The sequence below is a fragment of the Nostoc sp. genome, from assembly GCF_036917095.1.
In the GTDB taxonomy this organism is placed as follows: Bacteria; Cyanobacteriota; Cyanobacteriia; order Cyanobacteriales; family Nostocaceae; genus Nostoc.
Genome location: NZ_JBALFH010000053.1, coordinates 57,672 through 115,342, shown reverse-complemented (window position 1 = coordinate 115,342; position 57,671 = coordinate 57,672). Strand labels below are relative to the sequence as shown.

The 57,671-nt window shown below is 42.2% G+C and carries 51 protein-coding genes (2 of these 51 cut by a window edge); 38 read left to right on the top strand and 13 right to left on the bottom strand.

Annotated elements, in window-relative coordinates; translation table 11 throughout:
- From V7L01_RS31245 to V7L01_RS31235, 3 genes are all read left to right on the top strand, one after another.
- Positions 1 to 796: the 3' portion of a sensor histidine kinase gene (locus tag V7L01_RS31245; RefSeq protein ID WP_335041865.1), read on the top strand. Its footprint begins 623 nt before the window's first position; only the last 796 of its 1,419 coding nucleotides appear in the window; the start codon falls outside the window, past its left edge; the stop codon is at positions 794 to 796.
- A 157-nt stretch (positions 797 to 953) separates the two neighbouring features.
- Positions 954 to 1,628 carry a response regulator transcription factor gene (locus V7L01_RS31240; protein ID WP_335041863.1) on the top strand — a complete coding sequence of 225 codons (675 nt, stop codon included), beginning with the start codon at positions 954 to 956 and terminating at the stop codon, positions 1,626 to 1,628.
- A 416-nt stretch (positions 1,629 to 2,044) separates the two neighbouring features.
- Positions 2,045 to 2,818, top strand: a complete 774-nt coding sequence (locus V7L01_RS31235; RefSeq protein ID WP_335041862.1) for an MlaE family ABC transporter permease — start codon at positions 2,045 to 2,047, stop codon at positions 2,816 to 2,818.
- 144 nt (positions 2,819 to 2,962) lie between these two features.
- Here the strand turns inward: V7L01_RS31235 and V7L01_RS31230 are convergent, their stop codons facing one another.
- On the bottom strand, positions 2,963 to 3,412 hold the full coding sequence (locus V7L01_RS31230) for a hypothetical protein (RefSeq protein ID WP_335041860.1): 450 nt from the start codon (positions 3,410 to 3,412) through the stop codon (positions 2,963 to 2,965).
- Between the two features lie 225 nt (positions 3,413 to 3,637).
- The gene (locus V7L01_RS31225; protein ID WP_335041858.1) at positions 3,638 to 4,765 is read right to left on the bottom strand and encodes an ABC transporter ATP-binding protein; all 1,128 of its coding nucleotides are present in this window, start codon (positions 4,763 to 4,765) and stop codon (positions 3,638 to 3,640) included.
- Positions 4,766 to 5,057: 292 nt separating this feature from the next.
- Between V7L01_RS31225 and mrdA (V7L01_RS31220) the strand changes: the two genes are divergently transcribed.
- The 3 genes from mrdA (V7L01_RS31220) (at position 5,058) to V7L01_RS31210 (ending at position 9,426) form a co-directional block, all read left to right on the top strand.
- Positions 5,058 to 6,905 carry a penicillin-binding protein 2 gene (gene mrdA, locus V7L01_RS31220; protein ID WP_335041856.1) on the top strand — a complete coding sequence of 616 codons (1,848 nt, stop codon included), beginning with the start codon at positions 5,058 to 5,060 and terminating at the stop codon, positions 6,903 to 6,905.
- A gap of 399 nt (positions 6,906 to 7,304) precedes the next feature.
- Entirely contained in the window at positions 7,305 to 9,125 is a 1,821-nt protein-coding gene (mrdA, locus tag V7L01_RS31215) for a penicillin-binding protein 2 (protein ID WP_335041855.1), read from the top strand.
- 28 nt (positions 9,126 to 9,153) lie between these two features.
- Positions 9,154 to 9,426 (top strand): hypothetical protein, encoded by a 273-nt coding sequence (locus V7L01_RS31210; protein ID WP_335041853.1) that lies wholly within the window; start codon positions 9,154 to 9,156, stop codon positions 9,424 to 9,426.
- Positions 9,427 to 9,502: 76 nt separating this feature from the next.
- Here V7L01_RS31210 and V7L01_RS31205 read toward each other — a convergent pair whose 3' ends face one another.
- Entirely contained in the window at positions 9,503 to 10,306 is an 804-nt protein-coding gene (locus tag V7L01_RS31205) for a M15 family metallopeptidase (protein ID WP_335041851.1), read from the bottom strand.
- A 102-nt stretch (positions 10,307 to 10,408) separates the two neighbouring features.
- Here V7L01_RS31205 and V7L01_RS31200 point away from each other — a divergent pair, with 102 nt between their 5' ends.
- Positions 10,409 to 11,326, top strand: coding sequence for an AEC family transporter (locus tag V7L01_RS31200; protein ID WP_335041849.1), 918 nt, complete (start codon positions 10,409 to 10,411; stop codon positions 11,324 to 11,326).
- Here V7L01_RS31200 and V7L01_RS31195 read toward each other — a convergent pair.
- The 3 genes from V7L01_RS31195 to V7L01_RS31185 all read right to left on the bottom strand — a co-directional run bounded on the left by V7L01_RS31195 (position 11,318) and on the right by V7L01_RS31185 (position 13,733).
- Positions 11,318 to 11,779, bottom strand: coding sequence for a hypothetical protein (locus V7L01_RS31195; RefSeq protein WP_335041847.1), 462 nt, complete (start codon positions 11,777 to 11,779; stop codon positions 11,318 to 11,320). The two genes, V7L01_RS31200 and V7L01_RS31195, sit on opposite strands and share 9 nt — an antisense overlap.
- A gap of 334 nt (positions 11,780 to 12,113) precedes the next feature.
- The gene (gene tsaB, locus V7L01_RS31190; RefSeq protein WP_335041844.1) at positions 12,114 to 12,770 is read right to left on the bottom strand and encodes a tRNA (adenosine(37)-N6)-threonylcarbamoyltransferase complex dimerization subunit type 1 TsaB; all 657 of its coding nucleotides are present in this window, start codon (positions 12,768 to 12,770) and stop codon (positions 12,114 to 12,116) included.
- A 714-nt stretch (positions 12,771 to 13,484) separates the two neighbouring features.
- A complete protein-coding gene (locus V7L01_RS31185; protein ID WP_100899275.1) occupies positions 13,485 to 13,733 on the bottom strand; it encodes a Ycf34 family protein in 249 nt (82 codons plus the stop codon).
- An 86-nt stretch (positions 13,734 to 13,819) separates the two neighbouring features.
- Here V7L01_RS31185 and V7L01_RS31180 point away from each other — a divergent pair, with 86 nt between their 5' ends.
- A complete protein-coding gene (locus V7L01_RS31180) occupies positions 13,820 to 15,118 on the top strand; it encodes a CCA tRNA nucleotidyltransferase (protein ID WP_335041842.1) in 1,299 nt (432 codons plus the stop codon).
- Positions 15,119 to 15,511: 393 nt separating this feature from the next.
- Positions 15,512 to 15,913: a response regulator gene (locus V7L01_RS31175; RefSeq protein ID WP_335041840.1), complete on the top strand. Its 402-nt coding sequence runs from the start codon at positions 15,512 to 15,514 to the stop codon at positions 15,911 to 15,913.
- A 16-nt stretch (positions 15,914 to 15,929) separates the two neighbouring features.
- On the opposite strand, the gene V7L01_RS31170 is transcribed toward V7L01_RS31175, so the two are convergent.
- The 4 genes from V7L01_RS31170 to V7L01_RS31155 all read right to left on the bottom strand — a co-directional run bounded on the left by V7L01_RS31170 (position 15,930) and on the right by V7L01_RS31155 (position 19,830).
- Positions 15,930 to 16,280, bottom strand: coding sequence for a DUF2294 domain-containing protein (locus V7L01_RS31170; protein ID WP_335041838.1), 351 nt, complete (start codon positions 16,278 to 16,280; stop codon positions 15,930 to 15,932).
- A 251-nt stretch (positions 16,281 to 16,531) separates the two neighbouring features.
- Positions 16,532 to 17,167: a uracil phosphoribosyltransferase gene (gene upp / locus V7L01_RS31165; RefSeq protein ID WP_335041836.1), complete on the bottom strand. Its 636-nt coding sequence runs from the start codon at positions 17,165 to 17,167 to the stop codon at positions 16,532 to 16,534.
- A gap of 29 nt (positions 17,168 to 17,196) precedes the next feature.
- Positions 17,197 to 18,414, bottom strand: coding sequence for a URC4/urg3 family protein (locus V7L01_RS31160; RefSeq protein WP_335041834.1), 1,218 nt, complete (start codon positions 18,412 to 18,414; stop codon positions 17,197 to 17,199).
- A 156-nt stretch (positions 18,415 to 18,570) separates the two neighbouring features.
- Positions 18,571 to 19,830, bottom strand: a complete 1,260-nt coding sequence (locus V7L01_RS31155; RefSeq protein ID WP_335041832.1) for a GTP cyclohydrolase II — start codon at positions 19,828 to 19,830, stop codon at positions 18,571 to 18,573.
- A 255-nt stretch (positions 19,831 to 20,085) separates the two neighbouring features.
- On the opposite strand from V7L01_RS31155, the gene V7L01_RS31150 reads away from it, so the two are divergent.
- From V7L01_RS31150 to V7L01_RS31140, 3 genes are read left to right on the top strand one after another with little or no spacing between them, the layout of a single operon-like run.
- Positions 20,086 to 20,568 carry a tetratricopeptide repeat protein gene (locus tag V7L01_RS31150; RefSeq protein ID WP_335041830.1) on the top strand — a complete coding sequence of 161 codons (483 nt, stop codon included), beginning with the start codon at positions 20,086 to 20,088 and terminating at the stop codon, positions 20,566 to 20,568.
- A 21-nt stretch (positions 20,569 to 20,589) separates the two neighbouring features.
- Positions 20,590 to 20,898: a hypothetical protein gene (locus V7L01_RS31145; protein ID WP_335041828.1), complete on the top strand. Its 309-nt coding sequence runs from the start codon at positions 20,590 to 20,592 to the stop codon at positions 20,896 to 20,898.
- Positions 20,899 to 20,904: 6 nt separating this feature from the next.
- Positions 20,905 to 21,189, top strand: a complete 285-nt coding sequence (locus V7L01_RS31140; protein ID WP_335041826.1) for a hypothetical protein — start codon at positions 20,905 to 20,907, stop codon at positions 21,187 to 21,189.
- A 37-nt stretch (positions 21,190 to 21,226) separates the two neighbouring features.
- On the opposite strand, the gene V7L01_RS31135 is transcribed toward V7L01_RS31140, so the two are convergent.
- Together V7L01_RS31135 and V7L01_RS31130 are read right to left on the bottom strand one after the other, a co-directional pair.
- Positions 21,227 to 21,631: a hypothetical protein gene (locus V7L01_RS31135; RefSeq protein ID WP_335041824.1), complete on the bottom strand. Its 405-nt coding sequence runs from the start codon at positions 21,629 to 21,631 to the stop codon at positions 21,227 to 21,229.
- Positions 21,632 to 21,700: 69 nt separating this feature from the next.
- Complete coding sequence (locus V7L01_RS31130) at positions 21,701 to 22,930, bottom strand: ABC transporter substrate-binding protein (RefSeq protein WP_335041821.1); 1,230 nt, start codon at positions 22,928 to 22,930, stop codon at positions 21,701 to 21,703.
- A gap of 285 nt (positions 22,931 to 23,215) precedes the next feature.
- On the opposite strand from V7L01_RS31130, the gene V7L01_RS31125 reads away from it, so the two are divergent.
- The 19 genes from V7L01_RS31125 (at position 23,216) to V7L01_RS31035 (ending at position 48,325) form a co-directional block, all read left to right on the top strand.
- The gene (locus tag V7L01_RS31125; RefSeq protein WP_335041819.1) at positions 23,216 to 24,583 is read left to right on the top strand and encodes an FAD-binding oxidoreductase; all 1,368 of its coding nucleotides are present in this window, start codon (positions 23,216 to 23,218) and stop codon (positions 24,581 to 24,583) included.
- Positions 24,584 to 24,727: 144 nt separating this feature from the next.
- Complete coding sequence (rtcA, locus tag V7L01_RS31120) at positions 24,728 to 25,774, top strand: RNA 3'-terminal phosphate cyclase (RefSeq protein ID WP_335041817.1); 1,047 nt, start codon at positions 24,728 to 24,730, stop codon at positions 25,772 to 25,774.
- A 491-nt stretch (positions 25,775 to 26,265) separates the two neighbouring features.
- Positions 26,266 to 26,859, top strand: coding sequence for a cytochrome C (locus V7L01_RS31115; RefSeq protein ID WP_335041815.1), 594 nt, complete (start codon positions 26,266 to 26,268; stop codon positions 26,857 to 26,859).
- Between the two features lie 479 nt (positions 26,860 to 27,338).
- The gene (secA, locus tag V7L01_RS31110) at positions 27,339 to 30,131 is read left to right on the top strand and encodes a preprotein translocase subunit SecA (RefSeq protein ID WP_335041813.1); all 2,793 of its coding nucleotides are present in this window, start codon (positions 27,339 to 27,341) and stop codon (positions 30,129 to 30,131) included.
- 107 nt (positions 30,132 to 30,238) lie between these two features.
- Positions 30,239 to 30,697, top strand: coding sequence for an aspartyl protease family protein (locus V7L01_RS31105; protein ID WP_335041811.1), 459 nt, complete (start codon positions 30,239 to 30,241; stop codon positions 30,695 to 30,697).
- Between the two features lie 104 nt (positions 30,698 to 30,801).
- A complete protein-coding gene (locus V7L01_RS31100) occupies positions 30,802 to 31,002 on the top strand; it encodes a hypothetical protein (protein WP_335041808.1) in 201 nt (66 codons plus the stop codon).
- Complete coding sequence (locus tag V7L01_RS31095) at positions 30,977 to 31,309, top strand: low molecular weight protein tyrosine phosphatase family protein (RefSeq protein WP_335041806.1); 333 nt, start codon at positions 30,977 to 30,979, stop codon at positions 31,307 to 31,309. The genes V7L01_RS31100 and V7L01_RS31095 overlap by 26 nt, the downstream gene beginning before the upstream one ends.
- A 2-nt stretch (positions 31,310 to 31,311) precedes the next feature.
- A complete protein-coding gene (locus V7L01_RS31090) occupies positions 31,312 to 31,509 on the top strand; it encodes a hypothetical protein (RefSeq protein WP_335041803.1) in 198 nt (65 codons plus the stop codon).
- A 304-nt stretch (positions 31,510 to 31,813) separates the two neighbouring features.
- Positions 31,814 to 35,344: a methionine synthase gene (gene metH / locus V7L01_RS31085; RefSeq protein ID WP_335041800.1), complete on the top strand. Its 3,531-nt coding sequence runs from the start codon at positions 31,814 to 31,816 to the stop codon at positions 35,342 to 35,344.
- A gap of 261 nt (positions 35,345 to 35,605) precedes the next feature.
- Positions 35,606 to 35,752 carry an endonuclease domain-containing protein gene (locus V7L01_RS31080; RefSeq protein WP_335041798.1) on the top strand — a complete coding sequence of 49 codons (147 nt, stop codon included), beginning with the start codon at positions 35,606 to 35,608 and terminating at the stop codon, positions 35,750 to 35,752.
- A gap of 709 nt (positions 35,753 to 36,461) precedes the next feature.
- A complete protein-coding gene (hpsA, locus tag V7L01_RS31075) occupies positions 36,462 to 41,048 on the top strand; it encodes a hormogonium polysaccharide biosynthesis protein HpsA (RefSeq protein WP_335041796.1) in 4,587 nt (1,528 codons plus the stop codon).
- A gap of 25 nt (positions 41,049 to 41,073) precedes the next feature.
- A complete protein-coding gene (gene hpsB, locus V7L01_RS31070) occupies positions 41,074 to 41,790 on the top strand; it encodes a hormogonium polysaccharide secretion pseudopilin HpsB (protein WP_335041795.1) in 717 nt (238 codons plus the stop codon).
- A 259-nt stretch (positions 41,791 to 42,049) separates the two neighbouring features.
- On the top strand, positions 42,050 to 43,060 hold the full coding sequence (gene hpsC / locus V7L01_RS31065) for a hormogonium polysaccharide secretion pseudopilin HpsC (RefSeq protein ID WP_335041793.1): 1,011 nt from the start codon (positions 42,050 to 42,052) through the stop codon (positions 43,058 to 43,060).
- A complete protein-coding gene (locus V7L01_RS31060) occupies positions 43,057 to 43,761 on the top strand; it encodes a pilus assembly FimT family protein (RefSeq protein ID WP_335041789.1) in 705 nt (234 codons plus the stop codon). Before hpsC ends, V7L01_RS31060 begins: the two co-directional genes overlap by 4 nt.
- Before the next feature lie 216 nt (positions 43,762 to 43,977).
- Positions 43,978 to 44,937, top strand: a complete 960-nt coding sequence (gene hpsE, locus V7L01_RS31055) for a hormogonium polysaccharide biosynthesis glycosyltransferase HpsE (protein WP_335041787.1) — start codon at positions 43,978 to 43,980, stop codon at positions 44,935 to 44,937.
- A gap of 21 nt (positions 44,938 to 44,958) precedes the next feature.
- A complete protein-coding gene (gene hpsE / locus V7L01_RS31050; RefSeq protein ID WP_335041785.1) occupies positions 44,959 to 45,951 on the top strand; it encodes a hormogonium polysaccharide biosynthesis glycosyltransferase HpsE in 993 nt (330 codons plus the stop codon).
- Positions 45,952 to 45,955: 4 nt separating this feature from the next.
- Positions 45,956 to 47,029: a glycosyltransferase gene (locus tag V7L01_RS31045; RefSeq protein ID WP_335041783.1), complete on the top strand. Its 1,074-nt coding sequence runs from the start codon at positions 45,956 to 45,958 to the stop codon at positions 47,027 to 47,029.
- Positions 46,995 to 47,651 carry a pilus assembly FimT family protein gene (locus tag V7L01_RS31040; RefSeq protein WP_335041781.1) on the top strand — a complete coding sequence of 219 codons (657 nt, stop codon included), beginning with the start codon at positions 46,995 to 46,997 and terminating at the stop codon, positions 47,649 to 47,651. Before V7L01_RS31045 ends, V7L01_RS31040 begins: the two co-directional genes overlap by 35 nt.
- A 32-nt stretch (positions 47,652 to 47,683) precedes the next feature.
- Positions 47,684 to 48,325, top strand: coding sequence for a TIGR04282 family arsenosugar biosynthesis glycosyltransferase (locus V7L01_RS31035; protein ID WP_335041779.1), 642 nt, complete (start codon positions 47,684 to 47,686; stop codon positions 48,323 to 48,325).
- 86 nt (positions 48,326 to 48,411) lie between these two features.
- Here V7L01_RS31035 and V7L01_RS31030 read toward each other — a convergent pair whose 3' ends face one another.
- Complete coding sequence (locus V7L01_RS31030) at positions 48,412 to 48,495, bottom strand: transposase-like zinc-binding domain-containing protein (protein ID WP_442937053.1); 84 nt, start codon at positions 48,493 to 48,495, stop codon at positions 48,412 to 48,414.
- Between the two features lie 365 nt (positions 48,496 to 48,860).
- On the opposite strand from V7L01_RS31030, the gene hpsJ-B reads away from it, so the two are divergent.
- The 7 genes from hpsJ-B to V7L01_RS30995 all read left to right on the top strand — a co-directional run.
- Positions 48,861 to 49,703, top strand: a complete 843-nt coding sequence (hpsJ-B, locus tag V7L01_RS31025; protein WP_335041777.1) for a hormogonium polysaccharide biosynthesis protein HpsJ — start codon at positions 48,861 to 48,863, stop codon at positions 49,701 to 49,703.
- Positions 49,704 to 50,091: 388 nt separating this feature from the next.
- Positions 50,092 to 51,000: a glycosyltransferase family 2 protein gene (locus V7L01_RS31020; RefSeq protein WP_335041775.1), complete on the top strand. Its 909-nt coding sequence runs from the start codon at positions 50,092 to 50,094 to the stop codon at positions 50,998 to 51,000.
- 516 nt (positions 51,001 to 51,516) lie between these two features.
- Complete coding sequence (locus V7L01_RS31015; protein WP_335041773.1) at positions 51,517 to 52,251, top strand: DUF502 domain-containing protein; 735 nt, start codon at positions 51,517 to 51,519, stop codon at positions 52,249 to 52,251.
- A gap of 149 nt (positions 52,252 to 52,400) precedes the next feature.
- Positions 52,401 to 53,042 (top strand): transcription antitermination factor NusB, encoded by a 642-nt coding sequence (gene nusB / locus V7L01_RS31010; RefSeq protein ID WP_323198283.1) that lies wholly within the window; start codon positions 52,401 to 52,403, stop codon positions 53,040 to 53,042.
- Positions 53,043 to 53,340: 298 nt separating this feature from the next.
- Entirely contained in the window at positions 53,341 to 54,996 is a 1,656-nt protein-coding gene (ftsY, locus tag V7L01_RS31005; protein WP_335041769.1) for a signal recognition particle-docking protein FtsY, read from the top strand.
- Between the two features lie 342 nt (positions 54,997 to 55,338).
- Complete coding sequence (locus V7L01_RS31000) at positions 55,339 to 55,485, top strand: hypothetical protein (RefSeq protein WP_335041767.1); 147 nt, start codon at positions 55,339 to 55,341, stop codon at positions 55,483 to 55,485.
- 1,010 nt (positions 55,486 to 56,495) lie between these two features.
- Positions 56,496 to 57,671 carry the 5' portion of a PP2C family protein-serine/threonine phosphatase gene (locus V7L01_RS30995; RefSeq protein ID WP_335041766.1) on the top strand. The gene runs 216 nt beyond the window's last position, so 1,176 of the gene's 1,392 nt are visible here — the first part of the coding sequence; it begins with the start codon at positions 56,496 to 56,498; the stop codon falls past the right edge of the window.

Genomic DNA, 57,671 nt, shown 5'->3' with positions numbered 1-57,671 from the left:
GATGACTTCTGTCATTTCTGTAGAAGATTTAGGACAAGCACAACTATATGTTGATAATGCACCCAGCGAAGTCAAAGAATTAGCTAAAACTTTAACCATGCTGTTATCGCGTCTTTCGCAATCTTGGGAGCAAGAACGAGAATTTGTAAGCAATGTTTCTCACGAGTTACGCACGCCATTGACGATTGTACATGGTTACTTACAAAGCGTCTTGCGACGGCAGAATAACTTAACAGAAATTCAACAAGAAGCTTTAGAAACTGCTGCTTCAGAAGCCGAACGTACCATTCGCTTGCTACAAGATTTACTTGATTTAGCACGAGCAGATAGTGGCCATTTGAATTTTCAGATGAAATCTTATGTGTTGAATGACTTAGTTGAAGAAGTCGTGGTGATGGCGCAAAAATATAGCGATCGCGTAATTACAATCGAGTCAACAACTTACCCCATCGAAGTTAAAATAGACTACAGCCGGTTTAAACAAATATTACTCAATTTGATTGATAATGCTATTAAGTATTCTGAAGCTAGTACGCCTATAGTTTTAAAGTTAAATCAGTTTCATGACAAAGCGATTATTCAAGTTTGTGACAAAGGTTATGGTATTCCTTTACAACACCAAATACGCATTTTCGAGCGATTTTACCGCGTAGATGAATCCCGCTCTCATGCTACTGGCGGTTGTGGTTTGGGTTTATCCATTGTTAAGACACTTGTAGAGGGTATGGGTGGTAGTGTATCTGTGCAATCAAAATTAGGAGAAGGGAGTGTGTTTACCATCACTCTACTTACATAACTAGTCAAAGTCAGGTTAAAGTAGCACTTTGATTGTCACCGAAACAGACTCATGATATAAAATTTTGAATTTTGTTAGCGCAGCATTAGCAAGTTGCGAGCGTCATTTTGAATTTAAAGCAAAGCGACGTAACCCTATCCACTTTAAAATCACAAATATGACCGCAAATATTCTCTTGGTTGAAGATGAAGTTAAACTGGCGCGATTTGTTGAACTAGAACTAAGTAGCGAAGGTTACAATATAAGCGTCGCACATGATGGCATCGCTGGTTTAACGTTAGCACGGGAGTTATCGCCAGATTTAATCATTCTTGATTGGATGCTCCCAGGGTTGTCAGGCTTGGAAATCTGTCGTCGATTGCGGACAACTGGAATCGAGATACCAGTAATTTTACTGACAGCGAAAGATGAAGTTAACGATCGCGTGGCAGGTTTGGATGCAGGAGCTGATGATTATGTAGTCAAACCATTTAGTATTGAGGAACTGCTAGCTAGAATCCGCGCTCATCTACGCCGCACTCAAGAAACAGATCGGGATATTTTTCAGTTTGAAGACTTGAGTTTAAATCACCGGACTCGCCAAGTTTACCGGGGTAAGCGGGCAATTGAGTTAACGGCTAAAGAGTTTGACTTGTTGGAATATATACTCTCACACCCCCGTCAGGTATTTACTAAAGACCAAATTCTACAAAAAGTTTGGGGTTACGACTTTATGGGTAATTCCAATATCATCGAAGTATACATCCGCTACTTGCGCTTAAAACTAGAGGAGAATAATGAAAAACGCTTGATTCATACGGTGCGTGGTGTAGGCTATGTACTTCGCGAATAGTCAAAACCAAAATATTTTATTTTCATTCATATCCTGGTGTTATCATTTTCTTTTGCAGGAACGATATTAACCCAAGGATTTATTTGATGAAATCAATTTCTACACCAACTTGTTTTATAAAAAATTCCATAAACCTATCTCACTAATAATATTTTGTGAATCCAGATGTGGATTGTAGCAAGGTTAATGAATGTGTAAAAGTAAACTTTTGACGTTTCCATCTGACAACGAGACGGCGGTATTTGCGCCGGTACCAAGCAAAGCAACGCTCAAAAGCGAAATTTCTGCACAGAAATTTTGATAAGTCTCCTTTTTTTCCAGACTGGGCTGGATTTCCACTATTTGTATCTGTAGCCTTATTTTGGAGAATTGATATAAAATGTGTGCAAAAAAAGTCAGTCTTAAGGACGATAAAATTGCGACTAAAAACAAATTTTGAGCAACCTGGGATTGTACGCTGTTTTGCAGCAGTACTGCTTTTCGGTCAAGTGTGGTTACATTTACTCCAAGGAAAAACGTGCTACCGCAAGATTCTGCAACATATGGTGACTGCTGGGCCAGGTTCTATCTCTCCAGTTCTCCTTGTCAGCGGTTTTGCAGGAATGATTTTTACTATTCAGACAGCGAGAGAATTAGTCCGGTTTGGGGCTGTCAATGCTGTCGGAGGTGCTTTTGCCTTAGCTTTTTGTAGAGAATTGGCTCCAATTTTGACCGCTAGTATTATGGCGGGACAAGTAGGTTCTGCTTTTGCAGCAGAAATAGGTGCAATGCGGGTAACAGAGCAAATTGATGCACTTTATATGCTCAAAACCGATCCAATTGATTATTTAGTACTTCCGAGAGTAATTGCTTGTAGTTTAATGCTGCCTTTGATGACGATTTTAGCTTTAGTTACTGGTATCATGGGTGGAGTTTTTGCCGCATCACACTTTTACCAAATTATTCCAGAAGCATTTTTAGAATCAGTCAGAGATATTTTAGAACCCTCAGATTTGTTTATTATTTTGCTAAAAGGGATTATTTTTGGAGTCTTGGTTGCTGTCATTGGCTGTAGTTGGGGGTTAACGACTAAGGGAGGAGCCAAGGAAGTGGGGGAATCAGCAACAAAAGCAGTTGTTACGAGTTGGGTGTCAATTTTTATCATGGATTTTTTCCTTTCTCTACTGCTATTTGAACAGCCCGCATTTTGAACCCAAGCAAGTTATTGAATAAGATTCCCGACTTCTAAAAAAAGCCGGGAATTTGAGCCAAAAAGGAATATTTAGGTAAGCAATATCGGTTCTGAAGCATTGGTGCAGCTTGCCACAGGCATCACTAGCTTTTTTAGATATACTTCATGACGTTAGCGGAATTTGAGAATATATTAACTTGTAGATTAGAGCACCCAAAGCTAAACCTCCCAATGAAAAGATAGACGCAGTGCAAAAGGCTAGCCCTTCCCTAAGACCCGCTTTTTGAAAGTCTATCCTGACTAATATAGTTGCTGAAATGATAAGTAAGGTATCAAGAAATACCCCAAACCAAGCAATCATAATAAAAAACAAGAAAGCTGCTAATACGGCAACGCCGAAAGACCTCGTATTTGATTTAAGCAAAATACCGAAGTAATATGTCATTTTTGCCCAGGGAGCGGTCAACGTTACTATTAAAAGCAAGATAGCAACAACAGTTACCAACCATACAGACAGAGGAGCACGTGTTTCAGATATTAACCAGCCCAAAGTACTGTAACTAAGCAGTACTAGCGTCAGGGACACCCAAGGAACTCTTTTCAAAATTGACATGGGTTGATATTATTAGTACGGGGTCAAGATATTATTCCATTACTGAATGTTATAACTCACCGTTTGCACCCATAGGATTTGGTCAAGAAAAATTATCCACCAAGCCACTATAAATATTAGGTGAGAGACCGAGCAAACTAATAATTTCTTACTGTAAGTGAATTGCTTACCAGGTGAGGGAACTGAATTTGTGATTCTCTTACTAATTAAGGCAGATTATTATAACTATTGACTAATAGCTAAACAATCATTTTCTGGCCACCAAGCGTAAATGGGTGTCTCGCGGTCTGGTAAACCACCAAAAGTATTAGGTTGTAGCACATTTATGCTAATTCCATTTGTTAATTCCACAACATAATTAACGTGTGTGCCCAAATACATAACATTGACAAGCCGTCCTTCAAAGCAGTTAGCTGGCAAATTGGGTGGATAAAGCGAAAGCTGTATTTTTTCTGGGCGCACGCTTACGACCACAGCTTGTGATAATTCAGTTGGTGTATCTTCAGCCCGGCTAATAACAATTGAGAGTCCCGTTTTGGTCGAAATTTTAACATTAGAGGAGTCTACCGCGACAATTTCACCGCTGAATAAATTAGTATCGCCAATAAAATCAGCAACAAAAGATGTGCAGGGACGTTCGTAAATTTGGCTGGGAGTACCAACTTGTTCAATTTTGCCCTGGTTCATCACTGCAATGCGATCGCTCAAAGACAATGCTTCTTCTTGGTCGTGTGTCACCATCACAAAGGTCAATCCCAAGTCTTTGTGTAAATTTGATAACTCAACCTGCATTTCCTTACGTAGCTTTAAATCTAACGCTCCTAAAGGTTCATCAAGTAGTACGACGGTAGGACGGTTGACTAGGGCCCTTGCTAAAGCAACTCGCTGCTGTTGACCACCAGAAAGTTGATTGGGAAAGCGCGATCGCAAACTTTCCATTTTCACTAGCTTTAAAGCTTCTTGGACTCTAGCTTCAATTTGCGGTTTGCGTATTTTTTTTAATCTTAGTCCGAAGGCGATGTTATCCCATACATTCAGGTGGTTAAATAGAGCGTAACTTTGAAACACAGTATTGACGGGTCGGCGGTAAGGCGGCACATTAGTCATAGACTGACCCTGAATCAACACCTTGCCAGCGTCAGCGGTTTCAAATCCAGCAATTAAGCGCAGTATTGTTGTTTTACCACAACCGGAGGGGCCTAAAATACTAAAGAATTCTCCTTGTCTAACATCCAAGTCGATTCCATTTACTGCTGGTTCTTGGTTAAAAAACTTGAAGATATTACGCAGTTCAACATCAAGTGGCTGAAAAGTTGTTATCCCCCTCTGATTCTGAATGACAATTTGAGCCATAGTCCTCAGTAGAATGCCGTGATATTACGTTATTTTGTCAATTGATGTAGTCTATATGGGCAGACTAGATTTGACACTTTGGTTTATTGTATCCGCCAAAAACAAATGTTCAAGAATATACTCGCCCAATTCTTATGTACTCATTACTATGTATACATTTAAAAGCTGTAAATTTATTTATACTAGTGCTTTAACATCTTTGATTAAGCTAATATGCATTAGAATTGCAGATTAGCAATTGCTAAAAGGCTTGCTAGGATTGCGTTTATTCATTTTTAATTTTTAATTGTTTATGTCTTTATTCCCATCAATTGGCAGCAAAAAAGATACACGTACAGTTGGACGTAGTTTCCAATCAATATTTTTAATCGTATTTACACTATTAATGGCCGCTGGTATTGGGGCGCGTTTGGCATATTTGCAAATTGTTGAAGGGCCAAAACTTCGGGAACGAGCCGAAGCAAACCGAATTCGGATGATTCTCAAACAACCGGAACGGGGCAATATTTTTGACCGAAATGGCAAACTTTTAGCTAGTACTCGCTATCCTAGCTCTGTATATTTGTGGCCGATGGCACATACTAAGCCTTCCTGGTCTGTAGTCGGCCCGCGTTTAGCGCAAATTCTCAATATTTCGCAAGATGAGATGGAAAAGAAATTAGAACAAGCAGGCGCTAATTCTTCTTCACTCATCCGGGTCGCTCGCGATCTAAACGAAGCAGAAATCACAGCATTAAAGGAGTATAAAAATGAACTCCCAGAAGTGGAAATCAATACAGATTCTGTACGTTATTATCCCCACGCTAAGGTATTGGCACATGTACTAGGTTATACACGAGAGTTGACCGCCGACCAGTTAAAGGGCAAGAAGCAGCAAGGCTACCGACTTGGAGATGTAATCGGTCAGATGGGGGTAGAAAAGGCTTATGAGAAAACACTGCGGGGCGAGTGGGGCGGTCAGCAGGTGGAAGTAGATGGTGCGGGTAGGCCAATCCGGGTTGTAGGGGAGAAACAGGCAAAAGCTGGTAACGATTTGCACCTAACCATAGATTTAGATGTGCAAAAGGCAGCAGAAAAAGCTTTGGGAAATCATCGAGGTGCGATCGCAGCCCTTGACCCGAATAATGGTGCTGTTTTAGCACTGGTATCTTACCCCACCTTTGACCCGAATATCTTCTCCAAACAAAAACTCTCCCAGAAAGATTGGGAAAGCGTGCAAGGTAAAGATCATCCCTTGGTTAATCGTGCCCTGAGCGCCTTTCCGCCCGCCAGTACATTCAAAATTGTCACTACAACCGCTGGACTGGAATCAGGTCAATTCTCTCCGGATTCAATATTACAGACCTTTGGTTCTCTTACCGTTGGTGGGGTGACTTTTGGTGAGTGGAACCACGCTGGATTTGGCCCATTGGGATTTCCGAGAGCGATGGCTATGAGTAGTGATACTTTCTTCTATCAAGTTGGTAGAAAAGTTGGTGGCCCAACTTTAATCCAATGGAGTCGCAAATACGGCTTTGGTCAAAGAACTGGCATTGAATTTCGTGATGAAGAATCAATAGGCTTGGTTCCAGATGAAACATGGAAGCAGAAAACTTGGAAGATACCGTGGACTGTTGGTGACACCATTAATATGTCAATTGGTCAAGGCGCTTTACAAGTGACACCTTTGCAATCGGCGATTATGTTTTCTGTCCCTGCTAATGGCGGCTATCGAGTTCAGCCACATTTGCTTAAAGACAACGAAGAAGCAAAAAGTTGGCGAGAATCCTTAAATATGAAGCCGACAACTATCAAAGTTCTCCGCGACGGACTGCGGAAGGTGGTGAGTGAAGGTACTGGTAAGCGCTTGGACGTGCCGACAATTGCCCCAGCATCTGGAAAGAGTGGCACTGCTGAAGCCGGTGCTGGTCGCCCCAATCATACTTGGTTTGGTGCTTATGCTCCCAGTAATAAGCCAGAAATTGTGGTTGTGGCCTTTGGGGAAAATACTGGCGATCATGGCGGTACTGTTTGCGGGCCGATGGTTTTACAAGTACTAGAAGCTTATTTTCAGCACAAGTATCCAGGTAAATATCAAAAACCTCAGCCCGATCCATCAGAAGCTAAAACTCAGAGTTCAGGGCATAGCACTGGAGACTAGTAAAAAGAGGCAAGGGGGCGCTTTGCTGGGGGAAAAACTGAGACAGAGCTTGTACTCTGCCCCAGTTCAAGCGGACAAAGAAGGACGGGGCTTCTCTAGGAGACGCTCTGCGAAGCCCTAAGCAAGTCGTACCACTTCGTGGAAGCAAGCTACGCGCAGCGTCTACCTAAAGAAGGGCCGAAGTGTCAAATCCCCGCCTGAACTATCCCCCTTGTTCCCTGCTTCCCTGGCCCCCTACCTTTTGTTCAAAAAGCCTTTGGGCGATGCAATTGAAGAGATTAGCTTATGGTATCAATTGAAAACAATTAATCATTGCCAATTAGTTTGCCATTAAATACCTGCTAAGAATTTAGCAGAGTTACTTACAGATAATCTTAATTTTGAAATCCTCTTTGTCTTATGACTTTATTAAAACCATCTCCACTTGGCGGAAAACAAAATACACGTACAGTCGGACAGAGTTTCCAGCCGCTATTTTTAATTATATTTACTCTATTGATGGTGACGGGAATCGGCGTTCGTTTGGCATATTTGCAAATTACTGAAGGAGCAAGCCACCGAAAACGAGCCGAGTCAAATCGGATTCGGATGATCCCCAAACAACCAGAACGAGGCAATATCTTTGACCGCAATGGCAAACTTTTAGCCAGTACTCGCTATCCTCGCTCTGTATATTTGTGGCCGATGGCGCATACTAAGCCTGCGTGGTCAGTTGTGGGAGTGCGTCTGTCTCAAATTCTCGACGTTCCCCAAGAAGAGATTGAAAAAAAGTTAGAAGAGGCAGGTGCTAACTCTTCTTCACTCATACGAATTGCTCGTAACTTGAACGAAGCGCAAATTACAGCGTTGAAGGAGTATCAAACCGAACTTAAAGACGTAGAAATTCATACAGAAGCCGTTCGTTACTACCCCCACGGCAAGGAATTAGCTCATGTATTAGGCTATACGCGAGAACTGACTGCCGATCAATTAAAGGAAAAGAAACAAGAAGGCTACCGATTGGGTGATGTAATTGGTCAAATGGGAGTTGAAAAAGCTTATGAAAAAAGTCTGCGGGGCGAATGGGGCGGTCAGCAGGTAGAAGTGGATGGTGCAGGTAGGCCACTCCGGGTTTTGGGGGAGAAACAGGCGAAAGCTGGTCACGATTTGCACTTGACCATAGATTTAGATATGCAAAAAACAGCAGAAAAAGCTCTGGGCGATCGCGACGGTGCGATCGTGGCACTCGATCCAAAGAACGGTGCGGTTTTAGCAATGGTATCTCACCCCACTTTTGACCCAAATATTTTCTCAAAGCAGAAGCTTACCCAAAAAGATTGGGAATTTGTCCAAGGTGCCGATCATCCTTTGGTGAATCGCGCCCTCAGCGCTTTTCCCCCTGCTAGCACCTTCAAAATTGTCACCACCACAGCCGGACTAGAATCAGGTAAATTTTCTCCTAGCACAGTCTTGCAAACCTACGGTTCCTTAAGTTTTGGTGGCACCCGATTTGGTGAATGGAATCACGCCGGGTTCGGCCCATTGGGTTTTGTCGGAGCATTACAGTGGAGTAGTGATACCTTCTTCTATCAAATTGGTCGGGGAGTTGGCGGCCCAACTTTAATTGAATGGACTCGCAAGTATGGATTTGGTAAAAAAACTGGCTTTGAGTTTGCCAACGAAGAAGCAAAAGGTTTAGTACCAGATGAAGCATGGAAGCAAAAAACTTGGAAGATACCTTGGACTGTAGGGGACAGCATTAATATGTCAATTGGTCAAGGTGCTTTACAAACTACACCGTTGCAAGTCGCCATTATGTTTGCTGTGCCTGCTAATGGTGGCTATCGAGTCCAGCCGCATTTGCTTAAAGACAATGAACAAGCAAAAAGCTGGCGCTCATCTTTAAATATGAAGCCGACAACCATAAGTGTTCTGCGTCAGGGACTACGGAAAGTGGTAGCTGAAGGTACTGGTAAGGCTTTGAAGCAACCAACAGTTCCCGCAGTCGCTGGTAAAAGTGGTACTGCTGAAGCGTGGAAGGGTCGTGTTAAGCAAAATCACGCTTGGTTTGGAGCCTATGCGCCGGCTGAACAGCCAGAAGTTCTGATTGTGGCATTTGCTGAACATTCCGGTGGCGGTGGTGGTAGCATTGCTGCGCCGATGATCTTACAAATTATGGAAGAATATTTTCAGCGCAAGTATCCAGGTAAGTATCAGAAACCAGCGCCTAAGAGTCCGTAAAACAGCAGATGAAGGTAGATATAAGGCATTGGACGTTGATTGGGAAAAGTTGAGATATGTTGCAGGTTTAGGTTGGTGGGTATTCAATTATGGCGATCGCCGAGTAGTTGGTCATAATGGTTCAATATTAGGATTCGCAAGTAACATTACCCGGTTTATTGATGACAAAATTACTGTGATTTTACTTTGCAATCTAGATAAAATTTCCCGACCAGATGCGATCGCTAAGAAAATTGCTGAATACTACTGTCCAGTTCTTACAGAACTAGTGCTTCAGCCTCCATTAGGGGAGAGGGAGTAAAACCAATTACTCCTGACTCTGCCAATTTTAGATTTTGAATTTTGGATTTAATGAAAAATCTGAAATCGAGTAACTCCTATGGCGAAATCTTGGCGGGTTTCAAATTTCTGGCTTTGTAGAACATTTCCAAGCTATTGCGATCGCCTACAAAACGCCAGTGCCACGGCTCATAACTCACACCTTGAACATTATCTTTAGGAAATGACATTTCAAAGCTAAAACGCGCTGCATTTGCTTGCAGCCACCGATAAGCCTTGGTATTGTCAAAGTTAGTTTGGAGATTAGTTGCTGGTACCGATCCGTCTCCAACATCCACAGCATAACCTGTGTGATGTTCGCTATGACCAGGAGGAGCGCTGAGAGCAGCCCGTTGTGCTGGCGTTTGATTTCGTTGGGCACCGACAGCAAAAAATAACTGCTCCTGGTCTTTGACTGAGCGAAAGCCAGAAATTGGCACTAAAATTACACCTGAACTCCGCGCTGCTGCTACCATCTCCTCAAACTTTTGGGCAGCAGCTTTTCGCATTCTAATGCCCCTATTTGCGGAGATGGTTACTAGTTCTGACTCAGGCGCTTCTGGGTATGGAAAATGCCCTAACACAGTATCGCTGGAATTATTAGATGCTGTTGGAGTTGCAGGAGCAGAAGTAGCTGGTAAAGGTTGAGAATCAGCGGTTTTTTTGGGTGCTGTGACGAAAAACAAAAAACCGCTAATTAAAGCTAGCAAGACAAATCCCGCTACTCCCCCAATCAGCACAATTCGGGGTTGCAACCAAAATTTAGGTGTTGCATCAGGGGTATCGCGTACAGCCACTGGAATATCATCACCAAGGTCATTCGATGAGTTTTGCGGTCTTCCAGAAAACCCTGCCTTATTCAAGGGTAAACTCCTGTTTTTGTGGAATAGCCATAACAGATTTTGCACTGGACAAAAGTAAACGTAACAGGTAGCATTTTACATCTGTGGTTCTTAGGCGCAATCTTGACAAACCTTTTAGAACTATACGTCAAGCTGGGAGGATTAGTCCTGGTAAGTTTTATTCTGGGACGCAAACTACCTGTAACAGTTCCTACACGTTTGGGACAGTTTCTTTTTTGGGTGGGAGTACCCATCAGCATAGTATCGTTTTTGCGTCAATCCAGCTTGTCAGGGCAAATTTGGATTGCACCTGCCTTCGCTTACCTGGCCATTTTACTAGGAGCATTTTTAGCTTGGTTAGGGATTAAAGCACAAGCCTATTTTAGAAATACTATCCCCCAAGCACCAACTCAGGCTAGCTTGATATTAGCCGCAATGCTGGGTAATACAGGTTATCTTGGCTTTCCCATCACCTTAGCAATGCTAGGCAAGGAATACTTTGCTTGGGCGCTATTCTACGATTTGTTAGGTTCATTCCCAGGAACTTATGGCTTGGGTGTATTACTAGCAGCCCGTTTTGGCGGCGGTGTCCAGAATCATTGGCAGACTGCTAGGGCCATTTTAATTAATCCTGCGCTGTGGGGTTTCGGATTTGGCTTGCTGTTTCGGCAGGTGACAATTTCCACAGTCGCGGAATTCTGGTTAGAGAAATTTGCTTGGAGTAGTGTAGCTTTATCTCTGGTGTTAATTGGAATGCGACTGGCGCTGCTCAAATCTTGGCGTAGCCTACCACAAGTAGGGATGAGCTTGGGAATCAAAATGCTGTTAGTTCCCTTGATATTGGGCAGCATCTTACCACTGTTTGGATTAACTGGTTCCACAGCAAAGGTAATTGTCTTACAAATGGCTATGCCTCCAGCTTTCGCCACGCTGGTAATTGCTGAGACATTCAATCTCGATCGCGATTTGACAGTTACTGCCTTAGCTGCTGGGGCTATAGTATTGCTGGTTACTCTCCCAGTTTGGCTGTGGCTATTTTGATTTTGAATTTATGCACTGTGATGCAACATGATTTTGAAATCCTACTAATCCGCCTCGGCTTTCCCAATGTTTGTTGAATGTAGGGGTTCCCAACTTCATCACTTTACCCCCTTGAAGATGTACACGATAACCAAACACCATGTTTTGTTCTGGAGATGCACTCGGATAATCTGCTATCCAAACGACTTGAACGAGACGGGAGATACCAAATTCTCCATCGTCAGGATCTGGATACAAAGTATTGTTTAGAAGTTTGACGATATGCGTTACTTTAGTACGCTGTCTTAAAAGAATGAGTTGGCTTTCCTGTGGTTTAAGGGCATTCTCTGCTTGTTCTGTTTTCCAATTTAAGTGAAAAATATTTGAATCTAGGTCAATATCTTGATAAGCCCAATATTTATCATTATTCTGATGATTGACATTTTTAGTCCACTTTAATTCTGTTAGATCCATACATTTAATCTTTATTAGAAGAACAAATTTTATATATCAATATCAGCTAGGGATTTTGCATAACCCCAGAATAGCTGCTACTCTCAACTTTTACGGTTTTAACATCACAAGTGGAAAAAGTGCTACTTATCATGCTTGTATAAATTTGCTTAAACTCTTGTTCTGTGGCAAGCCGCTTCTCTACGAGACGCTGCGCGAACCCGTTTACATAATAAAAAATTGACTTTGACAACTAGTTTTAGCGTTAAGCCAAGCGTATTGCTCTATAAGTAAATTATTTGTGCGCGATTCCTTAACATTATTAGAACGTGGCGAAGGAATTGACGCATATCAGTTAAAGCTCTACTGGATGCTGCCCATAATATGGCAAAGCCTCTGACCAATTAGGAAATTTGCCCTCTTGCCAATCGAGATTAGCTAGTTCCAAAATACTTGTCACCGTTCCTGCTAAACCAGATTGAGCTTGAATCAACTGATAATTAGTGTTCCAAGTTGCTAAAGTTTTCTGCCATGCTTCTGGTGTCAACACTCTATCTGACAAACACACTTTTAGTTTAGAAGTATCTGGCTCAAACTGATAAATAGCAACGAAAATTTGACCTCGTTGGGCTGGCATTTCCACAGCAAAAGTTTTTATATTTTGACTTTTACCTACTTCTGCCCAAGCTACGGCAGCCAAAGTTGAAATCGCAAATACAGGGATATCTAGCTGTTGCCCCAAAGTACGAGCAGTAACAACACCAATCCGAGTTCCTGTAAAGCCGCCAGGGCCTTTTGCCACGGCGATAAATGAAAAATCTGCCCAAGTTTGCGGTTTGATAAATTCAATTAAATATCGATGTATTAGGCTAGATAAATCACGCCCCAAATTCCAAATTTGAGAGCGAGTATCGCCAGCAAAATTACTAATTGCTAGTCCTAATTCGGGAGTAGTGGTGTGCAGTGATAAAGCGTATTTTGTGGCTGTGAGGTGTTTTAGTTCTGTGGTCAAAGTTAATTAAAATATTGATTGTTTAGAGTTGGCTGGATTTATCTATTCAACCACATCATAGTTCTAAGTTTTCAGCTTTTTTCCATCTCCATAAGGGAAAGTGATTAAAAAACTCGCAGTTTCCGGTAGTCATTCAACATATTAAAGAGTTTCCATCCCCGTGAGGGGTAAGTGATTGGAAAACAACCTAGAGAATTAGCTGTAAGAGTAATCCAGCTATTAGAGTTTCCATCCCCGTGAGGGGAAAGTGATTAGAAAACTTGATGTTGAAAAGTGTCTGAATGAAGCCATCGGCGGGTTTCCATCCCCTTGAGGGGAAAGTGATTAGAAAACAAAAATGGTACAAACTTCTATTTCGGCTACTGTTTTAGAGTTTCCATCCCCGTGAGGGGTAAGTGATTGTAAAACCCCACCCTTCTATAACCTTTACGGTGGCTGGTTTTGAAGGCTCATTTTCGAGGGGGTCTAATTTATTTGTCAATAAGCAAAAACTATTGACAAAAATTTCACAGTACATCCCCTGAAATGTTTACACAGCAGCTTGTCGAGGGGGTAAACGAAAGAATTAGAGTTTGAGCGATCGCTATACCCCCACGAAAAACTTACGTGTGTAAAGTCAAAATAAATACTTTTACTCTCACTAAGAAATTTGGAATTGAATTGTCAAGGTTCTGTTATTAATGGGCTGAGGGATAACATATTACTCTTGACTTTTCAAGTCGGCACTAATTCACCAGGACGCAATTTCGACCACTTACCAGTTTCGCGCTTAAAGCTCAGACAACCAACAACATCCCATTCCATTTCAATTACATCATCTTTAGTCCGAATGTTGACATTGATAGAAGGTTCATTCGGATCAAAATTTGGTGTTTCGGTCAAGTGAGGCTGTTGGTGCTGCCCTTCTACAGCATGATAAGTAACACATCGGTCTACATAGTGGCAGTTCACGCAAATACACATAATAGAACCAACTCCAGGGGCCTTTATTGTTAATCTAACTTAAGCCCAACTGTTATTCATGAGTTGCTGGGTTGATTTTTATTACAATGCACGAATCAATTCTTTCTACCCTAGCTCCCGAAAATTGGCCTTTCAGCTTGGAATTCTTGCCACAACCCGCTTATATGGTAGGTGGGGCTGTCCGAGATGCTATCCTTGGCAGAACTCGCGAATATCTGGATCTAGATTTTGTTATACCATCTAAGGCGGTAAAGGTAGCGAGAGCGATCGCTCATCATTACAAAGCTGGTTTTGTGTTACTCGATGCAGAGCGACAAATTGCCCGTGTGGTTTTTCCCCACGCTACAGCTGACTTTGCCCAACAAGAAGGAGATAGCTTAGAAGTTGATTTGCACAGACGGGACTTTACAGTAAATGCGATCGCTTATAATCCCCATACGCAAGAATTCGTCGATCCTCTGCAAGGTTATGCAGACTTACAACAGGGCATTTTGCGAATGATATCACCCGCCAACTTAGAAGATGACCCTTTGCGGTTAATGCGAGGTTATCGCCAAGCCGGCCAATTAGGTTTTACTATTGAGCCAGCTACCCAAGCCGCAATTCGTTCTTTGGCATCACATATCAGCAAAGTAGCAACCGAACGAGTTAGGGTAGAAATTGGCTATCTCCTGGCAAATTCTCAGGGTACTCCTTGGATAACAAGTGCTTGGGAAGATGGTTTACTTGCCCCTTTCTTCAAAAACGCCACCCGTGAAAGCTTGCTTAAACTAGCAGCAGTTGACGAAGCAGCAGCTTTACTCACCCAAAATTGGCAACAACTAGGGACACAACTGCAAGAGTATGTCCGCGATAGTATCAAAACTAGTTGGTTAGGTATTGCTAAACTTGCTTGTCTTGTCAACCCAGATCCGGAATTAGCAGAAATAGAACTACAGGAATTAACTTATAGTCGTGCCGAAATCCGGGGTGTAACTACTGCCTTGAAACTGCTACCGCAACTTCAAGTAGTCGATATGTCCTTGCGAGAACAATACTTTTTCTTCCATGACGCAGATATTGTCTTTCCCGCTATGGCAGTACTAGCTGTAGCACTTGATAATTTGGTAGAGGCAATGTCTGATGACAAGCCACTACACACAGCAGTGGAAACCAAAGCAAGACGCTGCCTAATTTGGGCACCTTTGATCGACCGCTACCTAAACCCTGACGATCTAGTCGCTCATCCCACTCCACTAGTGAGCGGGAAGGAGTTGATTATAGCACTAGATATTCCAGCTTCGCCAATCATCGGCCAACTGTTGACAGAAATTGCCGTAGCACAAGCTGAGGGGAAAGTTTCAACACCAACAGAGGCGATCGCATTTGCACGTAAGTTACTTTAGGGTTAAATTTGCAGCTACAAGCATCAGCTATGCTACTATTTGCTTGATATTATGACTGCCTCGTTATATCCTTCCCTAAAATTCAGCGCAGATGCACGACCTGATGGATTACCAGCCTATTCTTTTCATGCCCTAGTTATATCATGTCCGCTTGATTACTTATTAAACCCGAAGAACCCCACCCCGCCAAAGCTATGCTTTGTCTCCCCTCCCGAAGAGCGGGGAGGGGTGCAATGACTGTGGGAATCATAATTATTTATCCGGACATAATATTAGCGGTCTGAAGATAGTCTTATATATTTACTTAAGCACTTACCACAAAAAAAGACCTCTAGGTTTTCCTGATGGTTGGAGTCTTTATGCCTAGCATTTTTTGGACAGGATTAACCGCTTATGAATCGACAGCCTTTAATTTTGGTTGTAGAACAGAGCCTACATGATTTAGAGCTACTTAATTCTCATCTAGGAATATTAAATTTTTCATGCATCTGTACCAAACAAGGGGTGAGGGCTGTGATATTGGCACAAACTCATCAACCAGATTTAATCTTGCTAGATATGATGCTATCTAATTTGAACGCCAACCAAGTCATCGATCGCCTCAAACACGACTCAAAAACTGCTACTATCCCAATCATTGCAGTAACTCCTCTAACAATGACACAAGATGATGACTCCACAATGCTCATAGGATTTGATGATTGCATTACTAAACCCTATGATTTTAATCAGTTAGAAGAGGTAATCAGTCGCCACATCAGTCAGCTAAATTATTTACATTTTCCTGGGGAATAGATTTAGGATTACGAATTTAAGGTAATTGATTTAAAACCACAATAATTCCAGTACGACCTGTTGCTAAATTTGTATTTGTCATCAGGTCAAGGACAGATTGACCAATAATTATCTCAATCAAATTTTTCAATTCTGGTTTAATTAATTTCTCTAAATACAATCGTACTTGTTCAGCTAAACTATCATAACCTCCCTTCAGAAGAGTTTGTTCAGCTTGGGTAACAGAGTTTTCTAAAGAAATTACAATCTCACTATCAAAAAAATGGCAAATAATTTGGCTAGGAGCCTTACCTATTCTATCAATATATAATTTTATGATTTGCTGTGATATTTCTTTTTCTAATTGTCCAATATTAGCTTGTATCATTAGCAGCTACGATGTAATATTATCGTTTGACTGTCGGAATCGAAGTATTCAATATTATAGTAAATTATCGTAAAATAGTCGGTTAAAATTATCTACTTTGTATATGAATTTAGTGTAAAAAAGTAATGTATTTACTATGTTTTTTTACTTAAAAATACCAAATTTGACGGATGTAAAAGTGGTAAATCAATGATTCATCCAGTGTCCGTTTAATTACTGCATCGATCGTCACTTACTCATGGATCATCAGCTTATTTTGTGCCAAACAAGCGATCGCCTGCATCTCCCAACCCAGGAATAATATAGCCATGTTCATCCAAATGGTCATCAATGGCGGCGGTATACAGGGGTACATCAGGATGTACATCACAAAAACGCTCGATACCTTCCGGTGCAGCGAGTAAGCAGACAAACTTAATTGATAAGGGATTAGTTGATTTCAGCCGTTCCACAGCGGCCACAGCCGAATTCCCAGTGGCGAGCATTGGGTCTACCACGAGCATATCTCGCTGGTCAACATCATGAGGAACTTTGAAATAATACTCAACAGGAATCAGGGTTTTCGGATCGCGGTATAAACCAATATGCCCCACCCGTGCTGATGGGATTAACTCCAGCATTCCATCCAAAATTCCCTGTCCCGCCCGCATTACAGAAACTAGCACCAACTTTTTATCAGGAGCAAGCATTGGCGCATTCATTGGGGCTAGTGGTGTTTTAATCAGTTCATATTTGAGCGGTAAATCGCGTGTGACTTCATAAGCTAACAATAGGCTAATCTCTTTAAGGAGAGTACGGAATTTTGTCGTACTGGTTTCAGCTTTACGCATCAACGTTAATTTGTGCTGAATCAATGGATGTTCAATTAGTGTTACTTGGTTGTACATATTTTAGTGAATAGTTATTTAATAGCTGACTAGAATACTGTGCCATCACTATCTATTTGGATAGGGGATGTACCACCTATTCTGAGTTCAGCGGCAATTTTACGTCCTGCTGTCCAGGTTCCCCCTTGCAGGATTTTTACTAGTGGTAATTCTTTGGGACTCATACCCAACTTTTCGCGCACTGTAGCGGCAATTTTATCTAAGAGAATCACAGTCAAAGCACGCCATTCAACTATAACTTCTGATGCTACTGAGTGGGGCGATCGCAAAACATCTGGATGTTTAACATTAATCAGTCCCAAATCAATACATAATCCCCCATTCCGATATTCTGGTAATCCAGTCAGGGCATCTAAACCAGTAATTACCAAACCGAGTTCCTGTAGTGGTTCTAATAAAGAGTATGTCAGCCACTGAGACAATTTGTGAAATGGTACTAAACCATCATCAGCAACAGATGGATGTTGCCAAACATCTCCCAAATTCACGCCAGCAACTTCTAATCTGCTAGGCCAAATATCACTCAGTCCTTCTAAAACTGCACTGAAAACAGTTGCAGCAGCTAACTGCCCGTTTTGAGATTTGCTCAATAAATAAGTTACCAAATTCCCTGGACGGGGGTTTTCATTCCCAAACAAATTAGGTGAATCAACTAAAGCTTGACCTAATTTTTGTAATAATCTCAACCGCCCATAAATTCCCACCAAAGGATTGTTGATATTTACCTGAAACCCAGTTGTAAGTTCTGCTTCTGTGAATACTTGCAATCTTTGAGCATCTACCTGAGGCAAATTATTACTCGAAAAAGTTCCTTGACAAAACATTTGGAAACTGGCTACAGCCAAACCTTCCGATCGCACCAAATTTAACCCAGTCTCCTGCTCATCATAATGCCAATCATTCCCCGCACCCGCATCTAACAATACACTGACAATTGCCAAATCAAACTTAGCAGCAGCTTTTTCCAGAGGCGTTAGTCCCGCTAACTGGCTATCTAACTGGGTTAAACGCGGTACACCCCCAACTTCAAAATGTCGCCAACGACTATGAAACGGAATTTCGAGATCCGGGTAGTCGCAGCGTATGACTTCAATTACATAATCAGCTACCTTTGTCAACTGTGTTAAATCGCAAGTAAAATAACGCGATTGTCCCTCAATTACCAATGCAAACAGTTGCCCACAACGTTCCCGAATTGCCGCCGGGGAACGAAGATATGCAATCAATTCTTCTTTGTCATTTGTCATTAGTCATTTGTCATTAGTCATTAGTCATTTGTCATTAGTCATTTGTCATTTGTCATTAGTCATTAGTCATTTGTCATTGGGCATTAATCAATAATTCTTCTTCCCCTGCCTCCCCTGCCCCTCCTGCCTCCTCTGCCTCCCCTGCCCCTCCACTCCCTACTCCACCAACCCTCGTCCCTTCACCTCAGCCAAACCATCTGCATCTAATACATCCCCTGTGGTGTAATATCCAGCAGCTTTCTTAGCTTCCATTTCTACCCGTGCATCAGGGGGAATCAGATCCTCTGGGATTGGTATTCTTTCTACAATCTCAATTCCCGCCTGAATGATGGCGTTGTACTTCATATTACTCATCGATACCATCCGATCGATGCGGGTGATGCCCAACCAATGCAACACATCCGGCATCAATTCTTGAAACCGCATGTCTTCCACTCCGGCGACACATTCTGTACGCGCAAAGTAGGCATCAGCGCGATCGCCTCCTTCTTGACGCTTCCGGGCATTGTAAACTAAGAATTTCGTCACTTCTCCTAAAGCGCGGCCTTCTTTGCGACAATAGATAATTATACCCACACCGCCTTCCTGTGCCGTTTGGACGCACACTTCAATCCCATGTACCAGATAGGGGCGACAAGTGCAGATATCTGAGCCAAACACGTCAGAACCGTTGCATTCATCATGAACCCGCACAGCTACAGGTTTATTGGGATCGGCGATCGCAGCCAAATCACCGATAATATACACTGTCACACCCCCAATTGGCGGCAAAAATACCTCCAAATCCGATCGCGTCACCAATTCTGGAAACATCCCCCCAGTTTGTTCAAATAAAGCGCGACGCAACTGTGATTCTGCAATCCCAAAACGCTTGGCAATTCCTGGTAAATACCAAACTGGCTCAACTGCGGCTTTGGTGACAACTAAATCGCCACCTGGTTTCATCACCTTACCATCTACCTGCAAACGACCTTTGTCTACTGCATCTTGCAGTTCTGGCATATTGATGTGAGCTTGAGTAATGGCGATCGTGGGACGAATATCATATCCCTGTTGGTAATAGGATGCAAAAACTTCAGATGCGATCGCTCCAAAGGGGTCGAGGGATACTATTTTATCAGGGTCAGCCCAACTAGGATGAGGCCCGATATGCTCTACTGGGGATGTATTCGTCAGATCCGCCCGATGATCCGACTGTAAAGCACCGCTAGCCACAGCTAGAGCACGATAAATCGCATAACTGCCAGAGTGAGTGCCAATCACATTGCGATGTGCCTGCTTAGTTAGCGTGGCAATAATCGGTCCGCGTTCCATAGGATTGGCTGCTCCCCATTGAATGGGGATTGGTTTAGGGCCAAAGCTACTAGGATGGGAAGTAAGAACAATATGCCTGGAAACGTCGTTTTGCTTTGGCATTGTCATTATTTTTTTTAGGATGTTTTAATCGGCTATTAGCCACTAGGGATTTGTCAACTCCCTCTAGTCAGTTTTTATTTTTAGGACTCTAAATGTCGAGTGTGGTATTAGTCATATGCTGAATACAATAAATAACACAGAAAATTCATAATTACCAATAAATTACCGCAAATTTAAAGATGGCTTTAAAATCCATTTAATAGATATATTTTGTGAGAAAGTTAATACAAACGTATATTCACTGATCTCAAATTCATGGATTCTTTATCTATCAATTCCTTACTTGAAGAGTTGAAAAACCCGGATGCCACAGTCCGCGAAAAAGCAACCAGAAAAATCTGGCGGATCTGGTTTCAACAAAAGGGAATCTATGGGCTGGAAATAATTGACCGCAGTCAAAAATTACTGGATGCAGGTGAAATTACTGAAGCCGAAACAGCGCTGACGGCACTAATTAAAGACCAGCCAGATTTTGCCGAAGCCTGGAATCGCCGAGCTTTCCTCTATTATAGTATTGGTGATTATCAAAAATCTCTGCTAGATTGTCAGATGGTTGTGCAGATAAATCCAATACATTTTGGTGCGCTTCACGGTATGGGCTTGTGTTATGCGGCACTAGGAGAGTATGGTGAAGCGATCCAAGCTTTTCAACGCGCTCTAGAAATTCAGCCCTATTCGCTAGTCAATCAAAAGTTGATTCTAGAATGTACATTTAGATTCAGCTACAACGGCAAATAGGAGAGAGCGTCATACTGTTTTATGAATCCGTCATCACCCTCATCAACAGCAATTCATCGCCTTAGTCACCGCAATTTTATTCAATACGGTTCTATCAGGATTGGTAGTAGCTTAATTGCTGTTTATACTAACAGCAACCAACCATCAAATAGCAATTCTGGGTTGGATAAAGTTACATTTGGTACAAACTGGATAGCACAAGCAGAACACGGTGGATTTTACCAGGCGATGTCTACGACGGGCTGCGCCTACGCAACTGGTATTTACAAAGACTACGGTTTAGATGTCACTTTTAAAATGGGCAGTCCGCAGATTCCCAGTGGTACTTAATTGTTGATGGGGGGTGCGGTAGATTTCTTTGTGGGTTATGGCATAGATGCCGTGAATGCCATAGCACAAGGTATTCCCAAAATCACAGTCGCAGCCAGTAATTTTCCAGAATATGGAATTATCCTTTCTGATGCCGCAGAAAAACAAGGTATTGGGGCGATGAGTGACGCAAGCTGGAAATCACTATTTGACAGCATGGTTGATACTAAGATTTCTAAATCCAACGTTAACTACAAGAAAGCACACACCTTGCAATTTGCGAATAAAGGGGTAGGCTATTACAAGAAGTAAGCGATCGCTTGCTATTCTCCAGCTTTTTAGCTATTTCTCAAAGTGGAGTATCTAATTCAGTCTCAATATCTGAGTTGATTTCCACTTCAACACTCTCAACAGCTTGGCGCAATGCCAAAAAAGCCTCCTTTAAGGGTTGACTAACTGCACTGTCGGGTTCTGCAAGCACAAGCTTTTGATATTCCTCCACAAACTGCATCCGTAAGCGATGAAACAAGTGCAAAAAATGCCGTAAAAACCTAAGACAATCAAGTACTACAATCTCTACGCCTCCCGTCTTTTCATAAAGATTAGCAGCATAGTCTTCTACATCTTTTTTATATATGCTTTCAGTAGTTATAAATATGTAATTCTCAATAGAAATTTGAGATAATTTGTAATATTTTGAGATTATTGCTGCTATGTCACATGCAGTCAAGGGCACAGCATAGGGCGAACGCATTTTAATTGTTACTAAACACTGCTTCCCTATTTCCCTCTTGCATTTTGCATAAAATCAGCAATATTGTAACTATTTTATGCTTAAAAAAGAAAATTTACCATCGACACCATTTGGTTCCATCTTGAGTTGTGCAACGTAAAACTCTTTTTGAATTACATCACCTACTGGGGTAAAAGCAATTTCACCGAGAGGAGTTTGAAACTTTTTTGTTAGTAACTCTTTATTCAATTCTGTACGCAACTGTGGCAGTTTTAATTTGTTAATGTTACTTTTTTTATCTAAAGATTGAAGAGCTTCTACATATACTTGTAAAGCAGCAAAAGCTTGAGCACTTACTTGGGGTGGTTCCCTATGATATTGTTCAAGGTAGGCTTTGCGAAATGCGGTGTTAATTTCACTCACATAGATAGGGCTATAAGCTTGAGCCACAATCACGCCATCACAAAGCGCTCTACATACAGAAAATATATGTGATGTGTTAAAACCATTGCCACCAACAATTATTCCCTTATAACCAAGTTCTCGTAATTGTTTAACTAAATTACCTCCATCTACAGCTAACCCGGATATAATCACTAAATCTGGTTTTAAATTAATCGCATCGCTAGCTTGAGCTTGAAAGTCGGTATCTGTAGTTTGAAACTTTTGGACTGTGACTAAATCCAATCCTAAATTTTTAACTGTTTTCTGAAATATTTCTGTTTCCGACTTATTGAAAGCATCATTTTGAGCGTAGAATACAGCTACTCTTTTGATTTGAGGATTTTGTTTGAGTGCAGCTTTTACTGAATAAGGAGCGACAACAGCAACAGATGAAGAAACACGAGCCACATAATTACCAATTTCGGGAATACCCTTAGCAGTATTTGATGCTCCAATAACTGGGACTTGATTGCGTTCTGCTACGGGGTCAGCACTAAAAGCTTGTTGTGAGAGGGTAGGGCCAACAATGCCAACAACTTTATCTTTACTAATTAAAGTTTGAAAAGCATTAATGGCTCCAACTTCATCGGCACCAGTATCTTGATAGACTAATTTAATTGGTCTACCATTGATGCCTCCTTTTTTATTAAAATATTTCTCAGCAATTTTTACTCCATCAGTTCCTTCTTGACCAAGTAATGCTACATTACTCGTTTGTGCAAAGGCGATACCGATAGGAATAGCATTAGCTACACCTGTGGTCACTGTTGGATTATTTGCGGAATTTGCATCATTACTGCCACTTTTACCACAAGCTACCAGCAGCATAGAGCATGTAAATAGTAAGACAGTTTGATGTATGAGCGCTTTTTTCATAGATGCGTGACCATGATGTTTGTTAATTTTACTCTCCAGCTACAACTTACAAATTCCTCAGATGTTTGCAGCATTATTCCTCACAACCAGGTTCGGTGTATTAATTTTTGTCGGTTTGAGTGCCCTATCTGACTTTATATTAAGTAAGTGGCATGAAAGTGCTGTGAGACATGAGAATTAAGATTTTAAAACGCACGAGGTAGCAAAGGTTTACGCAGAGAATAAACTTCTCTGAGAACCTTTGCGCTTCCCTCAGCGTTCCTCTGCGTTAAAAAAAGGATATTTATGACGACAACATTAGATGCCCTAATTAATTCTCTAGAAGGCATAGAAACCATCACTGACTACGCCCAAGTCGCAAAATTATCCCAGGATTATCACAGCTTTAGCCCGGTGCTTGTGCCGAAACTAGAGGGAAAAGTCGGGGATATCGTAGTGCGTCCCGCCAATGAAGCAGAGGTTTTAAAAGTTGCAGCCGCCTGTGCGAAACATCGTGTACCCGTAACAGTGCGGGGTGCGGGAACTGGAAATTATGGGCAATGCGTACCGTTGCACGGTGGCGTAATTTTAGATATGACGCGGATGCAAGAGATTCTTTGGGTAAAGCCGGGGGTGGCGCGGGTAGAAGCTGGGGTGAAGTTGGCGGCGTTAGATAAAAAAACACGAGAAATCGGCTGGGAAATCCGCATGGCACCCTCCACGTACCGCACAGCGACAATTGGCGGATTTATTGCTGGGGGAAGTGGGGGCATTGGTTCGATACAATATGGGTTACTAGGCGATCGCGGTAATATCCTAGCACTGCGAGTAATAACTGTAGAAGATGAACCCCGTGCGATCGAATTACGCGGTGACGATGTGCAAAAGGTGAATCACGCTTGGGGAATTAACGGCATCATCACCGAAGCCGAAATCCCCTTAGGGCCAGCTTATCCTTGGGCTGAAGTCATTGTCACTTTTGACGAGTTTATGAAGGCAGCAAAGTTTGGTCAGGCTCTTGGCAATGCTGATGGCATGATTAAGAAGTTAATTTCTGTCTTTGCATCCCAAATTCCCCAATATTTTCACGCCCTACAACAGTACATTCCTGAAGGGACTCACCCAGTATTTTTGATAATTTCCGAACCGAGTTTGGAATTCTTACCGGGTTTGGTGCAGCAATATGGCGGCAAAATTACTTATGAAAAATCAGCGCAGGAAGCGGAGAAAGGTACACATTTAGCAGAATTTAGCTGGAATCACACCACCTTACACGCCCGGAGTGTAGATACTGATATTACCTACTTACAAAGTATGTTTCCTCGCGATGCCTGCGGCGGGCTGGGCTTACGCAATTTGCAATTAGTAGAGCACATGTATCATCACTTCGGCGATGAGGTAATGATGCATTTGGAATTTTTTCGGGTAAACGGTGCCGTAGTTCCTGGTGCTTTGCAACTTGTGCGCTACACCACAGAAGAACGCCTCAAGGAGATTATCCGCTATCACGAAGAACAGGGTGTGAGTATTGCCAATCCTCATACGTATATTATTGAAGATGGCGGCAGAAAAGTTATTGCTCCTGAACAGTTAAAATTTAAAGAAATAGTTGACCCCTATGGGTTGATGAACCCCGGTAAAAGCAAGGTTCTTCAATTCCCAATTCAAAATTAGCAAACTACAGAAACACATATCAGAACTCTCTCTGTATATTTGTGTAACCTCCCTCCAAAAAGCTAGTTGCTGGGCGTTTATAATTTGTGGTTTGATTTTAAGAACCGTGGGGATAACCCAAAATCCAACATTCTAAAATCGCCCATGATTGAAATTGACGGTTCCTACGGAGAGGGAGGCGGACAAGTTCTTCGTACTTCCTTAAGTCTAGCGGCCATCACTGGCGAACCCATACTGATTTCAGGCATTCGCGCTGGACGCAAAAAGCCGGGATTAGCAGCACAACATTTAACCGCAGTTCGGGCTGCGGCGAGAATTTGTAATGCCCAACTACAGGGTGATGCTTTGGGTTCAATGCTGCTGGAATTCATCCCAGGTAGTGCTGTGCAACCTGGAACTTATACCTTTGATGTTAGTAAAGCACAACAAGGTGGTTCTGCGGGTGCGATCGCTCTAGTTTTACAGACAATTCTTTTACCTTTGGCACTAGCATCTGGCAATTCCCAAGTAACACTAAAGGGGGGAACTCATGTAAACTTTAGCCCGACAGTGACGTATATAGAGCAAGTTTATCTGCCCATATTGCAACGTATGGGAGTGGAAGCCCAAGTCAAGTTAGGTGCTTGGGGGTGGTTTCCCCAAGGCGGGGGAGAGGTAGAGTTGCAGGTGAGTGGCGGTGGTAAACTCAACGGTATTAACTTGCTAGAACGCGGAGACTTACAACAGGTGCGAGGGCTAGCAGTGGTGACAGAATTGCCTTCCCATATTCCCCAACGGATGGCGAATCGTGCCGAAAATTTGTTACGGGAAGCTCATTTGAAAGTTGCTGTACACGCCTTGCGAGAAAAAGGTGTAGCACCTGGGGCAGGTATTTTTTTAACTGCTGAGTATCAGAACAGCTTGACTGGCTTTGGTGGATTCGGGCGATTACGGTTGTCGGCGGAGACAGTTGCAGAAATTGCTTGTCAGCAACTGCTTGAGTTTCATCAAACCGGTGCAGCAGTAGATGAACATTTAGCAGATCAGTTATTATTGCCAGCTGCTTTAGCCTCACAAGAAAGTCACTATCGCGTGGCTGAGGTGAGTAGACATTTGACGACAAATGCAGCGGTTATTGAACAGTTTGGATTGGCGCAGATAACAGTAGATGAAGCTCAGAAAGTTGTGTCAGTAAAGAGTTTGATTAGTTGAAATAAGTGTTATTACTTTAGTAGTAATTTATGAGAAAGCACTACTCAATAAAAAAGTTTAAATCAATCTTGTAACTTTTTCTATTTTTAACTAAAAATACCAAGTTTTAGAGAAAATTTTAATAAAAATTAAAAACTAATTTAAAAAATTTTAGTCAGAAACAAACTAACGACAATTTAAGCTGTTGTAACCACATTTTAAACGTTTCTCATCGGTTACCAATGATGAAATCTTAAATATTATGGCTGATTTTTTAGTTACTCAGGTTAAAACTACCAAGATATTTTTACTTGCATGGTCAGTGGTGTGCTGAATAGACATTTATATTACTGTTATTCATGGAGAGATACGCCCGACGTAGAGCGGTTTGCCAATAGACATCGCCATGTTGCTTACCGAAAATACTTACGAAAAACCTGAAACACTGCCAAGACTGCGTAAGTCCTATGATTAGCACAAGCGCCACTTCTAAATATCTGGGAATGTGAGGAATGTCAATTTTTGTCAAGCGCAAAACCCGCGATCGCGAAAGTCGCCCGCCCTATAGCCATCGCCAAACGCTACAGCAAAGCGCCGAACGCCAATTCAAACGCCAATTTTTCGGTTTACTTCTGGTAATTGTAACCTGGAGCCTAGCTATGGGCTGGCTTCTAGCCTTGGCAACTAACGCCCAAAGTGCTACTCCCAGCGCTGAAATTGGCACTGTTGATGTAGTACCTGCACAGTACCAACTGGGGCAAGAACTGTATTTAGAAAACTGTTCCACATGCCACATCGGCTTACCACCAGGCGTTTTACCCACTCAAACTTGGAAAAATCTCCTGCAAGACTCGCAGCATTACGGCGCACAACTAAAGCCTTTAGTCGATCCGCCCCGTATCTTAGTGTGGAAATATCTTTCAACTTTCTCTCGTGTCCAGTTAGACGACGAAGAAACACCCTATCGCCTTGACAACTCACGTTATTTCAAAGCTTTGCATCCAGGAGTTAAGTTACCGCGTCCCGTCCAGGTTGGCAGCTGTGTCAGCTGTCATCCCAGTGCTAGTGATTACAATTTCCGCCGCCTGACACCAGAGTGGAAGTGAATTAGGAGTTGAAAAAGAGGCAAGGGAGCAGGGGGCAGGGAGCAAGGGGGATAGAAAATAATGGGGATTTAACCTCACCTCAGAAGCCACGCAGAAATTGTGGGGGATTCAAACCCTTGCTCCTTCTAGTCGCTCCAGAAGGCATACAGTATTCCTTCAGCAAAAAACTGCCTTTCTTGTTGAAAAATTCATAACTCATAACTCTTGTACAGACGCGATTAATCGCGTCTCTAACTCTATTCCCCCGCTCCTTCTCCGGCCCCATCTGAGGGCAAAATGATACTATGAAGAAAGACTAAATATAAGATAAGAGTTAAAACCAATCAGTTTACTAAATGATTGGCTAGTTTTTGTCCTGTTTTTGAGTTAATTCTCCTTTCACACCCATCCACGACCAAGACGGTTGGTTGGGTTAAATGTTTATAATCAATGCCGACCCTTTAATCGCCATCCCCCTTGATTCAGTTCTATAATCTGCCATGCTAAAACTTTTGTTGGGCGACCCCAACGCTCGTAAGCTTAAAAAATACCAACCTTCTGTTACTGAAATTAACCTTTTAGAGGAAGAAATTAAAGTTCTTTCTGATGATGAGTTAAAAGGTAAAACCGCCGAATTTAAACAACGGCTTGCCAAAAGCGAAACTCTGGATGACATCTTGCCAGAAGCTTACGCTGTTGTCCGGGAAGCAGGACAGCGAGTCTTAGGCTTGCGGCACTTTGATGTCCAACTCCTTGGCGGTATCATTTTGCACGTAGGGCAAATTGCCGAAATGAAAACCGGCGAGGGTAAAACATTGGTTGCCACCTTGCCAAGTTATTTGAATGCCCTCACTGGTAAAGGTGTCCACGTGATCACGGTGAACGATTACCTGGCTCGTCGAGATGCGGAATGGATGGGACAGGTGCATCGATTCTTGGGGCTGAGTGTGGGGTTAATCCAGGCAAGCATGACTCCCAGCGAACGCCAGAAAAATTACGATTGCGATATTACTTATGTCACCAACAGCGAAGTAGGGTTTGACTACCTGCGGGATAACATGGCGACATCAATGGCAGATGTGGTGCAACGCCCGTTCAATTATTGCGTGATTGACGAGGTAGACTCGATTTTAATTGATGAGGCGCGGACACCACTAATTATTTCCGGGCAGGTAGAAAGACCTACAGAAAAGTATCTGCAAGCCGCTGAAATCGCATTCACACTCAAAAAAGACGAGCATTACGATGTGGATGAAAAAGCTCGTAACGTGCTATTAACAGATGAAGGCTTTGCTGAAGCCGAAAATCTTTTGGGAGTCACAGATTTATTTGACCCAGAAGATCCTTGGGCGCACTTTGTTTTTAATGCGATTAAAGCCAAAGAACTATTTCTCAAGGACGTAAATTACATCGTCCGCAATGGGGAAGTGGTAATTGTGGATGAATTTACCGGTCGGGTGCTACCCGGACGGCGTTGGAGTGATGGACTACACCAGGCGATTGAAGCCAAAGAACACGAAGAAATTCAGCCAGAAACTCAAACTCTAGCGACAATTACTTATCAAAATATGTTTTTGCTGTATCCAAAACTCGGTGGAATGACCGGAACGGCAAAAACGGAAGAACCAGAATTTGAAAAAATTTACAAACTGGAAGTCGCAGTAATTCCCACCAACCGTGACAGAAGACGCGAAGACTTGTCTGATATGGTCTTTAAGACAGAAGCAGGCAAGTGGGGAGCGATCGCTAAAGAATGTGCCGAAATGCACGAACTCGGCAGACCTGTATTAGTGGGAACCACTAGTGTGGAAAAATCCGAACTTCTCAGCCGACTGCTGAAGCAACTGGAGATTCCCCACGAATTACTCAACGCCCGACCAGAAAACGTTGAGCGGGAAGCGGAAATCGTCGCCCAAGCCGGACGCAAAGGTGCTGTTACCATTGCTACTAACATGGCTGGTAGAGGTACAGACATCATCCTCGGTGGGAACTCCGAATACATGGCGCGTCTGAAACTGCGGGAATACTTCATGCCCCGAATCGTCATGCCAGAAGATGAAGATACCTTTGGCGTGCAAAGACCAGCCGGATTACCTACAGGACACGGCGGTGGTCAAGGCTTCGTCCCTGGCAAAAAAGTCAAAACTTGGCGGGCTTCGCCAGAAATTTTCCCCACCCAGTTAACAAAAGAAACAGAAAAACTACTTAAAGATGCAGTAGAAATTGCCGTGCGTGAGTATGGCGAGCGCAGTTTATCGGAACTGGAAGCAGAAGACAAGGTAGCTGTAGCTGCCGAAAAAGCTCCCATCGACGACCCTGTGATTTTGAAATTGCGGGAAGCTTACAACCGCGTTAAGCGAGAATACGAACAATTTACTACTCGCGAACATGATGAGGTAGTGGGAATCGGTGGTTTGCACGTAATTGGTACAGAACGCCACGAGTCACGGCGGATTGACAACCAGTTGCGCGGACGTGCAGGAAGACAAGGTGACCCTGGAACAACAAGATTCTTCCTCAGTTTAGAGGATAACCTACTGCGGATTTTTGGTGGCGATCGCGTTGCTGGATTAATGCAAGCCTTCAACGTAGAAGAAGATATGCCCATCGAATCTGGGATGCTCACCCGCAGTTTGGAAGGCGCACAGAAAAAAGTTGAAACCTACTACTACGACATTCGTAAACAGGTATTTGAGTATGACGAGGTGATGAATAATCAACGTCGTGCTATTTATGCTGAACGCCGCCGGGTTTTAGAAGGTCAAGATTTGAAAGAACAGGTGATTAAATACGCTGAAAAAACGATGGATGACATCGTTGACTACTACATCAACATAGACTTGCCCTCGGAAGAGTGGGAGTTAGAAAAGTTGGTTGAGAAAGTCAAAGAATTCGTCTATCTGCTAGCGGATTTGCAGCCAAATCAATTAGAGGATATGTCTGTTACTGAGATTAAAGCCTTCCTCCACGAACAGGTGCGAATTGCTTACGATCTTAAAGAAGCGCAAATTGACCAAGTTCAACCCGGACTAATGCGCCAAGCTGAACGCTTTTTTATCTTGCAACGGATTGATACCCTCTGGCGGGAACACCTGCAACAAATGGATGCCTTGCGCGAATCGGTAGGATTGCGTGGTTATGGGCAAAAAGACCCGTTGATTGAGTATAAGAGCGAGGGTTACGAACTCTTCTTGGATATGATGGTTAACATTCGCCGAGATGTGGTGTACTCATTGTTCATGTTCCAGCCGCAACCGCAGCAGATGATGCAGGCTTCGTCTGAGATGGTGTAAGTAAGGAATATCTCTTACGCACAGACGCAAAGGCGCTGAGAGTGCTTTTGCGTCTTTGTGTTTTAAGGCATCTCTCAAAAATATTTTGTTTTCAGGAGTTGGCTGAAATGGGTAAACTCGTACTGCCAAATTTTCAGGGTAAGCAAATGGGACAAGTAATAGTTACCCTCACTCTCACGAATCGAATCGATCGAGTTTTGGCTCAACGAGGCTTTATTTCTCCAGAGGAAGTTCGCTCTTATATTCTGGATAATGTTTTAGTTGATACGGGTGCAACCTTGCTGTGTTTACCTGCTAGCATTATTAGTCAACTAGGTTTAGTCCAAGGTGGAGAAGCCCAGGTAGAGACTGCTGCTGGAGTGCAACAGGGGCGGATTTTCCGAGATGTTGAACTTAGTATTGCAGAACGTCAAGGAACTTTTGATTGTCTGGAACTCACAGAAGTACCTTATGCCCTTTTGGGCGTGACGCCTATGGAAGTTTTAGGGTTAGAACCAGACCTTAAAAATCGGAAGTTGCGGGTTTTACCGATGAATTCTGAACAAACTTATCTGAGTGTATTGTAAGCGATCGCTTGTTTCCTGCAATCGTTGAATAATGTGAAGACTTGTCTGTAGAGCAATCTCATCTCACAGAACTTTTATATAGGGTCATACTATTGGAGTGTCTAATGAAAAGAGTCATGACTGCTCCAGTGGAAGCATTATTAAGTGTCAGAGGACTGAAAATAAGTCTGAAGATTTTGAAAATGGTCAGACATTTGGACTTTCCATTTTTGTCAAACGAAGAATTAATTTGGAATGCTGAAGAACTTTTTTTGGAGTTAGATCGGCAAGGAACTCTCAATGAAAAAACTTTTATTTATCTGTAGTAAAAATAAACTGCGAAGTCCCACCGCCGAGGCTGTTTTTTCTGAATATGAAGGACTTGAAACAGACTCAGCAGGTTTAGATCGCTCTGCCGAAGTACCAGTTTCAACGGAAGCGATCGCATGGGCTGATATTATCTTTGTAATGGAAAAATCCCATAAAAACAAGCTATCAAAAAACTTTCAGCCCTTGCTTAAAGATAAAAGAATTATATGTTTAGATATTCCAGATGAATATGAGTATATGGAACCAGCTTTAATTGGATTATTAAAACAGAAAGTTCTACCTTTATTAAGGATTAAAGATTAAAAATGAATATTCAAAAAGCTTTTAATACTGCCGTGGCAGATTACGATAGTTTACGTCGTATTCTAATTCCCTGTTTTGATGACTTTTACAAAACAGCCGTTGAAATCATATCAGGCGACGGCACTGCACCGCTAAAGGTTCTAGATTTGGGTGCTAGTACTGGACTTTACTCAGGTATGGTTCAGTCCGTCTTCCCTTAGAGTTCACCTTGCTGAACTTAGCTCCTGAGATGTTAGAGAAAGCTAAGTTTAGATTTAGTAAAATAGGTTAATTTCCCAAAATGCTCCCTTACCTTTCGTTTAAGTCGGCAAGTCTGAGAATGCACGCTGAAATATTGATTCTGTCCTCGCCAACCTTGAGAAATCAGGTCAAAATGAGCGAATGGTGAGTTTCAGCAAAACAGACTTTATTAAAAGGTGCCAAAAATATCACAATCTTGCAAAATAATAAAGTAAGTCGAGTATCACAAGACTCACTTGATATCCTCATTTATTCTAGGAAAATATGACTCATCCTTTCCTTGAACGCCTGCGTAGTCCAGATAGCCCAGTCCTCGTCTTCGACGGGGCGATGGGAACCAACTTACAAACCCAAAATCTGACTGCTGAAGACTTCGGCGGCCCACAGTATGAAGGTTGTAACGAGTACTTAGTCCACACAAAACCCGAAGCTGTCGCTAAGGTTCACCGCGACTTTCTCGCTGCTGGTGCAGATGTCATTGAAACCGATACCTTTGGCAGTACGTCCCTGGTGCTGGCAGAATATGACTTGGCAGACCAAGCCTACTACCTCAGCAAGACAGCCGCAGAATTGGCCAAGCGTGTAGCGGCGGAATTTTCCACGCCAGAAAAACCCCGGTTTGTGGCAGGTTCCATCGGCCCGACAACGAAACTTCCTACTTTGGGACATATTGACTTTGACACCATGAAAGCGACTTTTGCTGAACAAGCAGAGGCGCTGTGGGATGGTGGTGTCGATTTATTTCTGGTGGAAACTTGCCAAGATGTGCTGCAAATTAAGGCGGCGCTGAATGCCATTGAAGAAGTGTTTGCTAAGAAGGGCGATCGCAGACCGTTGATGGTTTCTGTGACAATGGAAAGCATGGGCACAATGTTGGTTGGTTCCGAAATCAGTGCTGTGCTGACAATTTTGGCACCTTATCCAATTGACATTCTCGGTCTAAACTGTGCCACAGGCCCAGACTTGATGAAACCACATATCAAGTATTTGGCAGAACATTCACCTTTCATCGTTTCTTGTATACCCAACGCGGGTTTACCTGAGAACGTCGGCGGTCAAGCGCACTACCGCCTGACACCGTTAGAATTACGGATGTCATTGATGCATTTTGTTGAAGATTTGGGTGTCCAAGTGATCGGGGGTTGCTGTGGGACGCGTCCAGAACACATTCAACAATTGGCAGAAGTAGCTAAAGGTCTGAAGCCAAAAGTTAGACATCCTAGCTTAGAACCAGCAGCAGCATCAATTTACACCACTCAGCCTTACGACCAAGATAATTCTTTCTTGATTGTTGGCGAACGTCTGAACGCCAGTGGTTCCAAGAAGTGCCGCGATTTGCTAAATGCCGAAGATTGGGATGGACTCGTTTCAATGGCGAGGGCGCAAGTCAAAGAAGGCGCACACATCCTCGATGTCAACGTCGATTATGTGGGACGCGACGGCGTGCGGGATATGCACGAATTAGTTTCGCGCATTGTTAATAATGTCACACTGCCTTTAATGCTTGACTCCACCGAATGGGAAAAAATGGAGGCAGGTTTAAAGGTTGCCGGTGGTAAGTGTTTGCTGAACTCCACCAACTACGAAGATGGGGAACCGCGCTTTTTGAAGGTGCTGGAGTTAGCAAAAAAATACGGTGCTGGTGTAGTCATTGGTACTATCGATGAAGATGGAATGGCGCGAACGGCAGACAAAAAGTTTGCGATCGCCCAACGCGCATACCGCCAAGCTGTAGAATTTGGCATACCTCCCACAGAAATATTTTTTGATACCCTCGCGTTACCCATTTCCACCGGGATTGAAGAAGACCGAGAAAACGGTAAAGCCACAATTGAATCTATCCAGCGGATTCGTGAAGGATTGCCTGGATGTCATGTGATTTTGGGTGTTTCCAATATTTCCTTTGGTTTAAATCCAGCCTCGCGGATGGTGTTGAACTCGGTGTTTTTGCACGAAGCGACAACGGCGGGAATGGATGCAGCCATTGTCAGCGCTAACAAAATTTTACCGCTCTCGAAGATTGACGCCCGCCATCAAGAAATTTGTCGCCAGTTGATTTATGATGAGCGGAAGTTTGAGGGTAACGTCTGCGTTTACGATCCCTTGGGAGAGCTTACCACAGCGTTTGCTGGGGTGACAACTAAACGCGATCGCTCCTTAGATGAAAGTCTCCCCATCCCAGAACGTCTCAAACGCCACATCATCGACGGCGAACGCATTGGCTTAGAAGAACATCTGAAAAAAGCCTTAGAAGAACATCCCCCCTTGGAGATTATCAACACCTTCCTGCTAGATGGCATGAAAGTTGTCGGGGAATTATTCGGTTCTGGACAAATGCAGCTACCCTTCGTCTTGCAATCTGCGGAAACCATGAAAGCGGCGGTGGCGTTTCTTGAACCATTCATGGAAAAATCAGAATCAGGCAACAATGCCAAAGGAACCTTTATCATTGCCACAGTTAAAGGTGATGTCCACGACATTGGTAAAAACTTGGTAGATATCATCTTGTCCAACAACGGCTACAAGGTGATTAACCTGGGAATTAAGCAGCCAGTAGAAAACATCATCAACGCTTACGAACAGCACAAAGCTGATTGTATAGCCATGAGTGGTTTGCTGGTAAAATCCACCGCCTTCATGAAAGAGAACTTGGAGGTATTCAACGAAAAGGGAATTAGTGTCCCCGTAATTTTAGGTGGTGCGGCGCTGACTCCCAAATTTGTGCATGAAGATTGCCAAAATACCTACAAAGGTAAAGTTGTTTATGGCAAAGATGCCTTTTCTGACTTGCACTTCATGGATAAATTAATGCCAGCAAAGGCAACTAATAACTGGGAAGATTTGCAGGGATTTTTGAACGAAGTCGAAACTTCAGCAGTTTCGACGAATGGTCACAAAGAATCAGTAACTAAAACTGCTGAGGAAACAATATCTGCTGAACCAAAAGTAGTAGATACCAGACGTTCTGATGCTGTGGCAATAGATATTGAACGTCCCACCCCGCCTTTCTGGGGAACGAAATTGTTGCAGCCTATTGATATTCCCATCGAAGAAATATTCTGGCATTTAGATTTACAAGCTTTAATTGCTGGACAATGGCAATTCCGCAAACCAAAAGAGCAATCTAAGGAAGAATATCAGGCTTTCTTGGCTGAAAAAGTGTACCCAATTTTAGAAACTTGGAAACAGCGAATTATTGAAGAAAATCTTTTGCATCCCCAGGTAATTTATGGGTATTTCCCGTGTCAAGCCGAGGGGAATTCTCTACATATATATGACTCAAAGAACCAATCACAACAGGTTGCAACTTTCGAGTTTCCTAGACAAAAATCGTTAAGGCGGCTGTGCATAGCAGATTTCTTTGCACCGAAGGAATCGGGAATTATTGATGTCTTCCCAATGCAAGCGGTGACTGTGGGTGAAATTGCCACAGAGTTCGCCCAAAAGCTGTTTGCTGCCAATCAATACACCGATTATCTGTATTTCCACGGCATGGCAGTGCAGGTAGCGGAGGCTGTGGCTGAGTGGACACATGCCAGAATTCGCCGAGAGTTAGGTTTTACTGCTGAGGAACCCGACAATATTCGGGATATATTGGCACAACGCTATCGTGGCTCGCGGTATAGTTTTGGGTATCCAGCTTGTCCAAATATTCAAGACCAGTACAAGCAACTGGAGTTATTGCAGACTGACAGGATTAACTTGTATATGGATGAAAGCGAACAACTTTATCCAGAACAGTCTACCACTGCAATTATTGCTTACCACCCGTTAGCAAAATACTTTAGCGCTTAATCTATATCCCCTCTCCTTAATAAAGAGAGGGGTGCCCGAAGGGCGGGGTGAAATTATTATATTGTGAGCAATTCAATCAAGGTTAGATAAACATTTATAGTTCTCGCTTGACCTCACCTTATAAAGGAGAGGAGACTAGAATCGAAAATAAAATGACTAAACGTTTATAACAAAAATAGTGAAATAGAAAAAAGGCGACTATTACGCAGAAATATCTCAAAAGCCGAGAAACTTATTTGAGATAAAAGAAGGCGTAGACAGTTGGACAACTGCAAATTTCGCCAACAATATAGTGTAGATAAATTTGTTATAGATTTTTATAGTTCTAAATTCAAGTTAGCTATAAAAATTGATGGCGAAAGTCATTTTAAAGAAAGTGCTGCTGAATATGATAAGGCAAGACAATAATTTATTGAATCAGCAGGAATTAAGTTATTAGATTTACCAATAATGATCTAGATGCTAATTTTTCTGGGGTATTAGAAAATATTGTTCATAATATACGAAATTTAAGGGCATAGTAGTTGAACCTCACTCCCAGCCCCTCTCCTTATTAAGGAGCTACAGTCTTATACACAAGTCTTTCTCGATGCAATTTACGGTTTATCTAATAGCTCAAGAAAACCTCACCCTGGTTTTGCGTAGCATAACCTATCCTTCTCCTTACTAAGGAGAAGGATAGGGTGAGGTTCCGACTGTATTACACCGAAGGGAAAACCGCTATATCTAATTATTTCGCACCTAACTGATATCTTTCCTTTAACAGATGGGTATTATAAGCTTAACTCTGCTTACAACATCTTCATAAATCTGCCTTCAAATAAAATACATTTCCGCAAATATACTGTGAAGCTATGGTCTTATTCTTTAGGAGACTTTAATTAAATAAATATGAAAAAATCAGTGTTTTCCGGATAAAATAAACCATTCATAAATGATATAACTTTAAACAAATTGTCTTTTGTTGTAGCTACTTGATTTGGAAGCTAATAAAACCAGATGTAGTAGTTAGATAAATATAGCCTCATATTGTGCCTATGAAAATATTTTTAAGGCATGATTTAGGATATAGAAAAAATAGTAAATCCGCTATAAACCACTTAATAGGGAAGCAGCTATGCCACGAAAACCTCAGCTATTCAAGGCAATTAAAAAAAACTTCAGACAAATTAGTAAGCAGTTTTTATCTGCAATTAACAAGCAAATTGTTTGGCTATTGCGGACTTGTTTCGGCACTAGAAGAAAACGCATCTCGGAGAATGCTGGATTTTTGTTGCCGACAGTGGCGATGGTAATTTTAGTAGTTGTGTTGTTAACAACTGCAATTTTATTTCGGTCTTTTGAACGCTCCAAAAATGCTAGTAATGTCAGGGTTAATGAAGCTGTGCTGAACGCCGCAGCACCAGCCCTTGATAGAGCTAGAGCAAAATTAGACAAGCTATTTGATGACCGTCGATTGCCACGAGCCACACCCTCAGATACAGCTTTAGAGAGTGCTTTAAAAAATTATTTGAATGAATATACCTTTGGGGACGAAACTCAACTAAATGTAAATTATACCGGTCAAACAGCACTGCCAACTGCATGGATGTTCCCCATTGATACAAATAACAATGGGAAATTTGACACCTATACTCTTTATGGAATTTATTTCCGAAATCCGCCTATAACTACTGGCTCATATAATCGTGCTAGAAATCCTCTGGAGGCAAGAACTCCGCCCATGACTTCTGGTAGTATTACCAACGGTTGTCAAGATACTCTAGGAACGAGTGCTACTTTGGTGGGCAGTACCGGCTGGTTTAATATTGCTGGTAAGCTGAGGAAAAGTTTTTTTGTTTACACTGCTAATGTTCCCATCACTAACCAACCTGCTGATACAGATAAATACGAAACTTTCACTGGAAATAAAGGTTTTTCAGGTTTAGAGTATCAACAAGACCGCGTACAACTACCGCTAGTTAACAATGCGGTGGTTTATGACGATGATATAGAACTTACCCCAGGTCCTACATTTAACCTAAATGGACGGATATTAACTAACAGTAACTTCCTCACTGGTAGTAATGCTAATACGGTCACACTTTATCAGGTCAGTAGTAAAAATTCTTGTTTCTACGATGATGAAAACGCCAAAATTATTGTCGGTGGAAATTTAGGCGCAGGTCTTTTCACCAGTGACACTAATGATGCAACCAATCCTACTGTGGTACATTTATTCCAAGGTTTAGGAGTTGATCCTAATACTTCTTCTGGTGTTAATGTTACAGATAACAAATCAGTCGCTGGAACAGCGAATAAGATTGCGTACAATAGTTTAGCTTATGTACAACGCATTAATCTTTTGGTGCAAGCACAGGCTGCTAACGCTGCATCTACCGATCCACAAGAAGTCAAAGATGGCATTACACAGCAATTAAAAGTATTAAATCTAACTACCTCCACCGCCTCCACAGACCTACAAGCTAGTATCCGCAATAACCAGCTAGGACTTTATTTTAGAAAACGTACACGCCGTGTGCCTTATGCTGAGATTCTCTTTGGTAATAATGCACTAGGGACTTATATTCTCACTACAGTGCTACAAGGAAGTGGTGATTCGCTGCGTCCACCAGACACTTGGGTTTATCCTTTTGATCCCGCAGATGGTAAAACTAGAACTAATTATGCCAATTTAACACTCAAAGCTAATACTTCTGATAGTACCAAGCTATTACCCAGTGCTACAGAGCCAACTAAGCAGCGACAAGTAGGTAAAGAACAGTTTGTTGGCGATCGCATTTTGCTGGGTAATAACCTACCTGCATTGTGGTGGAACGGGACAACATTTATTGGTTCAGATAGCGCAGATACCCAAAATATCACAGGCATTACCTGGGACGATCCGTCAACTGCAAATCGCACTCGCCGTAGTCGCGTACAGCAACTAGCTGATTTAGGAACTGTTGAGCGAGATGGAGACTGGGAATCATCTGCTGCTACAGTACCAAGTACTCCTCAAGATCCCGTGGGTGGCTTGCGCGTAGTGACTGGTGCAGGGATTTATTTGCCCAGTGATTTGATTGTTAGTAGTCCCAGCTTTAGCACAGCTGCAACCCAAATCTGGTCAGATATGATGCCAGTGCCTTCGGAATCACCTACCGTAGGCACAAGCCCTGATGCTAGGGATATAGCAGGCGGCTTTGACTACTCAACAATCCAAGTCGCAAATCAACCATATTTACGGATGCGGGCTACAGCAGTTTATCACTACCAAGCTAGTGGCTACAGCCAGACAAGCCCTACACCAATCGCTTGTATAAGTAGTTACTACGACCCAACTAATAGTACTACCGCTCGTAACCTCAATAGTCTTCCTTCTGCGACAGGTTTTATCTATGACAAAGCTGCAAATGGCTTATCCAACAATGGCATCGTCTATCCAGCTCCAACAAAGGCTATTTCAGACTATCAGAATTTGCTAAATTATGAAGCTAGTTTAAAGTATCCTAATGGGCGGATGGTGAATGAAGTTCTGAGCAAAGCTCTGGGCAAAGCAGCTGCCTCTCGGACGCTCTCAGAACAGTCTGCTATTGATGCTGCTATTTGTGCCATCCAAATATTAGATGGTACTCTCACTCCTAATAGCACAGTTATCCCTCACGGTACAATTTACGAAACTGCCTTTTTAGATGCAAGGCAAGTTAAAGCAATTCATAAGGATAAAACAACTCTTGGTGTAGAAACATTCACCAACGCTGATGGTGTAAATGGAGATGGTACTGGAACTATAGCAAACCCGTTTACAGACTACGAACTCGCCAAGGAAAGCCGCCAACCTCTAGAAATTCGCACCACTGTATTAGACATTAATAAGTTGCGGACAACAACTTATGGCACAGCAACACTACAAGAATACTTAATTCCCAATAGCGGTATTATTTACGCTACTCGTGATGATGCTCTCTTAGATTTGAGTTTTGCTGCTGGTATTACAGCAACAGACACAGCTACACAAATACAGAACAAAAAAGATATTCAAAAATCAAGTAGCCCGGTAGACTTCAGACTTGACCCAACTCGCCGCCCTAACGCCATCATGTTAATCAATGGCAACCCAATCTGGCGTACAAGTGATTACAGAGATGGAGAAAAAGGTTTAATTCTAGCTTCTAATTTGCCCGTGTATATTAGAGGCGACTTTAATATACATACTCAAGAAGAGTTTACAACAGCTCTAGATCCTAATTGGAACAATTTTTACAATCGCACTGCAACAAACCGTAATACTGAATTTGCCTGTCGTAAAAATGACACTCGGCTACCAAATAAGTGTCTACCAAATGGAGATCAATGGCGACCTGCCAGTGTGTTGTCAGATGCGATCACACTTCTTTCCAATAACTTCCAGTTGGGCTACCGCAGTGATGGAGACTATGACCTGAATAATAACTTGGGGGATAACACTTCTATTACTGCATTTCAGAACAATGGGTTTGCCACCAACAACACCAATGTCGTCAATGCTGCTTGGTATGGTAGTGACGGCTTACCCCTGAGCAGTAAAAGTAGTTCTTACCTCAATAACTTTGTTACACCCATCCAGCGGAGAATAAATGATACAAGTAATTTAAAACCAGAATATTTAATGGAAGTATGTCCAAAACTACCTGTTTCAGCTTGCGATCCGGGTACTGATTGGTGGGTAGCACTACCCGGCGATGTTGCTGCATATCCAGCAGGTTTAAGAGCCTCAGATGTTACTGGTACTCCTGGAAATGGACAGACTTTTTCTCTAACTACCCATAAAGCAGGTACAACAGCACAATTATCGGCTGATTCTAAATATCTAAGTTATCCTCGGCGTGTTGCCTTTCTCCGTAGTGCATTGGGACAACTCACGCTTGATGGTAGTAATAAACCAACCATTATAGGTATCAAGGGCGGGAAAATAACTTCATTTCCGTTGGGTAGTTTTAGTACTAGTAGTCCAGATACCAAAGCTAATGCTCTATGGTTCAAATCAGGCAACAGTCCCAGTAATACCCCAACATTTTCATTTACTTCATCAACAACATTTCCTACAACAAACCAACCAATTTTATCGCCAGTGTTACAAATTAACGTTGCTTTCAACACTAGTGATGAAACTACACAACCATTAGGATCTGATAACTTAATGGGCCCTACTCCCAATAAACAGAATACTTATTGGATGCAGTGGGCAACAACCACCACCTTTAACGTAGCCGCAGCAGGGGGAGACACGCCAGCTCGCCCGACAGAAGATAATGGTGGTTTACACAACTTTGTCCGCTTCTTAGAAAATTGGAACCCAACTGGAGACGTAAGCGCTGCCATTGTAGCTAAGATTAATGGCTCTTTTATCCAAAGAACTCGTAGTGCTTATGCTACTGCACCATTTGTAGCGTACTTAAGTTCTGGCTCATCTCTGGCAGCATATCCGATCGCTAACTCTGGTGGTCAAGTACCTTTTTACCTGGCTCCTAAACGGCAGTGGGGTTATGATGTCGCCTTGCTGTCTCAATCACCAGATGCATTTTCCCAAAAGTTAGCGATAACGCCAGATGACAAACCCAATGAGTACTTCCGAGAAGTCGGTCGAGATGATGCATGGGTGCAAGCTTTGTTATGTGCCAAAAAAGCCTCAGATAGTACTCATGTCGTTGATAACGATCAACTTCCTACTAGCTGCCCATCATAAAAATGTCAGAAACTGATTAGTAACTATGATTAAGCACAAAAAACAGCAAGTAAGTTACCCATCTGGTGAAGCTGGTTTTACGATCATTGAGTCGCTGGTAGCAATGCTAGTAGTTGCTATTTTACTGGCAGCGATCGCACCTACCATCGTGATTGCAACAGCAACTCGTGTCCAATCAAGACGCGTAGAACTAGCCACCCAAGCTGTCAGAACTTTCATTGACGGTGTAAAAACGGGAGTAGTGACAACCCCTGCTACCACTATTACACTGACCCAATCAGCCGCTGCAACACCCAGGAGTTTAGGTGACAATTTACTCAACACAGACTCCGCAAGTATGCCAGTTCCTACAGCATCAACATCCTTATATTGCATCACGAAAGACACAAACAACAACCTAACCATTAGTAACCCAAACTGTACAAGCAACTTATTTTACATTCAGGCTGTAAAAATTATAGTCACAGGAAGCACTCCAACAGATACAACAACCGGTCTACCAAAAGATGGCTACCGTTTGGGAATTCGAGTTTATCGGTCAGATATTGACTTTACTAATGCTAAGGCTAGCAACGGTAGTGACAAAAAAACACAAAGAACTTTCACAGGTACTTTAGGCGATCGTCAATCCCCACTAGTAGAAATGACAACTGAAATCGCCTCTAGAAACACTAGCTTCAATGCTCTATGTCAACGTCTTGCTATTACTGGCAGCACTACTAGTAACACCACTTGTAATTAATTCCTACACAGTAAGTAAGTTTGAAAGATATGACTTTTTAAGAAAGTGGTAATTCAATTACTGTAATGGTTAACATCCAATACGGTTCAGATCGGAATCCTCCCGCCTCTGACCATCTCCTTTTTAAGGCGGGCTGGGGGATCTTCCCTCGATAAACAAGCTAACCGAACCGTATTGGGTTAACATCGCCAACACATGGTATAAGTTTACACTATCATTCTCTAAATATATTTCTATGACTAAGGGGTAGACTGTGGTTATGAAGAATTTACTCAGATTTCTTCTCAGCATTCAGATGAAACGCTCTAAGTTGGTTCAGCAGGTTAATGGTTTTACCCTGATAGAACTTTTAGTAGCCTTATTGCTGGCATTTCTAGTGCTTACACCACTGCTAGGATTTATGGTTAATATTCTTAGCACAGATCAAAAAGAGCAAGCAAAGGCAAATTCTGAACAAGAAATCCAGTCAGCAATTGATTACATTGCCCGTGATTTACAACAAGCCGTCTACATATATGATGGAGCTGCACTAACTACCAATTCAAACACTGTCGCAGCAAGCTCAGGAATTCAAGACCAAATACCCCCTGTTAAAACTGCTAGTGGTTGTGATTCTTCTATTACTACTATTACTTGTAAACCCGTTTTAGTGTTTTGGAAACGCAAGTTTATCCAAAATGTGATTACACCTTCTGGCACGACAACAAGCAAAGATGATACTTTTGTTTACTCATTAGTTGCCTACTATTTAATCAAAGATACCAGTACTAGCACCACTTGGTCAAAAGCGGCTCGCATTGCCAGATTTGAAATTAGTGATGGAGTTCTCGCTACTAGTGGTACTCCTAATTGTAATACTACTGACTATCCGAATGACTCATATATTGATACCAGCCACTGTCCCGATCCAGGTTTTCAGCGTTTTAACCTGAATCTACCAGGTGCCGTAGGTATAAAGAACCAAATGAATTCATGGAAAAAAGCTTCCTTAGCTTACACTCAAAAGCCTTTAGTACTAGTCGATTTTATCGATCAAACCTCTATTACCACAAATCCTACTTGCCCCACTGGAACAACACTTAGCTCAGGTAGTCTCATGGGCTTTTATGCTTGCGTTGATGTAGCTAACACCACAGCACAGGTGTTTTTACGAGGTAATGCACTGGCTCGGTTGCAAAATAGCAATTTTGATTACTCTTCAAATAACCAAACCTACTTTCCAACAGCAAGCGTCCGCGTGCAGGGACGTGGATATTTATTTACTAGATGAACTTAAAAATAGACAGCACAATTAATGGTGAGGTTATGATGGGCAACTTAACTTTCAAGTTATTCCATACTAAGATGTGTAATCAAGATACCAAGCAGCGATTTCATCCTCAACATGATGCTGGCTTTAGTTTAATAGAATTGCTTGTAGTGGTGTTCATGATCGGAGTTTTATCTGCGATCGCAGTTCCTGGCTGGTTTAGCTTTGTAAACCGACAACGCTTGAATAAAGCTCAAGATGCGGTTTTAGCGTCCATACAGCAAGCACAGCAAACAGCTAAAAAGAACAAACTTAGCTACAGTGTCAGTTTTACAACTGATAGCGCCAATGTAATAAAAGTTGCAGTCTATCCCAGCAGTTCCTCTGGTATTGCCTTAAGTGATAATAGCTGGCAAAGCTTGGGCGGAGGTTTACAAATTCCAGCAGGCTCAGTGTTATTGAGTAGTAACATTGCTAGTCCAAACACAATTGGTACTCTATCGTCTACACCATACGTTTCTACTACTCAGCAAAATACTATTACCTTTGACTATATGGGGACTCTTTCTTTTAGCACAACCCCAACATCACCAGACGCACTAGGTTTAAAAATTGTGCTGGCTTCTGCTGGAAGTTCTTCCTCTAATAGCTTAAAGCGATGCATCATTGTAAATACTCTCTTGGGCGCAGCTCTTAAGAAAAGAGATGCTGACTGCGATTAAACGTACTTGTAGCAATTAAATAAAAAAGATACCTAAAAATACGGTATATAAAACGGTAAAATAGATAGCAAAATTGATAGAGAAGGTGCAGTTTCTCTAGTTTTACATATTTGACTGATTATTAACCACAAGGAAGAGTTTGTAACATTTTATAGTATGTTAATTTATTGAGCATACTATGAAGAGCATCACACTTAGAAATATAACTTTAGAGCAATGAACAATTGCCTTGACTTTACTGTAGCTATCCCAACTTATAACGGTGAAAGTCGTTTGCCTGAACTACTAGAACGGCTACGAAACCAACTTCATACCGAAAATTTATCTTGGGAAATTATAGTTGTAGACAATAACAGCACTGATAATACAGCTAAAGTTGTTCAAGAAACTCAACAAAATTGGCGGTGTCCTTATCCTTTAAAATATTGCTTTGAAGCAAAACAAGGCGCAGCTTATGCTCGAAAAAAAGCAGTTGCAGAAGCTAAAGGTAGATTCATAGGTTTTTTGGATGATGACAACTACCCAGTATCAAATTGGGTATCCGCAGCTTATGCTTTTGGTGAAAAATATCCTAAGGCGGGAGCTTATGGCAGCCAAATTCACGCTGACTGGGAAGTAGAACCACCAGAAAACTTTCAGCGAATTGCTCCATTCTTGGCGATTACAGAGCGAGGTAATTTACCCCTATTATACGAAACAGCCAAAAAAATATTACCTCCCTCTGCGGGACTTGTTGTCCGTAGACAAACGTGGTTAGAAAGTGTACCAGATAAGCCTATTTTAACTGGGAGAGTTCAAGGCAATATGATTGCCAGTGAAGACTTAGAGATGTTGTCTTACATCCAAAAATCAGGATGGGAAATCTGGTATAACCCAGAAATGGAAATTTCTCATAAAATCCCAAAATCTCGGTTACAAAAAGATTATTTAATTCCGTTTTTTCGAGGTATTGGACTTAGCCGTTATGTAACTAGAATGGTTCATATCAAACAGGTGTATAGACCCGTTGCTCTTTTATCTTATATGATAAACGATCTGCGTAAAATCGCTTTCCACTTTCTAAAATATCGAACTAAGCTAAAACATGATTTGGTAGTTGCTTGCGAAATGGAACTTTTTTTAAGTAGTTTCATTAGTCCTTTTTATCTTTGGAAAAATGGATATTTAAAAAAATAAAATTTCAAAAAATTAGGTATTATGACTAAATTAGCAGTTGAAAGTTTAGATGTTAGCGTAGCCATTCCTGCATATAATGGAGCAACCCGTTTACCTAAAATATTAGATAAACTCTTAACCCAGACAGGAGTAGAAAAACTTAACTGGGAAATTATTATTGTGGATAACAATAGTTCTGATAATACATCTGAAATAATCCAGGATTACCAAAAAATATATAATGGAAACTGTCATTTAAGATATTTTTTAGAAACCGAGCAGGGAGCCGCTTTTGCACGACTGCGGGCAGTACGTGAAGCTAGAGGGCAGCTAATCGCATTTTTAGATGATGATAACTTACCTGCAAATGATTGGTTATCAGAAGCATATAGATTTGGATTGGAACATCCTCAAGCAGGTGCTTGGAGCGGGCAGATTCATGGTGATTTTGAAGTAAATCCGCCAGAAAATTTTGAAAGAATTCAAGCTTTTTTAGCCATTAGAGAACATGGGCAAAATCCACATTTGTTTGATGCGGATAATTTAAGACTTCCTCCTGGTGCGGCGCTTGTTGTTCGGAAACAGGTATGGTGTGAAAATGTACCACAACGGCCTACTTTAAGCGGGAAGCTGCCTGGTATTTTGGTGCAGGGTGATGACTATGAACCATTGCTTTACATACATTATGCAGGCTGGCAAATTTGGTATAACCCTACTATGCATACTTATCATCAAATACCACATTGGCGACTTGAGAGAGATTACCTCTTAACTCTGGCACGCGGCTGTGGCTTATGTATTTTCCAGCTACGCTTGATAAATACTAAAAATTGGCAAAAACCAATAGTGTTTGTGAAAACGATTTTAGGGAATTTACGCCGAGTATTACAGCACCTCATTCAGTATAGAGGGCAATTCAAAAGTAATCTAATTGCTATCTTCGAGATGGAGTTTTATTTGGCTAGTATGATAAGTCCTCTTTACTACTTAAAATGTAGTCTAGGCAAAGTATTAAAAAATAAATTAGCCCTATAAAAAGATGAAAACCAGCAAAAATTTGCCAAAAATTTCTGTAATCATCCCCGCTTATAATAGTGAAAAAACTGTTAAGCACACAATTCAATCTGTTCTTAATCAAACTTTTACTGACCTAGAATTAATTGTAATTAATGATGGTTCACAAGACTCAACTTTAGAAGTTGTTACACAAATCCAAGACTCACGAATAAAAGTATTTTCCTATTCTAATGCTGGCGGAAACGTCAGCCGTAACCGAGGGCTAAACCGTGCGGTTGGAGAATTTGTTAGTTTCTTAGACGCAGACGATCTTTGGACACCTGATAAACTTGAGTCTCAATTAAAGGCTTTACAAGAAAATATTAGTGCAAAAGTTGCTTACAGTTGGACTGATTATATTGGCGCAAATGGCCAATTTATACTTTCAGGTAAGCGCATTAATGAAAATCAAAATGTTTACGAAAAATTGTTAATAAATAACTTTCTAGAGAATGGTTCCAATCCCTTAATTGATAGAAAAGCTTTAATTACACTAGGTGGTTTTGACGAATCTCTCAGTGCGGCTCAAGATTGGGATATGTGGCTGCGATTAGCCTCTAAGTTTGATTTTATATGTGTACCATCTGTACAAATCTTATATCGCATAAGTCCTTATTCAGTTTCTTCCAATCTTGTCAGGCAGGAAAAAGCCTGCTTGCAAGTGCTTGAGAGAGCATACAAGGAAAGACCTTCTCTACGAGACGCTACGCGAACAACACTTAAGAATAGTTGGAATATAAGCCTAGCAAATTTATACAAATATCTGACCTGCAAAGCCCTACAAAAGCCCTTTAATCGGCAAAAAGGTCTAGCCGCTGCTAGATTTCTGTGGAAGTATTTTCTTAATGACCCTTCAAGACTTCAAAATATAAATTTCACCTTAAAATTGTTATTGAAAATTGTCATAATTTTTACTTCGCCCAGCTTGCTCTACAGTATTATTAAGCGGCGCGAAGTCAGAAGCCAACAAGCTGAAACATTGCTCAACATTTGGGTAGCTGAAAATCGACCAGAAAGCAAAAATGGATACCCAGGTATATTTACGATTTCTAGTTAATGCAAAAAACCTCTGGAATAAGCACTCTAACAATGGTTTTACCTTACCAGAGGTGTTAGTAGTTGTTGTATTAATTGGTATATTAGCTACGCTAGGAACATCTAACTGGCTAACTTTTGTAGAAATTGGCCGTCTCAACACTGCCCAAAATGAGATTTACTATGCAATGCGCCAAGCCCAAAGCCAAGCCACCAAAGATAAATTGACTAGGCAAGCTAGTTTTCGCATACAAAATGGTGTCATGCAATGGACAGTTCATCAAGCAGAAGCAGGAAAATTCATTCCTGATGCTGTTAAAAACAATGGCAATTTATGGCATAACCTTGAGCCAAACATTCGCATTTATGAAGAGGAAAACAATCGAGGACAAAAGGAGACAACTTTACGACAACAGACTTCACCGCAAGTCTGGCGAGTTATATTTAACTACCAAGGTTGTCCTATTTATGAAGTTGGAGATGAATGTACTAACACATCACTAAGAACACTTGGGCAGATCACCCTATATAGCCAAAATGCTGGAAAGGCTAGACGTTGCGTCTATGTATCTACGATTATAGGGGCAATCAAAACTGGAAACGATCATCTCAGAGCCAACGAAAACGACAAGTATTGCTATTAAGATATTCTTAGTTTATTAAAACAAGGTATTGTGTGCTGAACTTACTAGCAAACCCAAAACAGCACCTAATTATTTTCACTCGCTATCCAGAACCAGGGAAAACCAAAACCCGATTGATTCCTGCTTTAGGAACTGTTGGTGCTGCCAATCTTCAACGGGAAATGACTGAATATACAATATTTCAGGTTCAAGAATTGCAAAAAGCAATTGCTGTATCTGTGGAAGTGCGGTTTGCAGGTGGTAATTTGCAACTCATGCAAGACTGGCTGGGGTTGGATTTGGTTTACCAGTATCAAGGTGAAGGGGATCTAGGTTCGCGGATGGCGCGATCGCTTTTCGATGCCTTTCAATCTGGTGTAGAACAAGTAATTATCATTGGTACAGATTGTCCTGGAGTGAATGCCCAGACTTTAGCAACAGCCTTTGAAAAGTTACACGCCTTTGACCTCGTACTTGGCCCTGCGATCGATGGTGGATATTACTTAATAGGTTTGCGCCAACCCATCCCGGAGTTATTCGTTAACATCGAGTGGGGAACTGCTCAAGTATTCCAAAAAACCGTGGACATTGCCCAGAAACTGGATTTATCGCATATGAACTTGTCGCCTTTAGCTGATATTGACCGACCAGAGGATCTACCAATTTGGGAACAGACCCTTGCAGGGGAGATATAGCGATTTTGGCGTTGCATAGTTGCTGGATGAATTAGTATCCGCGTTTTCAATATGATTCTATAAATTGGCGTTAGCGGAGCGGGGCGTTAAGAGGTACAGATGTAGTTCTGTTTACCACGACGACGCCCATTATTACGGCTAAGGTTGGATGCACAATATGGACAGTTCATCCCTTAATTATGCAACGCCGGGATTTTTATATAAGATGCAAGATACACTAGGGGCGCACAGATATGCGCCCCTACAAAACGCCTGTATTACGACCGATTGAGAACTGCAATAAGGGAAATCGATTAATTAATGAGTCTTTGACTCCAACCCCGCATTAGCTTCGTATCTTCAAATACTAGGAATTTCCTGAAGACACTGGACATAACAAATGTTACTGTGGCCTAATTGAAAACCAAGAGGCAGATAGCCTTTACCAGTATTGAATCTGCTTTATGTTTCTACACAACAGTCACAGTCATGGGCACAATATTCAAGTAGCTTGAAATATGAAAATCACTCGTATTCACCGCCAGTTTGAAAAACTATGGTTAACCGTTTTGCTTCCATGAGTACTACCCTCACACTTAAGGTAGTTGGAATAATCTGCATTTTGTCGTTTTTCGTTGACTTTTTGATTCTGCTGTTACCCTTTCAACCTACCGATCGAGTATGGCAAATCAACTTGGCAACAGCGCTAGTCGATCGAGGAATTGTTCCTTTGGTAGGTTTGGGGCTTCTGTTTGCTGCCTATTGGTTTGATACTGCTGATGCAGGAGGCGATCGCCCCCAAGGTATTGATTTAAGATTTCCCGCTTTGATCGTCTCAAGTATTTTAGGGTTGATGTTCTTGCTGATTTTTCCTCTGCACCTCAATAACGTCAATCAAGCTAAGACTCAAACACTCAACCGAATCACCCAAGAAGCAGATCAAGCAGAAAATCAACTCAATACTCGGTTATCGCAATTGCAAGCACAACTGAATACTGAGCAAGGAAAAGCTCAACTAGAACAGCTGCGAAACCAAACCAAAGCTCAGTTTAGTGAAATCCTCAAAGACGATCAAAAATATAAGCAAGCGCTTGAAAGCTCTCAAATTCCGGCAAATATCAAAGAGTTACTGAAGAAGGCTAAAACAAATCCTCAGGCACTTGACAAAGCTATCGAACAGCAAACAGATATTCAGACGTTGCAAACTCAACAACTGAGCCAAGTTCGCCAGCGCAGAGACGAAGCACTCCAACAAGCTAAAGATACTGCTTGGAAGTCTGGACTGCGGATTGGGATTAGCAGTTTGCTGTTGTCTATTGGTTACATTATCATCGGCTGGACAGGCTTAAGAGGTAGGGGTGCTATACAAGGTGGTAAACCTAGAGCTGCCGCACGCTAATCCACTATTTGGCATGGCAGTAGAACGTATCCAAAAATTATAAGACAAAGCAGGAGGCAGATAGCGCAGCGTAAAGCCTTCTCTACGAGACGCACTCGCGTTCGCTTAGAGCGAGTCCGCGAACGTCGGGCAGAAGGCAGGAGGAATGAAGTATAATTGATTACTTTAGTTATGGGTCAAAAACCCAGTTTAAAAATAAGGATTGTATTGAGATGCGTAGCGCGAGATACAAAGCTTTTACAACCTAAGTCCGACGTTTGCAAGCGTGGGTTACTTCTGCCTCCTGCCTTATGCCTTCTGAATGATGGGTTATACTGCCATGCTCCCAATAGCTAATAACAATAAAAAGGCAATTATCACTGAGTAAAATCGCTATAAAACTTGGGTAATGTTTTCAATTTACATACTTACATATAACGAAGAGCTAGATATTGCTGCTTGTATCGAATCGGCGATGCTATCGGATGACATCATTGTTGTGGATTCATGCAGTAGCGATCGCACTGTGGAAATCGCCAGTCACTATCCCATCCGCGTCGTCCAACACGCTTTTGAAAGCCACGGACGCCAACGCACCTGGATGTTAGAGTCTATCCCCCCGAAGCACGAATGGGTTTACATTCTCGAAGCTGACGAGCGCATGACACCAGAACTGTTCGCGGAATGCGAAAAGGCAAGTCAGAATCCAGACTACATTGGTTACTATGTAGCTGAACGCGTTATGTTCATGAATCGTTGGATTCGCCACAGCACACAGTATCCCCGTTACCAAATGCGCCTCTTCCGCCACGGTAAAGTCTGGTTTACAGACTACGGTCATACTGAGCGGGAAGTTTGTGAGGGTACAACTAGCTTTTTAAAAGAGACATATCCACACTACACTTGTAGCAAAGGCTTGAACCGCTGGATTGACAAGCATAACCGTTATTCTACAGATGAAGCCCAAGAAACGCTGTATCAGCTAGAACAGGGAAAAGTCAACTGGCAAGATTTATTCTTTGGGAAATCGGAAGTCGAAAAACGCCGCGCGCTAAAAGATTTATCTTTACGTTTACCCGCCAGACCGTTGCTACGGTTTGTATATATGTATTTTATCTTAGGCGGCTGTTTAGATGGGTCCGCCGGTCTTGCTTGGTGTACATTGCAGGCATTCTACGAATACCTGATTTTGCTCAAAGTCTGGGAAATGAAGTATCTACCAAAACCAAATTTAGATGCAACAGCAATTCTGGCACAAGAGAGTACACAACAGTTACAGTCTACGAATTCTGAAACTACACAGGCTGATGCGGCGTAAAGGGGACTGGAGATTAGAAGGATTAAACACTACAATTTGAAGCAGCGATCGCCGACAACGGACACATCGCGATCGCAAAATCAGAATTCAGAAGTAGGGGCACACAGCTAGCTGTGCGCCCCTATTGCGTGTTCCACCTAAACCAGAACCACCATAATAAATTAATATTTTTAATAGAACATTTTCATAAAAGCCGCACCTGCTCAAATGTGAGTGACTGACCCGATGGTACTTTTACAATCATGAGCAGCTTTTGATTGAGCGCGGTAGATTAGTAGTACCTAAGGACTTGCAACAATCATTTACAAGTCTTACAAAGAAAAGTAACATCCTTTAAGAATAACCAGTCGGCATCGAATTGGTTAATGTCTATGTGTATGCTTGTAGAAAAATAGCTGATTTCCAGCAATAAGTACGTGTTTTTGCGGCAGCAGTCAAGCTGCTAGCTTCTTGGACAGTTACTTGCGGTAGAACCTGCTTCAAGTAAAGCCTTTGCTATTTGATGAATCTGCTGGTATGGATACGAATAATAAAAGTTCCTCTAGCTTAAAACAGGAGAATCGGGGCTTGGTAATCAATCGCCTAAAACAGGACTTAAAAAACGACCTGATTGCTGGTTTGCTAGTAGTAATTCCCCTAGCAACCACTATCTGGCTGACAATTACCATTGCTACTTGGGTAATCAACTTCCTCACCCAAATTCCCAAACAACTGAATCCCTTTGATGGGCTAAACCCAATTGTAGTGAATCTACTGAACTTATTAGTAGGATTGGCTGTACCACTACTAAGTATTTTACTTATGGGATTAATGGCTCGCAATATTGCTGGGCGGTGGTTGTTAGATTTTGGTGAGCGATTATTACAGGCAATTCCTTTAGCGGGACAGGTATACAAAACTCTCAAACAGCTTTTAGAAACAATACTAAAAGATTCTAATGGCAAGTTTCGCCGTGTAATTTTGGTAGAGTATCCCCGTCGAGGAATTTGGGCGATCGCCTTTGTCACTGGTGCAATCAGCAGTGATATCCAAGCCCAGATGCCTCGTCCCGTGCTAAGTGTTTTTATCCCCACTACCCCGAATCCAACTACCGGCTGGTACGCAGTAGTTCCTGAAGATGAGGTGGTGAACCTTTCCATATCGATTGAAGACGCCTTTAAAATAGTTGTATCAGGTGGCATTGTCGCCCCAAATACGCCCTTGGTTTTCCCCAAATCCACACTGGAAGTGAAATACAACGAAATCAAGTAGCAGGTTATTCCCGTTGAAGAAACTTAAAATCAATCTGGCAAAGTCACAAGCAAATGCGTAATGTTGTTGTTTGACTGTGCCAAAATTGATAGACTTATAAGTTTGTCCCGCCTAGTTAATCAGTTCTCGCACAATCACCCCTCAGTTTTATGCAACCTCGTAAACCCCAGCAAATTGCTCGTGAATTGGCGCTTTTAAGCCTTAGCCAATTGCCTGTCAACCCCAAAAAATTAGATAAATTGGAAGACGATCAACTAGTATCCAAGTTGGTGCTAGGAGCAGTACGCACCCTGACCTCAGAAGTGCAAGATACTCTCGATAATGCCGCAGGAGAACTGCAACGCAGTAACGATCGCCTCTTAAGTAGCCAAACTCGGGCCTCCGACCTCAATTCTGCCAGAACAATGCTTCAAGAAGCGATCGCCTGCACCCAGACAGCAATCAATCAGTTGGGTACAGCAGTTGATTTCCCAGTATTGATTCAGCTAGCTAATCAGGATAAGGGAGTTCGTAATTACGCTAAGGAGCTTGTGATTACAGTCAACGAAAATCGACACATTATAGATGAACTTATTTCTACTGCCTTAGTAGATTGGCAAGTAACTCGCCTTGCCCAAATTGACCGCGATATCTTGCAAATCGCTGTGGCTGAAATGAAGTTCTTAGGAGTTCCAGACAGTATCGCCATTAACGAAGCTGTGGAGCTAGCCAAACGCTACAGTGGAGACGACGGTCATCGGTTTATTAATGGTGTTTTGCGCCGAGTCACTGAGCAGAAAAAAACAGCATAGTACCGCTGCGTAATTAGTAATTCCTATACTGGTGTGGAAAAAAGTCTGTAGCCGCAAAGCTTCCTCCGAGCGGAACTTCTCCCTTCTCTACGAGACGCTCCGCGATGGTGCTAGCCTCTCACTTTGGGAGAAGGGGAGACGCTGCGCGAACGGAGGGAACCTTCTGTTGTAACGATTCTCCTTAAACTGGCGTTGAAAGGTGAGGATAACCGGGAAGTTTTCACCCCAAGAAAAAGTGCAAAGTTAAATTAAACTCATAACTTATAACTTATAAACTCATATAATCAATACTGCTGCAATGGTTTTTAATTGGTTCCGTCGTCAATATAACGATTCCTCTAACACTCCCTCTGATAAGGAACAGGAAAAAACTCCTCCTGCACAAGAACCCCAACCAGAGCCAGCCGAAACGTCAACACCAACTGCCCAAACTGCACCAGACACAACGGCAGATTTGTTAGCGTTTGCTAAAGCTGCTTACAAAAATATTCAGCAAAAACAACAAACCGATGTAGTAGAAACCCCACCTGATTCAGCAGATCCTTCACCACAACCCGAAACCGCAGAAACGGCAATTGCGGAAATAACTGAACCAGAAGCAATTGAGGAACCTGTTAGTACAACCCTAGAAACAGCACAACCAGAAGTTATTCAAGCAGCTACTGAAGAAGAAAGTATAGAAGATTCCTCAGTGGCAGCAATTGCTGAAGAGCCAGATGTCAAAAGTCCAGAACTAACGACAAGTGAAGATGAAGCAACAGCCACCGAACCAGTAGCTACGCCAGAGGCAACAGCACCAGCCAGCTTATCCTTCTTAGAACGGGCGGCGGCAGAACGGCAAGCCAAGCTGGAACAACTAATAGCCACCGCCATTGAAGTCCCAGAACCGGAGATAGTACAGCCAGTAGCTGCAACCTCAGACACAGGAGAGGAAATTCCGGGACTAGTATTTGATGATGGGTTTGTCTGGTCAGCAAAAGTCCTAGCAGCTCAAGGTAGAAGTCCAGCAGACGTTTCTATTGAAGAAATAACCTGGCTGAAAAAGCTCCGGCAAGGGTTAGACAAAACTCGCCGTAGTATTCTTAACCAACTAAAGGCGATCGTTGGTCAAGGGCCCCTTAACCAAGCTGCTGTGACGGAAATTGAGGCATTGCTCCTGCAAGCTGATGTGGGCGTAGAGGCGACAGACTTTATTATCAATGCCCTACAGACAAAACTTAGAGAAGAAGTTACTGCACCTGAAGAAGCGATCGCTTACCTGAAAAAAATTCTCCGGGATATGCTGGATGCGCCAAGCAAAACATCCAACAAAATTACCTTTACCCCAGAAAAAGAAACCCTGAATATTTGGTTAATCACTGGGGTGAATGGTGCTGGTAAAACTACAACCATCGGCAAAATTGCCCACCTCGGACAAAAATCTGGTTATAAATGCTTGATTGGGGCAGCAGACACCTTCCGCGCCGCCGCTGTGGAACAGGTGAAGGTTTGGGGTAGTAGAAGTGGTGTGGAAGTAATTGCCAATCCTGGAAAGAATACAGATCCGGCAGCAGTTGTATTTGATGCGATCGCTGCTGCCCAAGCGCGTCAAACAGAATTACTCTTGGTAGATACAGCTGGGCGACTGCAAAACAAGAAAAATTTAATGGACGAACTCAGCAAAATCCGGCGAATTATTGACAAAAAAGCCCCAAATGCCAAAGTAGAATCGCTGTTAGTTCTAGATGCTACTTTAGGTCAAAATGGACTGCGGCAAGCCGAAGTTTTTTCTCAAGCTGCCCAACTGAGTGGCGTTGTCTTAACCAAGCTAGATGGCACCGCTAAAGGCGGCGTTGCCCTTGCCGTTGTGCAACAGCTAGGTTTACCCATTCGCTTTATTGGTGCTGGCGAAGGAATTGAAGACCTGCGCCCCTTTTCTAGCTATGAGTTTGTCGAAGCTCTCTTGAGTGGCTAGTTGAAAAATTTGGAGTTAAAAATTTTTCTTGACAAATTGATAAATTTCGGGATGACCGATCTGGTATTATCACTTGAACTAACTAGAAACAAAATACTGGAAACAGATCGAGTCCTAAAATCATGAATTTGTCACAATAAATGGGTGACTTTTGCTACAATTTCAAGCTAATGCCCTTTTTTCACGCTTTGAATAGGCTTTTAAACGTAGCAGCATGGGCATTTAGTTGCAACACACGAAAGCCCCTAAACCTGCATCTTGTAGCAATTTAAAATGTAGGTGAGACTCTCACCCCCACAAATACAAATATTTTAGGATGGACAGCAGTCTAAGCGGTGAGCTGTGCGTTGGGGAACCAGCGCGGGTGGTTTAGCACTGCGGGAGGGTTTCCCTCCGCAGGTGACTGCTGTCGGCTATGGCGAGTTGTACTCCTACGGAGAAACAACTGCCTTAGCAAGTCGAGAGAGCGGCACGCTGCGCGTAGCTTAACTTAAAGGTACGAGCCTCACCTCAGCTGCTGTTTGCCCAGCAGCTACCTCAACAGAAGGATGGCTTGCAACCATCAAAACTTCACAGAATCGTCCACTGTGAACTCAAAAAGCTAATTGGTGTAAGTAAGCTGGTTCAACACTCCCAGGTGTATCTCAGCTCTTACTTGCGAAAGTATCTACAAATATTTTATGTAATAAATCCAGAGGTTTGAATTTTGATGATTAAACGACAACACTCTTTCTGGCTTTTGACTTAAACTTCTTGGACGATATGTTTTCTAGTTTTACTGCGATCTCTTCTATTCATATCTTACACTTACCAAATGACTTCCACCTAAAATCAATTACAGGCTAATGGTTTAAGTCTGTTACCGCTGACTCGAAAGATTGGGTTATCTCACTTTTTTCCCGTTTCAATGGGTTGAATTTTTGGATTTTCAGCTAGTCAAAATTTGCAAAACGATAAATTCAAAATGAAAAAGCTCAATTTTGGTAATTATCTCGGTAATTATGGTATACAAATTAAGTATTTGAAGACTTATTTACATATTCTCAGGTTTGGGAACGCGTGTAAGTCTGTTTTTTACCAAACCTAAGCTCTATTTGAGCGCTTTTAGAGGTTTTCACTCAAAAGACTTATAGTCTCGTAGTTGCCTCTACCCAAACAGTCAGTCTGAAAGCGCGATCAATTATTTTTTTAATAAAGTATTTTTATGACTTTAGAGATATGCTTTGGGAATTAAGTTATGAAAAAATGAAAAGCTTTCTGAATTATCACTGAAACTAGTAATTTTTACGGGTTGGGTTTGGACTAAAAATACATGATTTAAAATTCCTAATATTCCATCAAAAATACAATAAACAAATAAAATACTTATAAAATTTGTCTGTTACGTCTTTATACTCTTGCTAAAATGACAAGTCTTGCCTAAATATGGTTTAGCAATGCCAAAGCCAAAAGATTTATAAGTAATCTAAAATCTACCAATATAAAGTGCAATAGTACCTGTGCCTGTGTCTCAACTGCCCTCTCAACCCACTGACAGCAATAGTAGTGCCGCGACGGATGTCACACCAGTCGTGGCACTCAAAGAACTCGTGGCAAGGTTGCACCGGGAACAGAACAAAATTCAAGATTTGCTAAGTTCTTTGGGATTTGCTCTGAGAAGTTTCAATAATTTGAATCAGTTTTTGGAACTGATCCCGCTAATGGCAACAAGAGTCACAGATGCAGACGGTAGCGCCCTGTTTCTCTACAAACCTAATGGTCAAGTCAGGTTAGAACAATTACATTGGCAAGATAGCGGCCAGCGAAAGAATATTCGCAAAGCACTAGAAATAGCCAGCAGTCAAATCACGCTTATGCCCAATAGTGCCCCTCTAGCGAATGCCACGGGGATTTTGGATGACCAGATGCATCGCTATTTGGGGCCAGATGTGCAAATCTTTGGTACAGCAATTCTGGTGAAGCATACAGAACGGGGATGGCTCTATGTCTTGAGCCGCGATCCAGAATATAGTTGGACAGAAACCAGGCAAAAGTTAGTTAGGTTAGTGGCAGACCAAACAGCAGTAGCGATCGAAAACGATGAACTAGCTGTAGAACTAAGAAAAAAAGAACGCCTAGACCAAGAACTAGAAATTGGCGCAGAAATTCAACGGCGACTTTTGCCACGTCAATGCCCCACAATCCCTGGTGCAGTCCTGGCGGCACGTTGTAAACCTGCCAATCGCGTTGGCGGAGACTATTACGACTTTATTGCTACCAATCACAATAAGATTCAGCCCAAGCTCAAAGGTGGCAGCGAAACTAGTCGCTGGGGTTTGGTTATTGGAGATGTCATGGGCAAAGGTGTCCCCGCTGGGCTGATTATGACGATGATGCGGGGAATGTTACGGGGAGAAGTGCTACATGGTAATTCTCCAGCCGGAATTCTACAAAACTTAAATAGAGTTATGTATGCGGATTTGGAAAATTCCCACCGCTTTGTAACGCTATTTTATTCAGAATATAATCCCTACAGTCGAATTTTGTCTTATAGCAATGCGGCACACAATCCTCCCTTGTGGTGGCACGCAGCTACAAAAACTGTCAGCCGTTTAGATACCTTGGGAATGCTAATCGGTTTGGATGCTAACAGCCAATATGAAGATGCCCAGGCACAGTTAGAGCCTGGGGATACA

Bases quoted from the DNA above. Each gene is read 5' to 3' on its own strand.
- V7L01_RS31240 (WP_335041863.1), top strand. From the start codon at position 954: ATGACCGCAAATATTCTCTTGGTTGAAGATGAAGTTAAACTGGCGCGA.
- V7L01_RS31230 (WP_335041860.1), bottom strand. From the start codon at position 3,412: ATGTCAATTTTGAAAAGAGTTCCTTGGGTGTCCCTGACGCTAGTACTG.
- V7L01_RS31225 (WP_335041858.1), bottom strand. From the start codon at position 4,765: ATGGCTCAAATTGTCATTCAGAATCAGAGGGGGATAACAACTTTTCAG.
- mrdA (WP_335041856.1), top strand. From the start codon at position 5,058: ATGTCTTTATTCCCATCAATTGGCAGCAAAAAAGATACACGTACAGTT.
- mrdA (WP_335041855.1), top strand. From the start codon at position 7,305: ATGACTTTATTAAAACCATCTCCACTTGGCGGAAAACAAAATACACGT.
- V7L01_RS31195 (WP_335041847.1), bottom strand. From the start codon at position 11,779: ATGGATCTAACAGAATTAAAGTGGACTAAAAATGTCAATCATCAGAAT.
- V7L01_RS31185 (WP_100899275.1), bottom strand. From the start codon at position 13,733: ATGTGTATTTGCGTGAACTGCCACTATGTAGACCGATGTGTTACTTAT.
- V7L01_RS31180 (WP_335041842.1), top strand. From the start codon at position 13,820: ATGCACGAATCAATTCTTTCTACCCTAGCTCCCGAAAATTGGCCTTTC.
- V7L01_RS31175 (WP_335041840.1), top strand. From the start codon at position 15,512: ATGAATCGACAGCCTTTAATTTTGGTTGTAGAACAGAGCCTACATGAT.
- V7L01_RS31170 (WP_335041838.1), bottom strand. From the start codon at position 16,280: ATGATACAAGCTAATATTGGACAATTAGAAAAAGAAATATCACAGCAA.
- upp (WP_335041836.1), bottom strand. From the start codon at position 17,167: ATGTACAACCAAGTAACACTAATTGAACATCCATTGATTCAGCACAAA.
- V7L01_RS31160 (WP_335041834.1), bottom strand. From the start codon at position 18,414: ATGACAAATGACAAAGAAGAATTGATTGCATATCTTCGTTCCCCGGCG.
- V7L01_RS31155 (WP_335041832.1), bottom strand. From the start codon at position 19,830: ATGCCAAAGCAAAACGACGTTTCCAGGCATATTGTTCTTACTTCCCAT.
- V7L01_RS31150 (WP_335041830.1), top strand. From the start codon at position 20,086: ATGGATTCTTTATCTATCAATTCCTTACTTGAAGAGTTGAAAAACCCG.
- V7L01_RS31145 (WP_335041828.1), top strand. From the start codon at position 20,590: ATGAATCCGTCATCACCCTCATCAACAGCAATTCATCGCCTTAGTCAC.
- V7L01_RS31140 (WP_335041826.1), top strand. From the start codon at position 20,905: ATGGGGGGTGCGGTAGATTTCTTTGTGGGTTATGGCATAGATGCCGTG.
- V7L01_RS31135 (WP_335041824.1), bottom strand. From the start codon at position 21,631: ATGCGTTCGCCCTATGCTGTGCCCTTGACTGCATGTGACATAGCAGCA.
- V7L01_RS31130 (WP_335041821.1), bottom strand. From the start codon at position 22,930: ATGAAAAAAGCGCTCATACATCAAACTGTCTTACTATTTACATGCTCT.
- V7L01_RS31125 (WP_335041819.1), top strand. From the start codon at position 23,216: ATGACGACAACATTAGATGCCCTAATTAATTCTCTAGAAGGCATAGAA.
- rtcA (WP_335041817.1), top strand. From the start codon at position 24,728: ATGATTGAAATTGACGGTTCCTACGGAGAGGGAGGCGGACAAGTTCTT.
- V7L01_RS31115 (WP_335041815.1), top strand. From the start codon at position 26,266: ATGTCAATTTTTGTCAAGCGCAAAACCCGCGATCGCGAAAGTCGCCCG.
- secA (WP_335041813.1), top strand. From the start codon at position 27,339: ATGCTAAAACTTTTGTTGGGCGACCCCAACGCTCGTAAGCTTAAAAAA.
- V7L01_RS31105 (WP_335041811.1), top strand. From the start codon at position 30,239: ATGGGTAAACTCGTACTGCCAAATTTTCAGGGTAAGCAAATGGGACAA.
- V7L01_RS31100 (WP_335041808.1), top strand. From the start codon at position 30,802: ATGAAAAGAGTCATGACTGCTCCAGTGGAAGCATTATTAAGTGTCAGA.
- V7L01_RS31095 (WP_335041806.1), top strand. From the start codon at position 30,977: ATGAAAAAACTTTTATTTATCTGTAGTAAAAATAAACTGCGAAGTCCC.
- V7L01_RS31090 (WP_335041803.1), top strand. From the start codon at position 31,312: ATGAATATTCAAAAAGCTTTTAATACTGCCGTGGCAGATTACGATAGT.
- metH (WP_335041800.1), top strand. From the start codon at position 31,814: ATGACTCATCCTTTCCTTGAACGCCTGCGTAGTCCAGATAGCCCAGTC.
- hpsA (WP_335041796.1), top strand. From the start codon at position 36,462: ATGCCACGAAAACCTCAGCTATTCAAGGCAATTAAAAAAAACTTCAGA.
- hpsB (WP_335041795.1), top strand. From the start codon at position 41,074: ATGATTAAGCACAAAAAACAGCAAGTAAGTTACCCATCTGGTGAAGCT.
- hpsC (WP_335041793.1), top strand. From the start codon at position 42,050: ATGAAGAATTTACTCAGATTTCTTCTCAGCATTCAGATGAAACGCTCT.
- V7L01_RS31060 (WP_335041789.1), top strand. From the start codon at position 43,057: ATGAACTTAAAAATAGACAGCACAATTAATGGTGAGGTTATGATGGGC.
- hpsE (WP_335041787.1), top strand. From the start codon at position 43,978: ATGAACAATTGCCTTGACTTTACTGTAGCTATCCCAACTTATAACGGT.
- hpsE (WP_335041785.1), top strand. From the start codon at position 44,959: ATGACTAAATTAGCAGTTGAAAGTTTAGATGTTAGCGTAGCCATTCCT.
- V7L01_RS31045 (WP_335041783.1), top strand. From the start codon at position 45,956: ATGAAAACCAGCAAAAATTTGCCAAAAATTTCTGTAATCATCCCCGCT.
- V7L01_RS31040 (WP_335041781.1), top strand. From the start codon at position 46,995: ATGGATACCCAGGTATATTTACGATTTCTAGTTAATGCAAAAAACCTC.
- V7L01_RS31030 (WP_442937053.1), bottom strand. From the start codon at position 48,495: ATGAACTGTCCATATTGTGCATCCAACCTTAGCCGTAATAATGGGCGT.
- hpsJ-B (WP_335041777.1), top strand. From the start codon at position 48,861: ATGGTTAACCGTTTTGCTTCCATGAGTACTACCCTCACACTTAAGGTA.
- V7L01_RS31020 (WP_335041775.1), top strand. From the start codon at position 50,092: ATGTTTTCAATTTACATACTTACATATAACGAAGAGCTAGATATTGCT.
- V7L01_RS31015 (WP_335041773.1), top strand. From the start codon at position 51,517: ATGGATACGAATAATAAAAGTTCCTCTAGCTTAAAACAGGAGAATCGG.
- nusB (WP_323198283.1), top strand. From the start codon at position 52,401: ATGCAACCTCGTAAACCCCAGCAAATTGCTCGTGAATTGGCGCTTTTA.
- ftsY (WP_335041769.1), top strand. From the start codon at position 53,341: ATGGTTTTTAATTGGTTCCGTCGTCAATATAACGATTCCTCTAACACT.